This window comes from Bradyrhizobium iriomotense (genome assembly GCF_018130765.1).
Taxonomy (GTDB): domain Bacteria; phylum Pseudomonadota; class Alphaproteobacteria; order Rhizobiales; family Xanthobacteraceae; genus Bradyrhizobium; species Bradyrhizobium iriomotense_A.
On sequence record NZ_JAFCJZ010000033.1, the window covers coordinates 1 to 57671 of the forward strand.

Here is a 57671-nt window from a genome sequence, read left to right on the forward strand (position 1 = left end):
TCGTCCGTGAACGTCACGTTACCGTCGCTGTCGACCTGCAGCGTAAACACCAGCAGGTCGCTCGTCGCGGTGTGACCTTCCACCGTCGTGCCATTCATCACCAGCACGACATCTTCATTGGTCTGCGCATCCACCAGGCCCGTCGGCTTGGAGGTATCGATCGACAGCGCGTAGCTGATCGGATGCTGCGGATCCGGCACGCCGTCCGCACCGGAGGCCGCCGCGAACACGCTGCTGAACGAGGCGCTCGCGGTGTTGTTGCCATTGTGGATCGTGCCGTCGATACCGTTGGTCAGAGCCGTCAGGTTGCTCTCGTCGACGGACAGCGACGGCGTCTCGCCGCCCGCCGAGATGGTCGGGCCGTCGTCCAGGAACCTCACCTGCTTGCCGAGGTCGATGCTCGAATCCGCCGAGTCGCCGTCATTGTCGGTGATCGTCGCCGTCAGCGTGACCACGCCGTTGGCAAGGCTGATGCCTTCATTGGTGTCCGGATCGGTGCCGTCGGCTTCCTTCACCGCGCGATCGTCCGTGAACGTCACGTTACCGTCGCTGTCGACCTGCAGCGTAAACACCAGCAGGTCGCTCGTCGCGGTGTGACCTTCCACCATCGTGCCATTCATCACCAGCACGACATCTTCATTGGTCTGCGCGTCCACCAGGCCTGTCGGCTTGGAGGTATCGATCGACAGCGCATAGCTGACCGGATGCTCGGAATCGGGCACACCGTCCGCACCGGAAGCCGCCGCGAACACGCTGCTGAACGACGCGCTCGCGGTGTTGTTGCCATTGTGGATCGAGCCGTCGATGCCGTTGGTCAGAGCCGTCAGGTTGCTCTCGTCGACCGACAGCGACGGAGTCTCGCCGCTCGCCGAGATGGTCGGACCGTCATCCAGGAACCTCACCTGCTTGCCGAGGTCGATGCTCGTGGCCGCCGAGTCGCCGTCATTGTCGGTGATCGTTGCCGTCAGCGTGACCACGCCGCTGGCCAGGTTGACGCCTTCATTGGTGTCCGGATTGGTGCCGTCGGCTTCCTTCACCGCACGGTCGTCCGTGAACGTCACCACGCCATTGTTGTCAACCGACAGCGTGAACACCAGCAGGTCGCTCGACGCCGTGTGGCCTTCCACCGTCGTGCCGTTCATCACCAGCACGACATCTTCATTGGTCTGCGCGTCCACCAGACCCGTCGGTTTGGAGGTATCGATCGACAAAACGTAGCTGATCGGATGCTGCGGATCCGCCACACCGTCCGCGCCGGTCTCCGCCGCGAAAATGGCGCCGAACGACGCGCTTGCCGTGTTGTTGCCATTGTGGATCGAGCCGTCGATGCCGTTGGTCGCAGCCGTCAGGTTGCTCTCGTCGACGATCAAATTCGGAAGCGTTCGCTCCTCACCATCCACGACGACGTGAATCGACGGACCGTCGTCATAGAACGTCACTTGCGGGCCGAGATCGATGCCAGCGGTCGCCGTGTCACCGTCATTGTCGGTGATCGTCGCCGTCAGCGTCACCGCACCGCTGGCTATGCTAATGCCCTCGTTGAGATCCGGGCTGGTGCCGTCGGCCTCCTTCACCGCACGGTTATCCGTGAACGTCACCTCGCCATTGCTGTCGACCGACAGCGTGAACACCAGCAGGTCGCTTGCCGCGGTGTGGCCTTCCACCGTCGTGCCGTTCATCACCAGCACGACAGCTTCGCCGGTCTGCGCGTCCACCAGGCCCGTCGGCTTGGAGGCATCGATCGACAGTGCGTAGCTGATCGGATGCTCGGAATCGGGCACGCCGTCCGCACCCGAGATCGCCTGGAAAATACCGCCGAACCACGCGGTCATCACGTTGATACCATCGTGGATCGAACCGTCGATGCCGTTGGTCGCAGCCGTCAGGTTGCTCTCGTCGACGAACAGATTCGGAACCGATTGCTCCTCACCGTCCAGGACGACGTGAATCGACGGACCATCGTCCTGCAATGTCAGATGCGGGCCGACGTCAACGCTCGCGCTCGTGCTCTGGTTGCTGTTGTCGGTCACGGTGACCGTGAGCGAGACGAGACCGGTAGGCACATGCGTGCCCTCGCTGATGTCGCCATCCTCGCCCGTGCCTTCATGCACCGAGCGCAGATCCGTCAGCGTCACCTTGCCGCTGGCATCGACGGACAGCGTGAAATCCTGCGGGCCACTGGCCGCTGCAGCCGCATCCTTGCCCTCGCGGCCGACCACGACGCCGTTCTCCAGGAACAGGAACACGTGATTTCCGGTCTGCGAATCGATCAGTCCGGTGTCCACGCCCGGCGCACTGATCGACAGCGCAAAGGTCAGCGACTGCTGGCCGCCCGGCACATTGAGCGTGACGGGCAAAACGCCAAACGCGACCGTGCTCGCCTGAAAAGGCGTGGAGCCGTCGATACCGTTCGTCGCCGATGTCAGGAAGCTCTCGTCCACAACCAGCTCGGGCAACGTGCCCAGCGAAATCGTCGGAGCCGGCGGGATCGGCGTCTGCGGGATAAAACCGGTCGGGAAGTCGGGCTGAAACGGCCCAAGATCCTCGCCGCCAGGCAAAATATTGGTCGGCACCGGCGGCAGCGGATCGACAATGGGCGCGGTGAAGTTCGCGCCGCTCGCCTGCGCATTGTTCTGACCGAGCGAATCGCCGGCCGCGGGGAGAACGGCGGAAGCAGCGGAAGGATCATTGATGATCGGGAAGGCGCCGGCGAACTCCGCGACGGTCAGATCGCGACCCGGCGCAACCTGGATGGTGAGATTGCCGAGTTGATCGTGGCGGGAGTCGAAGAACGGCTCGACCGTCACCGTGGAGTGATTGTCGAAAAGAATGATCAGCTTTTCGCCGATATGAACGAGCGTAATCTTCTCGTTCGCAATAGCCGAAAAGTCGACTTGAACCTTCTGGTCATAACCGAGGTTCAAAACGACCGCCTGATCGGCGAATGGCTTGGTCAGCTTGAAGATGCGTGGCGGCGAGGCGTTGTTCGAATTTCCAGCAGTAGCCTGGGCAACCCGAAATTGCTCATTCATGAAATCTCTCCGCCAAAAGGACGTGAAGTGAAAAATTGCAGGCAAATTTACGTCGAAGTGTATCTTTAAGCTATTGTTAACCCCAGCGAGGGTCAAGAAAACTATTTGGTTAATCAATACTTTCGATCAGGATGTGGTAAAGGGGATTGCGCGGCCGCGATATGTCGCAAAACGGGCCGGATGCCCGCAATTTTACGCATGTCGCTCCAAGCCTGAGGGGCGGCAGCGGGAGCAAAGGATGAGTAAATTACTGGTAACGGCCGTGCTGGCCGGATCTTTCGGATTGCATGCCGCCGCCGCTCAAAACCAGCCGGCGCCTGAGGCCCAGATGGTCGAACGCACGGTCAAGGCCCAGCCGAACAAGGACACTCAAATCGGGCTTTACATTAACGTCAGGCCCGATTGCACCTCCGGCCCGCTGCCAACCATCCGATTGGCAACCTCCCCGACCTCGGGAAAAGTCGTCGTAAAGCCAGGCAAGGTGAAGGCGACCAACTACAAGGCCTGCCTGGCGCTGGAAGTGCCGGCTTACGTGGCCTTCTACAAATCGCCTCCAGATTTCGTCGGCGACGATACGCTGACCATCGAGGTCAAGTATCCCGGCGGACGCACCGAGATTCAAAAGATTACGGTCAACGTCGCCGGGCCCGGCGGCCAGAAGATCTAGGGCTGAATATCATTGCGGGCTCGGCGCCAACGTTGCGCAGCCATCGTCGACCGGGCTTGAATTCAGTCCACCCGCGTAACCTCACATTGGCTGCGTGAGTTCGGTCCGACCACGCCGATATTGACGTTCTTGAACTGGTAGCTCTCATGCGCGGGAACAGGCTGGTTGGCCCACACCAGAACTTTCGTGGCGCGCTCCCGATCGTCATCCACCCAGCAAGTCAGCTCGACGCTGTCGATCTTCTTGTCGGTGCCGTTGGAAAGCACAAAGTTGGCGATTGCGTAATTGTCGGCCCGCCGCGTCGTCTGGAATGAGTCGATCCTGATCAGCTCGCCCAGGCCGGAGGGTGCAGCGGGTGGTCGCGTGTCTTGCGCCGCCGCCGCGTCAATCAGGGCGCACAGCCCCACACAGCAGACGATCCCGGTCAACGTCCTCATTGCACGCCTCATCCCCGAACGCGGCGATATTTCCGCGTCTGCGGGGTTGGCGCAAGGGCCTGCCGCTATTGCGGCGCAGAAACCCCGGCGGCTGTCCTACGACGATGCAGCGTCAGTGAGACAGCGTCTTCGCGCCCGAATTCTGCTCCGGGCCGGCACTGCAATCGCCGATCCGATGTGCCACGACCAGCTCAACTCGCGGCATCTGTCCCTCACTCAGCTCGTTCTGCTCAGTGTAGGACTCCTCGCTATGAACCGTGATCACCGTGCTGACGGGGCCCATGAAATCGCAGCGGTTCGCGAAAGTGTATTGATTGTTCTTCTTTTCGGGTCTCGCCGAGACACAGCTGCCGACCGAGGGAGACGAGAACGTCGCCTTCATCGACACGGTCGGATCGACACAGGCCGTCAGCTCCCGCTCGAGCAAACGGTGCTTCGGCTTGCGATGAGCGACCATATCGAGCGTACGAACGAAGTGCCAAAGACCTTTGCGGAAGGTCGGCCCCTGGAATTCATCCGCCTTGGCTACAGTTGTGGTTGAGGCGATCAGAAGCGCCAGAGTGGCACAACGGACGAAAGAGGTCGCAAGGATTGAACGCCGGCCTGTGGTCATTGTCTCCATACCTGCTCGCTTGCGCCCCAAGGATTAGCCGCACGGTCGAAACACACTGCCTCAGGTTCGGGCACCGTCGTAAAGCAAACATTAACATTGCGAGAGACCCGTTAAATTACGGAAATCCCGCCTGCCCGACCTGCTGTTTCGAATCGCGCGTGACCACTCCTGCTTCCCACGCGACTTCTTGTCACGGCCTCGGACGGCCGGTCAACCACGCACCATTACGGAAGATCAATGGCGCGCCTTAAAGGGCAGCCGAGCGCCATTAATTCTGGCGACCGCGGCATTTCGGTAACAGTGGGCCGGCCGGATCAGGGGGAAGAACTTTAACCGCCAAACAGACCGCTCGCGAGTACAACGGTATTCTCAAGACGCAACTCGCGGGGCTAAATCGAATTTATCCTGGCGCTCACAAATCCGCCGCGCCAGAACACGTTCCGCGGGAACGGCAAAGGCTTTCTGAAAAGCTGAAAATGGCCCATCCTCAGCCCCCGCGCGAAGCGCCGGGATGACGCCCGGCGAAGGGTTCTCGCGCTTCAAAACAAGCCCGCGCTGATTGACCTTTGATGCCATTTTTGCTCTTTTAGTCGAATATTTCTCGCTTTTGGGGGCTGCGATGCAGAGCAGATTCAACGGATTTCTTTGGGGCGCGGCCTTTTTGAGTCTGGCCATCGGTGCGAGCCAAGCCAGCGCAGCCGATCTGGGCCTGATGGCCTCACCTGCAGCGGTCGGAAGCTGCAGCGAACTGGTATTCGTCTGCGAGAATGGCAAGCAATATCCGCTCTGCCCGATCGCGGTCTCGGTTGCCGGTGAGGTTGTGACAGCATCCCTGCACACCGGGCGAGGCGGTGCGCATGTCCGGCTGGTTCCAATGGGCGTCGGCTACCGCTACGCCGGACGGGGCATCTGGCTCGACGGCTTCCGCGAAAATGCCCTGCTAAACTTCGGCAAACACAGCCAAATCGCCTGCACCCTCGCCCACTAGGGCCTGATCCGGAAAAGCGCGAAGCGGTTTTCCGGAAAGATCATGCGTAAACAACAACCTGAAGCGCGATGACGATTCAAATCTCATCGCGCCTTGGGGCGAGGAGCGCCTGAGGCGAGTTGATTAGCCCTTGGTGCGCAGCACGGCGCCTTGCGGCCTCGGGTGCATATAGGCCTTGGGCTGAACATAGACCGGGCAGTAATTATTCCATTGATACTGCTGCCAGTTCCACTTCCAGCAGCCAGCGTCAATCTGCGGCGCGGGGCCGAAATCCAGACGATACGGCTCGTCGCCGAAGGGATAGGGACCGCTGTAAGCGGCGCTTGAGGCGAACATAACTGTCAGGGAAATGGCAGTCGCGACCAGCAATTTCGGCATGTTGCCCTCGATCTTCATGCGCTAATGCGCGACAGTGCCAAAGCAGGAGTTTCCAATCAAGGCCCTAGTAGGCGAATCGTCGAGCGCCGACCGATTGCTCGCTCGTTTCGCCCACCTTGGCGTCCTGCCTGATCATCGTGGTCGCCGTGCAAGCCAATCTCGCCATCCTTACTGCACTTGCGAGTCGTCCGAACGGACGGATTGCGTTTGCCGAGCTCGAACGGCAGTTGCAGGCGCATGACGAGAATGGTGAAATCGAAGACCGGATCGAGCAGCAGGTCTCCGCAGGAATCGAGCTGATTGAGGCCGGCCTTGCCGTCGTGAATGGCGACGGCCTGGAGATCACCGAGGCGGGCCGCTCGGTCATCGAGGCCCTCCCCGATCGCTCGTCGCCTCAGTCGAAGTCGCTTGGAAGCATTGATCATCTGATCGGCGCCGAAGTGCGCTCGAAGATGTTCAATCTTGATCTCCGCGGGAATACCGAGCCCCACTCCCCCCAAGGCTCGAACGCTCCCGGGACAGACGGTGCAACGAGACATGTGGCCAAGCCAGGCATCGCCGACCTGGATGTGAACGCTGCTGTTCCCGAGCCGGCAATCCCGCCAGCTGTAGCGGCTCCGCCACCGACGATGGCTCGCCGTCTCACGTCACGCGAACCAGATCCTGCGCCGGACAATGGCGACTGGCGAGCTCGCACGTTCCAGGCAATTGCCCGGCCGCTGCATCGCCTGGCTGCGCTGTGGCGTCGGCACCTCGAGGAGGATCTGCCGAAAGTGCGGACGGTCAACCGGGGAACCAGCGTCAATGGAATCGTTATCGCGCTCATCAGCCTGCTGGTCATCATCATCTGCGCCGGGGCCGTGATTGCCCTGCGACAGATCAGGTCGCTGCAGACGGAAATCTCCTCCCTGCAGCGAGAGCTGTCGCCGCTGAAGGAGCGGCTTTCGCGGTTTGACCAGGCAGAAAAAGCACGGCAGGCCGAGGAAAAGGCGCGCGAAGAACGCAGCAAACGGACGGCAGACAATCCGCCGCAGCAAGCGCCTCCTCTCGCACTGTCACGGGAGGAAATTCAACTCATTCGCGACTATATCAAACCCGCCCCGGCCGTCGGCTCCTCCACTGCGCCGGCGGTTGGCGATCCGATTGGCGGAGCGACGATCCCCTTCCCTTCGCCGGTCACGGAAAAGGTGCCCAAATTGCTCGGCGCGAGATTCGCCATCCGCAACGGGGCCATCATCATCGTCAGAAGGGACAGCCGTCAGATCGACGCTGTCCTTGGGCCGAACTGACCATCCGATCCATCAGAGCGCGAGCGAGTAAGGAAATTGTCTCGTCAAATCGAGATCGAGGTAACCGCTGCCGTCGATCCATTGATGTGGGCAATAAGCAAGCGTGGATAGATCGATACGCAGACCGTCTCGAAGAATTGCCTCGCGCGTACCTATTCTCCCGGTCGCTATCTCGCCTTCTTGTGGATCGAAGCGCAACGCATCAAACACAGCGGTATCGTTTGTCACCCGAAGCCCCTGCTGAAATGAACATCTCGAAAGCCACAAAGATTATCGATCCGATTAACCGAGGCAAGCCTTATCGTTTTTGCAGCCGCTAACTCGCCGCCAGGTGCGTCCCCTATTCGCTATCGCTGTCACTCGGGAGCAGATAGGCTCAGGTGCGTCTACTCCTGTTTCTGACACCCAATTTGAGAGGAGAAACACGATGCGAGGCACTTCATACATCCTGGCGGCCGCCGCGCTCCTTGGGATCGGCACCCTCGTGACATCAGGATCGGCCGTTGCTGGCGGAACGCGGATGGGAACGGGCGGCCTTCCCACCGTCGAAAATGCGTGGGGGTTTGGCTACGGTCAGGGCCCGTCCTTCTATGGACAATATGCGCCCCTTGCCGAAGACAGCTACGTCTTCAGTTACGAGTATCCTGTTTTTGCCGGCCGCGACGTGCGAGCGATTGCCGTCGACCTCACCAATTCGCGCTTTCGACACCGGCCGGTCGCCGGACCTGGAATTATCTACTACCGCGGCCAGTATCCCCGGCCGTATCGCATGAACCAATATTGGTGAGCTGATCGACCGAGCGGCCTGCGCGGTCGTAACGCCGCGCGGGCAGAGAAGGCATGTCACCCCTTGTCTGCTTGCGCGTCCCCGTCGGGAGCACCCGGGCTCTCTTTCGATCCAAGCAGGCGCTTGCTGACCAATCCCTTGATCGCATCGTAAGCTTCGAGCAGAGGCGGCGTTAGCGAGAAGAACACGCCAAGCGCAATCGCGATGACGACATGCCGCAGCGAAACGCTCTCGTCCTGAGTTTCGGTCGTGCCGGAATGCATCCCGGCCGCGACAGGCGTGGCGTCGCCCGACCTGCCGGCGACGTTCGCCCTCCGCGGCTTGCGCGGCGGGATCATCACGACAACGAAGAGAACGTTAATCAGCAACCAAATGCCGAGAATGATTAACAGCGTCCTCATTCGCAAAATCCAAAAAGCCGATACGACTAAATACTCTCGCTATCCGAAGGCTAAAATGTGCCCATGGCCTAGCCACAGTTGTCCAGGCCATTCACCGATGCAAGCCTAAATCTTGGTCGTTAAATATTAAATATCCCACCAAAACGTGATCGGTGCGCCCCGGGGCTTACCTGGCACCGGCATGGCTTGTGATTTCCGGCCCTGCGGCGGTCTTTCCGGAACGCCAGGCGACATGCCGCGCACCACTGGTATCGCGATCGCGCGACCTTCAATCCAGGAATTCAACACCGATACGATTTCCGCTGGACCAGACGACCCGGCAATCCCGGACAATGCGATCCTTCTCCAGCATCAGCTTGATGCGGGGCCTGACGTAGACCTTGTCCGCCATCTCGATGGCGGCGCCAAGATCGGAGAGACTGACGACACGGCATCGCATGCTGGATCCATCGCCGGCGATGTATGCGACCTCGTCGACTGTCGCGCGCTGCTGTCTGCGACGCTCCTCCACGACAACTCACCCCTTACCCGCGTTCTTGCCGCGCAGGAAGTGAACTCCAATGTTATCGCCGTTGATCCAGGCCAGCTCGCAGCGACGGAAGGCCGTTCCGGTCGTCGAAAGCAGCAGGAAAAACTCCTTCAGCGCAAGCCCCTCGATCGACCCTTCGATCTTGAGCTTCGCTCCGGCCTCGGCCACGTCGGTCATCTGACATTGGCGGCTCCACGTTCCGTCGATCGCCACCATGTGCACGTCGACGCCGCGCGAGAACTCGATACGTGCCGTTCCGCGTTTTTCGGGTGGTAGCGAATCAGACATATCAGCACGAAACCCGGATTTGAAAATTCAATCGAGTCGCAGCTCGCCGACTGCCAGACAAATCAAGTGCGCCGGCGCGCGACGCTCTTACGAAATTGCGCATCCCTCGGCCGCCGGCCGAAGCACGCGCCGTTGAAATTGCGCGTTGTCCCGATAGTGCGGGACAAAAATTCAAGAAATGCTAATGAGCCTGTCGGATTTCGGCAAATCGAAACCGGGTTCCCCGGCTTGCTCGCGGCTCCGGGCGCAAACGCAGATTGCCCCCTCGCGACGCCGAGCCTTCAGCCGAATTTAGGCTCGTAAATTCGGCATCAGCCAACGTAAAACAAGATTAACTCGATTTTATGTTCCGGTATTCCTGCGGATTTCGAGCTGGGTTCCGTGGTGCTACGGTTCCATCGCGAGCGACGGGACCCTGCCAGCCCCGGGTAGAACGGCGCCGCAAAACGACCTTGGCCCGCCTCCACCACCTTTTTTGCCGGAGGCGGGCTTCCTTTCCGTTGACCTGCCCAAACTGAAAGGGGCCGCTCCAGGAGCGGCCCCTTGCCGGTTGAAATGATTGTCCGTACTGAAATGCCAGCCCCGGCATCAACACCCTACCGGTACTGAAGTGCCATGTGGATTCCGTTCGACTACGGTGAACCATACTGCCGTAATTTCAGGTCGGTCGCGGGCGTCGGGGCGGCCCGGCTCGCCGGAGAAACCGGTGGTCAGCGCGCAGGCGCGGGCGTGGCCGCTGATCTGCTCCACCGCGTTCGCATCGTCGCGCGCCGCCAGCTCCCAGCCGGCCTTCACCTGATCTGAAAGCGCTTCGAAATCAATCGAGCTCGTGGACGATGCGGGAGCTTCCCCGCAACCGACGAACCAGAGCACCGATTTCCTGATGAACGGCGCGGAAATACAGCAGATGCGTGATTGCAAAGGACAGCATGCAAGTGCCGAGGATGGTCGCCATCACGAACAGCCCCCCCGATGGGACCGCAATGGTCTCGAGCGACGCCTGTCGGAGGGTCGGCATGCCAACCTGCCAGGATGCCACCAGAAACACGGCGTAGGCTGCGCTGAGATGCGTTGCGATCGTGAAGAGCAGCCGGGATTTGGCAGCGAGCCCCAAACAGGCAAGCACGAAGATCGGAAGCGCAAGTCCGAACAGTTGAAAACCATCGACGCCGACGAAATAGCTCAGATAGGCATCGCTTCGCTGGAAGATGCCGAACAGCTTGAGATTGATGAACCAGAGTATCTCGGAGCTCGGGGCGTATTCAAGCGCGCGGACGGCGAGTTCGGCGCTCAGCGTGGCGGCAAAAAGTGCCAACGGCCCGAGAAATTGCAATTTAAACAGCCGGTTCATCCGACAAGCCATACGTTAAAGACGTTGAGCTTGTCTTAAAGGGTCCCCTGGACCGCGCCGGCGGGCTTGATCAGCCCTAAGCAATCACAAAACGCGGTTTATGATTCACGGCTGATTGTTCGGCGGCCGTTCGATGAACCGGCGGCTGCCATTGAGAAGCTCGAGGTTATTTGCGATGACCGGATTGCCCGGATCCAGCGAGTATGCCTTCTCGAACTTCTTGCGCGCAGCGTTGAGATTGCCGCGCAGCATGTAGGAATAGCCCTGGTCATTCAAAACCTGCACGGTTTCGCCGCCGAGGCGGATCGCCTGCGCATAAGCCTGATCGGCCAGATCAAAGCGACGGATCCGATCATAGCTTGCAGCAAGCCCGATCCAGGCGGTCAGGTCCTTCGGGGACTTCTCGACGCCATCCCTGAAATAGCGGTTGGCAATGCCGTAATTGCCGCGGTTGAAGTGTTCGAGCCCCAGCCGCACCGGCTCGTCCGACGGATAATACTTCACGTCGGTCGGCTCCTGCACGGGGTCCGGGCCGCCGGCGTCGACGGGCGCGACGATCGCGGCCTGCCTCACCGTGTAGTCGCACGCGGCAAGGCCGGTCGCGAGCCAGCAACAGGTCAGCATCAGAAATAGACGCCGCATCAGTCCTTGTCCCCCGCCGGATCGCAGCGGCCTCCGCCAGCCCCCAGCAAAATGCTGCAAAACAACCCCATGCACAGTAGACCTGCCATTGAAATGATTTGAGTTTTTTTATCTTGCTGCAGGCCCACCCACCGGTATCGAGATACCGGAAGACGCACCAGCTCCCAAACCTTGCACGTCGATGCTCTGAGTCGGCGTGGGCCGTACCCCCATTTGCTTCGTCGCATCGCTGATGTCGGGAAGCTGGTCCACGGGCTGTTTCGTGTTGCCATATCGGGTGACGGCGGCGCCGGCGCGGCGCGCGTCGGTCGCGATTCTGGTGTCGCCGACATAGCGCGGCCATGGCGTGATGGTGTGGGTGACGGCGTTGACCTGCTTGGCGTCGCCGGCGCTCATGGTGATGGTGTCGGAGCGCTGGAAGTAGCGGTCAACCTCGTCATGCCCTGCGAGCCCGTAACATCCCCCGAGCAGGATGGGCGCGCACAGAGCCAGATACCTGATGGTCATCTCTCGCGTCCTTCAGTTGAGGGTTTTCACGACGGCCTGATCGGCCGCCGCGGGAGGCGGCGGAGGCGGCGTTCTGAGCTCGGGCGCGATGATGTGGCCGTACGGCCCCTTCACCTCGCCGCCGGAATTGACGTAGTCGTCGTAACGCTTGCGAACTTCCATCTGGCCGTTGAGGAAGAAATCGACGTCATTGGCCGGCAGGCGCGAATCGAGCGGCGAGGCCAGTTGCTGGCCGGGCGCAGCCGGCGCAACCAGGCGCGGCGTCACGATGATGACCAGATCGGTTTCCTGCTGCTGGTAGGACTTGCTGCTGAACAAGGTTCCGAGCACCGGCACCGAACCGATCCAGGGCAATTGCGAGACGTCCTGACGATTGCGGGTCTGGAGCAGGCCGGCGATGGCAAAGCTCTGGCCGTCGCGCAGCTCGACCGTGGTGCGCGCGTCGCGCCGTGACAATGCCGGAATGGTCGTCCCCGCGATCGTGACCGCGTTGGCGAAATCGAGTTCGCTGACGGATGGCTCGACGCGAAGATTGATCGTACCACGCGAGAGGACGGTAGGAACGAAGGCCAGCTCGACGCCGAACTTCTTGAACTCGATCGTCACAGTCGGCAGCAGGCCGGAAGTGCCCACGGTGGAGGCCACCGGAACCGGAAATTCACCGCCTGCAAGAAAGCGTGCAGCGTCGCCGGAAAGCGTGGTCAAGTTCGGCTCAGCCAGCCGACGTGCCAATCCCTTGGTTTCCAACGCAGAGATCAGCAGGTCCACCGAGCCGCCGCCGCTTGTCCTGACGATACTGGTCAGCAAGCTTCCGAACGGGATTGGAGCGATGCCGCCCGCGGTACCGGCGAGCGTCCCGACAGTTCCAAGGATCGGGAGACTTCCCGTCGGGGGAGAACCAACGGCGCCTCCGCCAGCGCCGAGGGCGCCATTGGCGGTATTGATACCGCCGATCGGTGTGCGGCCCACCGCCGTGGTCCCGCCAAGCCCTGTATTTCCAACATTGGTCCCATTGGCATTCGCCGCGTAAAGATTGACGCCGAGATTGCGGCCAGCGTCCCGATTGACCTCGAGAAAGCGCACTTCGAGCATCACCTGCTGCGGTGCCGCGACGCTCATGGCGTTGACCACGGTGCCGCCCTTGCCAACCGTGCCGGTCGCAATCGCCATCGCCCGCTCGGCGGCGACGGCATCGACGACCGTTCCGTTCAACACCACCTGTCCCTCGGACGAGGAGACGCGGATGCCGGGAGAGCCGGTGCTGGCGCGGATGTTCTGCTGCAGGCTGTTGGTGTCGATGGCGACCTCGACATCGAGGATGCCGATCTGCTTCATCGACGAGTCGAGCAGAATGACGTTGGTGGTGCCGGTCTGCTTGCCCTGGATGTAGATCAGGTGATCGCTCAGCGACTTCACATCGGCGATGTCGGACGAGCCGGCAACGATGGTCGCAAAGGCCTGGTCGACCCGGAAGGTCCTGGACTTGTTGACGATCACCTTGACGCGCTGGACGTCGTTCATCTCGCTGACGAAGACGCCACCAGGGGAGACGCGCCGGTCGGCGGCGCCCACGTGGTCCGCGGAACCGACCAAGGCGAGGCCGGCGCCCAGAGCCAACACGCTCAGCGCGCAACGCCTGTTTCGGGCCCCAATGAATACGCGACCGCCACCCATTTCCAAACCCCTTGCCGCCTTCTGCGGCTGTCCCCGACAATGCACTCCCGGGCGCTTCAGCAACTCTCCTTCGTACGCAACGCCACAGAGTTTACAATTCGTTCCACTACAAACCGTTACCGGGTTATTTCCGGCAGTTGCGTCGGGCCTAAATCATCCCTCCGCATCCGCCAGGAACCGAGGCCTGCGGCGTGCAAAGCAGCACCGGGATCATCATCAATCCCGCGCGCGCTTGGCAAGGCGAGACCCCTGCCGCAGTGCCGCAATGCCACAGAAAACTGATTAATGTTGCCCACGGGCACCACTTTTTGTTGCCGCTTCGATTCGGAACTGCCGTTGCGGGTTGCAATCCCGGCGGATGGCACCGCCAGGATGATGCCCGGTAAATTCGAATTTATGGCGTGAATGGAACCTGGGTAGAGGCGCTCGGCGCGTTCAGCGACGTGCCCCAGATCGGCATCACAGGGGTGAACCCTATAGACGCCGTGACGGTCAGCATCCCACCTCCCGACGTCGTGGCGAGTGTAGGGCTGGCACCGCCGGCATAGAGGAAGGGGGCTGCATTCTGCTTCTCCGTGCTGGAGAGATAGTCGCCCGTACAGCCGGAGGGTGAGTTGTTACTGGTGACGGCAGGCGTATAGCACTGGATCATCATGGCACGGGCGGCCGCCCCCGCGAGGTGCCGGAGCGATTGCATCGTGATCGCATAACATCCGAGATCGAAGATGGCGAACACCAGGGTGAAGAACGCCACCGCCACCAGGCAAAATTCGAAGGCCGCGACTCCGCGATTGTCGAGCTTTCTCATCACTTCACCAAAGCAACGACCTGGGTTTTGGCGATGGTGCCCGGCGCGCAGCCTGACGTGCTAAGGTAAGCACTACCGCTCATGGTGAGGGTGTTGGCGATAACTTCGGTACAGGTCGTATTTGTACTGGCCGCCGTTCCGTTCCAGGTAACATCGACATTAGGGAAATACAGCGCGCCGCCCAGAGCGACCGTGCCACTGCCGTTGATGGTGACATTGTTGTTGCTCTTGGTCGGCGCCTGATCGTCGATCAGAACGCCGTTCAGAAGAGAAGAGAAGGAGTTGGTTGCAGGGGCGGAGAGATTAACCGTAGCGCCGCTGATGGAAATGCTGGAGTCCCCGAGCAAAACGAGGGTTACGCCCGTTCCTGAACTCGTACACGTGCAGTTGACGTATCCGCCATTGATTTTAATCGCTGCCTTATAGAAGAAATACGTGCCGGACGTTGCGCCTTCGGTGTCAAAAGTCACGTAGTCCCCTGTCGTCACGGTCAGGTCCTTGTATGCCCCCGTGCCCGAACTGTTCGGAGTGATCTTATAACAATTCTTGACATCAGCAGGTAACCCAGCGGGGCACGGTGTTATTTTCTGTAGTGGCGCCGTATTGCCGGTTCTGCTGTTGAACGATGCACTATCCAATGCCGCAAGTGGATTCGTCGCGGGCAGCATATTGTAATTGTAGGGGACCCCGGGATCGCAATTGCCCGAATTGGTACAGCCATTGACGGCATTCACGGCCCAACCCGAACCGCTGAAAGTCGGGGTGCTCGCATATTTGACAGTGTTATCCGCCATCAATCCACACCCATTTCCGGTGATGTTGACGCTACCGCCGAGTGTCAGTCCGATACTGGTCTCAGACAGCCCCAACGCGCAAAGGTCCTTGGGGTTTTTGACTTCCACAATCGCTTGCGCGCCAATGTCGACAGTAGACAGACCGAGCACCGCGGCCAAAGCCGTCGGCTGTTGCTGGCTAACGACGGCACGAACGAAATTGCCACTCGCCGAACTGGCCCAGGCGCCGGCAGAATAGCTACCGCGATCGATCTGGACGGTCCGCGTCGTACCTGCCGGAAGCGATGAGCAGCCCGTATAGGACTCGCCGGAATTGCAGAACGCGTTCTGCGCGGCGAACTGCTTGCCGCGGTTAACGTAGTCCTGCCCCGCATCACAATTGGTGCTCCCGGAGATCGTGCAGGCGAGGGTCAAGCCGCCGGAATACGCTGCCGCATCAGCGGCATTCTGGGCGTGTTGCTTGGTAACGTACCACGATCCCGCCTCGGCCCCGAGGGCAACGACTCCGATCAGCGGGATCAGTGCGATGACGGTTGCGAAGGCTACGGAGCCACGACGACAGCGACGCAGGTTGCGCACGACGTCCTCCTACTGAAATCGTTCTGAATATTGGACTGTGCAGGTGCTGCACAGCAGCGATCCGAGCACCAGCGGAGACAAGGAAAAACTCGTCGTGAAGGTATAGTATTTCGGCAATGTTGTACCGGAAGCGCACGGCGCCGGCGTTCCGTCGCAGTACACCTGCGCAGTAATGGAATAGCCTCCGACGGTCGCAGGCAGCGAGCTTTTCCAAGCGCTGACGGCGGACGAACTGGTAACGTCGCTCGGCGGCGAATATTGCGTGCGCTGCCCCATATCACGCAGCGCCTGATAGGCAGAGAGATAGTTGAAGCCGGCCACGGCAACGTCGGCGAGCGGCAGAAGCAGGCTAAGAAACAGGAACCCGAAAACGAACGGCATCTCAAACGCGACCGCGCCGCGCTGGTCCCGGATAAAGGATCTTTTACGGCTTCTGGAACTGACCCGGCGAACACCGGCCGCGCTCATGGTTCTCATCCCTGACCGAATTTGCTGAAGGTTCGAATGAGGTGCAGAAAAGGACTTCCGCCCAAGACAATGAACATTGCCGGAAGCAGAAACAGCACCATTGGAATCGTCAGCTTGGCGCCCAGCTTGTGCGCCCTTTCTTCCAGTTTGGTCATACGATCGCGGCGCAGGTCGGCGGCAATCGTGCGCAGAGCCTGGCTCAACGGCGCTCCGTATTGCAGGCTTTGGCTGACCATAGTGCCGAAGCGGCGAAGCCCATCCGACATCGCCCCCAGCTTGTCGAATGCGTCGACGCGGTTCGGCAAAACCCTGAGATCGTCGAGAAGGCCGTACAGCACCCGCGCCATCATGGGATTGGTCTGGACCATCTCATTCGCGACGCGCTCCAGCGCGCTCTCAAGACCCATTCCTGCTTCGCTGCATACAACAAGCAAATCGATCGTATCCGGCGTACCGAGCCGAATAGCAGCATCGAAACGCCGCCTCATCATGAGCAGTGTAAGCCGCGGCCCCATGATTCCGACCACCACGCCGACAAGCGTATAGATCAGCACGTCGGCAGGCGGCCTTCCCGAAAGCTGCGCGAAAAGGAAGACAACGATCGGCAGCAGGAACATGCTGACGATCTTGACACCGATCCAGATCGGCAGTGTTCGATGGTAGTTAAAGCCTGCTGATTGCAGAATCGCCCTTAGCTGATCCAGCTCTTCCTCAGCATAGAAGCGTCGGTACCGCGTACCGATTGAAGAAAACCAACCGATCATACCTCGGGAGCGCGCTGGCCGCTCGGAGATTCCCAGCACGGCATTTGATACCCGCGCATTTAGCGTGCGGATATGCATTTCGCGGATCATCAACACGAATGTCGCGACCACTGCGACTATCGCCAATGCCACAAAACCGAGAGCGGCGTTCATAGTGCCGTCTCCTTGCTGATTATCCAGCGTATCACGAAGTGCCCGAGAAGCACCGAGCCGATTGCGTAGGCGAGCAGCTTGTTTCCGGTCGAATCATAGAACAGCAGGTCGACTGACTGCGGACTGATCAAGTACAGCAGCGCACCGACGATAAAGGGCGCGGCCGAGAGAGCGCGCGAGGAAAAAATCACCTCTCCAGCAAGAGCCTTCGCGCGCGCAGCCAGTGCAACGCGTTGCCTCACGGTCTCGCCGAGAGTCTGCAGCGTTTCAGCCAGACTACCGCCTGACTTCAATTGGACTGCAAGCGTCACCGCAAACATCGCGTACTCAGCCACTTGCGTTCGCAAGTAGACCGCTTCGATTGCCTCCTCTGGAGATCTTCCCAGACTCAGTTCGCTACAGACGACGGCAAACTGCCCCGCCGTCGGTTGCGGCATGTCGCGGGCGATGGTGCGAAATGCCTCGTTCACCGGCAGTCCGGCCCGAACCGTACTCGTCACCAGTTGGACCACGTCGGGCAGCTGTTGAAAGAGCTGATCGGCGAAGCGGCGCTGCTGCCATCCGAACAGGCCACGCACCACCAGAAGTGCGGCAATTGCGGCCGCGACCGACACGTAGAGAGTCGAATACATGAACAGGAGATTTGCATAAAAGATCGCTGAAGCTGCGACAGCGCCGGCGAGCAGCACATAGGCCGGGTGCCAGGCATATACGATGCCGACCCGATAGTTTGCCAAACGGTGCAAAAACCGTGAGCGGGTTCCGCTCTCCAAGCGACGGATCGAGGGCAGACTATGCGACTCGGGGGTCGGTAAAGCCGCCTCCATCTGACGATTCATGCGCCTTACGCGCGCGTCGAGCCACAGCGACACGGCGATAGCGCACAACAGGAGCGCCAGAACAGTCAGGATGACAGATTGCGGAATCATATCTGCCTCATGGCCTCGGCCCAGCCTCGATCGACTCCATAGTAGACGAGACGGCTCTTGAATTTCGGGACCGCGTGAGTGGATCTGTAGGCGCCCGAAATCCGCCCGTGAACGTCCTCGTCCTGGTACTCAAAGGCTGCGATGTCATTGGTGGTGATCACGTCGCCTTCCAGGCCGATCACCTCGCTGATTTGAACGATCCGGCGCTGCCCGTCGCGCATGCGTTCGACCTGCACGATGAGATCCAATGCCGCGACGATCTGGGACCGGATCGCCCGCGACGGCAGATTGACCTGCCCCATCTGCACCATGTTTTCGATGCGGGTCAGGGCGTCGCGGGTGCTGTTGGCGTGCACCGTGGAGATCGAGCCGTCATGGCCGGTGTTCATGGCCTGCAGCATGTCGAAGGCTTCGGCGCCGCGGACCTCGCCCACGATAATGCGGTCGGGACGCATGCGCAGGGCGTTCCACAGGAGATCGCGCTGGGTCACCTGCCCGGTGCCTTCGAGGCTCGGCGGCCGCGTCTCCAGGCTGATCACGTGCGGCTGCTGGAGCTGCAGCTCCGCCGCATCCTCGATGGTGACGATGCGCTCCCTGGGATCAATGAACTGGCTTAGGGCGTTCAGCAGTGTGGTCTTGCCGGAGCCGGTGCCGCCGGAGACCAGAATATTGAGCCGCGCCCGGCCGGCGATCTCGAGCAATTGCGCAATGGCCGGGGTCATAGAGCCGTTGTCGACCATGCCGGCCATGTCCAGACGGTGGCTCGGAAACTTCCGGATGGAAATGCAGGGGCTGTGGATCGCGAGCGGCGGCAGGATGATGTTGACCCGGCTGCCGTCCGGCAGGCGGCAATCCACCATCGGACTGGATTCGTCGACGCGCCGCCCGACCTGGGCTGCGATCTTCTGCGCGACCGATGCGATATGCTCGTTGTCGCGGAAGCGCACCGCGATCCGCTCCAGCTTGCCGTTTCGCTCGACATAGACGTTGCTGGGGCCGTTGATCATGATGTCATTGATCGATTGATCCAGCAGCAGCGGACGAAGCGGGCCGTAGCCCGTCATGTCGTCCGCGATCTCGTCCGCCAGCACGATTTGCTCGCGGCCCGACAGTTCGAGCCGGTCCTGGTTGGCGATACCGTGGATGATTTCCTCGATCTGCCGCCGCAGGATATCGCGAGAAACGGTCGCCGCGGCCGCCGGATCGATCTGCTCGATGACGCGTTCGCGCAGCGAAGCCGGCATCACGGGGTGATGAACCGGACGTTCCTCGCGCCTTGGCACGATTGCGGGCGTCGCGGCAGGCACGCCTGGGGGCGGCGACGGCAGACTTGTCGTCGCTGCAGACGCGCCAAGCATTGACGAGGGCAAGTCTGCCGCCAGTGCAGGCGAACGATCCGGCATATCATCCGGGCGCCGACCGAATTTCTTCATAGCCTGAGCAGCCTCCTCAGCCGACCCTTGTGCTCGGCGCCGATACCCGTGATCTCCCGAACGATCGGAGTGAGGTGGCGCCGCAACCTTCGGACGTGCTTCAACGCGGGGATTCCGAGATTGACCGCCTGGGTCATGCCCTTGCCAAGGTCCGGAATCACCATGTCCGGTTCGGCGCCCAGGGCCTTTACCATGGTGGCCATGGGAAGCCCGCCGGCGCGATTGGCACGATTCAGCAGCGTAAACACCCGGTCCTTTCCGGCGACGTTGGTGACAGCTGTGCGCAGCGCATGGGCGTTGCGCAGTCCGGTCACCTCGGCTTCGAGCAGCACCAGCACGTGACGCGACAGGCTGATCACCGAGTGCATCGAAGGCGGGAACGGCACGGGCACGTCGACGATGATGTAGTTGAAGCGCTGGCGAAGCAGGCCCAGCACGTGCCGCACCCCCGCCTCGGTGATGTCGAGCTGCGCATCCAGCTCCTCATCGGCGGAAATCAGGGACACCCGCTCATTGACCTCGATGGCCGCGCGCTCGATGAACAGCGTGTCGGCACGCATCGGGTTTTCCAGGGCGATCCGCAGCCCCTGCCCCGGCCGAACGCCCAGCATCACGGCAGTCTCGCCGCCCTGCAAATGCAGATCGAGCAGCGCGACCTTGGCCTTGGTGGTCTCGGCGATTTGCAGCGCGAGATTGATGGCGATGCTGGTCGCGCCGGCACCACCTTGCGCGCCGCAGATCGAGACCACATGCCCGCCGCGATCGGCCGCAACGTGCGACACGTCTCCCAGCAGCTTCGGGCGCAACTGGTCCAGCACGATATCCCGCGTCAGCGGCTTTGGAAGGTACTCGGTCAAGCCGAGCTCCATCAGCTCGCGGTAGAAGGTGATCTCCCTGTTGTCACCCACCAGAGCCACGTGGACGTCGGGCGGGCAGACGCCGGCCAGGCGTTCCAGCTCGGGAAAGGGATCATCGATGCCGCTGATGTCGGTCACCAGGGCGAACAGGTCGGTGTCCGTCTCCAGCATCCGGATGGCGTTGCGGATCGTGCCGTGCCTGACGGTGAGGTTGGTGCCTTCGAGACCCTTGCTCAGAGCGCCGGCGCTGATCTCGTCATTGACGAAACAGACGATCCGGTTGCGGGTGACGACGGATGTCGTTTCCTGGGGCGGAGTGATCACGGCCAAGTTCATCAGCGTTTCTCCGGCAGTCTGGAAGCGTAGCCGATTGCGCTGGCAGTCCGGCTGGCAGCTTCCGATCCATCGCAGCTCACGGCGGTGTCGCCCTCTTCGGCGTCCTGCTTCCTGACGGTGTATTGCTTCACCTCGCCGCCGGAATGAACCACCACCGCCGTCCGCTGTCCCGCGATCGCATTCTGGCGCGCAAGCTCGGGCGACACGTCGCAGCTTGAGATCGAACCTGTGTCTCCCTTGTCCCACTGGTCGATGGCGGCCCGCACCGCCAGAGAGAGCGTCCCGAGCTGCTTGGCGACCGTGACCTTCTTGACCTGCTCCTGCGTCAGCTCCAGCGACACTGTCTGCGGCAGTTTGCCGGTCATCGAGCCAATACCGCGCCCGCCCTGCACGATCTCCTGGTCGATCGCGATGACACGGACATTGCGCAGGACGGTCTCGCTCATCGCGCGACGTGCGGGATCCGCCTTCTCGAACACCTGGGTCAGCACGACGTCGACATGATCGCCCGGCCTGACCAGGCCGGAGACGCCGGATTCCTCGTCGACCTTGATGCTGATGGCCCGGCTGTCCGGCGCCAGCACGCTGGCGAGGAAACCGCGGTCGCGGGGGCGCAGGATATCCTGCAATGTGATGGGACTTCCGGCGTCGACGAACTTGCGCACCAGAGAGCCGGGGAGCCCGGCCGCGGAGTCGGGTGTCTCAAGGATCGCCCCCGTCGGAACACGATCCGGCGTCACCTGGCGGAGCGTAAAATCCTCCTGGCGGGCCAATGTGCCCTTTGGCAGCGGTCGCGCCGCGACGAAATATCCGACGGTGGCAGGCGCCACCGGCCCCTTTTCGGCGACCTGCACGGGGACCTGTCTCGGCAGGTTCATGTTGTAGGCAATGAGCCCGAACGCTGTTGCTGCGAGCAACAGGACCATAATGATCGAGATGCGCAAAGCGGATGACATGTCAAAATCCTCGACTGAAAATGGTCCAGATGCCGCCGCAAGCGATAGCAACTCCGTAAGGCAATGGTGCGTGGCGCAAATGGCGCCAACGCTCCACCGCGTAGACGCGACGCGCGAGCGATGATCCGACGGGCGCCAGTTTTGGATACGGCAAGTTGCGCATCACCAGATGCGCCATGGCAAGAACACCGCCGGCCAACGCCGTGATGGTCAACAGCTGGATCACCCCCGTCAGCGGAAAACCGATCGCCACGGCAGTGAGCAGCTTGACATCGCCGCCGCCCATCCATCCCCGCGTATAGATGGTCAGCAACAGCAGGAAGAGTATCGCAGCGGCGATGAGCGATTGAGCAAGTTGCACCGGACTGCCGATTTGACCGGCGATTCCAAGGAGCGCCAGCGCTAGGCAGACTTCATTTCTGATCAGTCGCGTCGCAACATCAAGCGTTGCGACATACAGCAACAACAGGATTTCAAGAATTGAGGCTATGTGAACAATCCAACTCATAGAAACGCGCCTCAGAAAAAAATTACCAGTCTAATATCCCCCTAGTCAGACGATCGTATAACCTCCCACCGCAGCGGTATGCTGATCGCTTCCACTCAGCGGTTGTCTAGGGCAACACACTTGCGCCGGCGGCGCCAACGCTGGGTGTGACAATTTGATAACGAAGTCTCAGGGGGGGCATACAGCCCAGTTGCCCCCCCGAATTAATTGCAGCGCGCGCTTAGGCGGGAAGCTTGGCGATGATCGCCGAGATCCCGGCAGTCAGCGCGTCCTTGATAGCGCCGCCGGTGCCCGTACCGAAAGCGAGAGCCACTGCTGAAACGACCGCAAACGCCACGATCACGTATTCGAACGACACGACACCGTCCTTGTCCGCGCGCAGCTGCTTCAGGGCCTCGGTGGTCTTGATGTAATATTTCAACATAGGAGAAAATCCCTCTTTACTAAGATTAACTGACCATTACCGTTGGCGGGCAAACTTTAGCCAACTGCATAAAATTCTAGTATTTCCCTTGAAAATTGTCACCTGCTAATCGTTTCTTAACCTTACTCAGGGCGTCCGGAAGATTACGGCTTGGAACTCGGCCACGCAGGCATTTAAGGCGGCGGAATCCCCGTTAAATTGCGGGTTAATTGCACCTGCCGCAGGCAACCAGCCGCGCATCTGGCCAAAATGAGTGGCAGACGCGGCTGGCGCGGGGACGCGGCCGGAAGTCGCATGGCCGGCTATGCTGATTTATCACCGCCTGGCGGCTTGCCAGTAAGCGCCAGCGCGAGTCCGAATTTCCGAAGGGTAGCAGGCCGCAGGCGCCAATGCCTATGCATCCAGCGCCGCTGCCCTACCGGTCTATCGCTCACCGAGACTCCCTTGGCGGCGCGGCGGTGCTGCCGTCGCTCCGCTGCTGGCTCTCCGGGGTCGCCCCGTAAGGCAGCGGCTTGGCGTCGGGATCGGCGCGACCACACGAGCGGCTGGTGCAGAAAAAGCCGACATAGTCCTTGACGTCCGCCCGATAGATTTTCACCAGCCCCTGGGTCTGGTCCACGACGATGTTGGAGCGGTGGACCACCTGACCATCCGCAGCATAGGCCGTCATCATCACGCGACCGGCTTTCAGGCCCCGGACCGTGAAGACGCGATCGGTTTCTGGAATGACCTGCGCGATGTCTTCGACGGAAAGAGAGAACCTGCTCACCGGCTGATCCAGCGTGAAGGTGCGGGCCTGCTCGGCCCGAAGTTCGATCGTCTCGGTAGCGACGATCTCCTGCATTCGCTGCGCGTTTGCGGTGCCACCGGTGCAGAGGGCAAGGAGTGACAGCAACGCCGCCGGTAAAATCATTTGTTTCATAAAAATCCCTCCCGAGAAACAGGAAGCTCATGACCGCAAATTACGCGGGCGGCGAAGACTAGCATAGGCCGCCGCGGCAGTCTCTTTGGTGTTAATCCCGAAAGCTGCGACCTTGCGTTTCCAACGAGCTTGGGAGAAGCTGAATCACTGGGCGGCTGGGGACAGGCATGCGCATTTATTTCGGTTTATCCGCTTTTATCGTTTGCTCTCTCGTTTACTTCTGGATTTCCGCCGGCGGCGCGCACGGACAGACCGCGTACATGGTCGACGAGAGACCCTGCCCGGACCTCGATCCCCGGCTGCGGCAGCCCCGAGACAATGAGTGGTGCGACTACGTTACCAAGATCAAGCGTTGCGACGGCGATCTGGCCGAGCGCCTGTTTCAGCAAAGCCGGGCTCCGGCCTATCTGATTTCCGAGCTCGGCACGGAGCATCCTCGCCGGCTGATCTGCCATCCGAACGAATGAGCGGCGCCGTCGGCAACCTGTTCGCGTCGCATTGCGATTAGGGCAGTGATACGTACGTAAATTTCCGAAAATCGGTTCGCTCTTGCATTTAAAACCCGCTAATTGGCAATTTATCGGCGCGGCTTGAAAGGTTTTCACCCTTAAAGGGTCATTTACCCCGGATCGGCCGCCTCCGTTGCGGCCCCGATCAAGAGGAAACGGAAGTTTGGCTTCGGCAACGTGCGGCCGTCTTGATCGGACAGGGCCCTGGCGTGCTCACGCGTCTGCTTGGCCTCGGCGATCAGAAGGCAGCGCCTCAGCTCCTCGCTGCAGCGCTTTGCCTGCGCGCGCATCTGGCACTTGTCATCAGCGGGGATGGAGGATTTGGCGAGACTGCTCCAGGTCGCTGCGAGCGACTTCTTGAGCAGCTCAATCCTGCGCTCCAGATCGTCCAAACGCTGCTCCGTCGATCATCTTACGGATACACGCCTCGAGCGGAGCTAAGCTGATTCTCCTGCGCCGTGGAACTCCGTAGGGGTACTGTCCCCTCGCGGTCCGCCTATGAAGCACCGAGCCTTGTCCAGACTGCATGGACAACGAGGAAAACGGACAGCGCCCCCAGAAGCCACCCCAATTCGGTGCCCATCTGGCGCTCATCAAATTCAAGGTTGGGGTCGTTCTCGCGGCCATAGGGGACCTCTGGTGCCGGCCGTTGCGAGCGACCGGCGCGTCCAGCCGCACGCTGCAGCAGGCGACGAACGATCGTCTCCTTCGCGGCAATGCCGCCTCTGTCGGAATCGGCCGGCATCGTCAGCCTTGCCCGGCCTTGCGAGAAGGTCGCCGTTGCATCATGGCCATAAGGCGCACCAGGCGGTTCACGCGACGAATGCTGTCGGAAAAGCGGGCTGCGGGCGTACGGTGTCGAATATGGAAAACGATCTTTCGAAGGCGACCGAGCATGATGTCCCTCGCAATGTGACAGAGCGCATGAGGATCCGGTGTCCTGACTGCTTGCAGCTGCGGCTAGCGCGGCAGACGTGGTGATCTGACATAGCGCGTCAGGACAGGCGCGCTATGGGCATTGGCGAGGACCCGGACGCTGACGGCCTGCCGCTTGCCGGACCGCTGATCGGGAGCGAGATTATAGCTCACCCGCGCACCGGCCTCGGGGGTGAGGCCGGGGGAGAATGATTTGAGGTGAAAGAAAATGTCCGTGCCGCCGGAATCCGGCCTGATGAAGCCGAATGCCCTGTCGCCGTGATATGTCTTGATCGTACCTTCCAGCATCTTGCAACCTTTTCAGTTCGATCGACGCATGGGCTCGCGAATTGCTAGGGAATGGACTGAGCAGATTTCCTGACCCTCTCGATATTCGTGTCAGCCAACGCCGGGAAAACGGACGCGGCATTTGAGCCCGGCGGGAAGCGCGTAGTTCGGATTTGGCAATTCGAGGCGAACACCGATCGTCCCGCTCGCCGCATCGAAAACCTGATCGACGACGGTCACGAGCGCGGGGTATCTGCCTCCGACCGGCTCTTCGGGATAGACCTCTGCCGACGCACCTACGCGGATCTTTCCGAACTGGCTGAGCGGAACGTAGACCTCAACCAGCAGCGGATCGATTTGCGAAACCGTCAGGAGATGGGCCTGGTCGAACGCATACTCGCCCGGGCCGAGTTTTCGCTCGACCACCACGCCGTCGATAGGACTCCGGATGGTGCGCAGCTTCAGCACTTCGTTGGCGCGCGCCACTTCCAGCGCCGCGATGGCGAGGTTGACCCTCGCTTCCTCGACATCCTGTTCAGCCACCCGCGCACTCGTCTCCGCCTCGTCGGCGACCGCTGCGGAAACCGAGTCATTCTTGCGCAATAGCTTGGACCGCTCGTCCTTTCGCCGCTGGAACTCGAGCTTGGCGATGCTCGAGCGAACCGTCGCCTCGTTCTCGGCGCGGGCTTTCGCCAGCGAAACCGCCGCCTGCTCGACGCCCGATTCGAGGCGAGCGACGACGTCTCCCTTCTTGATGATGTCGCCACGGTCGACCAGCATCTCGCTCAGGAGGCCCGGCACCGATGTCCCAAGCTTGAGCACCATCTTCGGCTGGATCAGGCAATCGAATTGCCCCTCCGGTCTTCGCTCCTGCGCGTTGGCGCATCCTGCGCCCGCGGCGATCGAGACGACCAGAATGGCGAGACATGCGCGAGTTCGTTTCATTCGCCCCTCCCCGAAAACGCAAGCACCCGGTCGAGCCGGCGATCCAGCTTCACATTCTGGACGCGCACATAGCCATGTCGCCGTTCCGCCTGGAATTGAGCCAGCCACCGCAACGACTGGTAAAGTCGCAATGGAACGGGAATCCGGCTGCCGACAAGCCGCGCAATCAAGCGCGTCATCGATCCCGCATGGATCATGAACACGTCGTCCTGAAGTGAAACGATGGCCTCGCAGCTACCGGGATCGCCCTGCCGCGCGCAGCGACCGAACAGCTGGCGATCGACCCGCCGCGAATCGTGGTACTCGGTCAGGATGACATGCAGGCCGCCCCGTGCGGCAACGCCCGGGTCGAGCCGGATGTCGGTGCCGCGGCCCGCCATGTTGGTGGCGACTGTCACGCGCGCGGGCTCGCCGGCCCTCGCGACCACCTCCGCCTCGTCCTGGTCCTGCTTCGCATTCAAGAGCGCGTGCGCAATGCCACGTGCATTCAAGGCGGCGCTGATCTCCTCGGACGCCCCCACCGAGCGCGTGCCGATCAGCACCGCCCTGCCCTCGGCCACAGCCAGCCGCTCCACCCTGTCGGCAATGATCTGCAGCTTTTCAGCAGGGGTTGTGCAGACCAGAGGAGGCGCCACGCGGCGCCGCGAGGGCCGGTTCAGCGGGATGCGAACGACATCGAGTCCGTACACGGACTTGATCTCCCGCGCGACCTCGCGGGCGGTCCCCGTCATTCCGGACAGGCGAATGTAGCGACGAAACAGGCGTTGATAGGTGATGCGGGCAAGCGTCTCACGCCGCTCTGTCAGTTGGCAATCTTCCTTGACCTCGATCAATTGATGCAGGCCGCGCTCCCAGGAGCGGTCAGGCATCACGCGTCCCGTCGACTCGTCCACGATTTGCACCTTGCCGTCGATGACGACATAGTGCTGATCGCGGTTGAACAGCATCATTGCGGAGAGGGCCTGGGTAAGAAGCTCCTCGCGAGCGCGAATCGAACTCCAGACGCCTTGCAGCCCTTCGGCCAGCCTGCCGATCTCCCGGCGACCTTCCTTGGTCAGCGCCAGGCTTCGCTCTGCAAGATCGATCTCGTAGTGCTCTCCCGGAGCAAGTCCGCTTGCGATCTCGAGCGCCTGCTCGCATTGCAGTCTTTCCTCGCCTGCCCCCGTCGACGATGACAGGATCAGGGGCGTGCGCGCTTCATCGATGAAAATGCTGTCGGCTTCGTCGACGATGCCGAAATAGAGCCCGCGCAGCACGAGATCCTCGTCACGCTGCAGGCTGCCGCGCAGCCGCTCGAGCGAGAGGTGTAAACTACTGCTACGGTGCGCCAGCGCGACACGGTCGCGAAGATAGTCGAATGCAAGCTCCTTGTTGGTGCAATAGGTCACCGCGCTCGCATAGGCGCGGCGCCGCTCGGCTTTCGGCATGCCCTGCACCACGGTCCCCACACTCAGGCCCAGGAACTCATAGAGCTCCCTCATCTCGCCCGCGTCACGTTGGGCAAGATAATCGTTGACGGTGATGAGATGCACGGGATATCCGGCGAGCGCCACGGTGGCCGCAGGCAGCGTCGCAGCGATGGTCTTGCCTTCGCCGGTCGCCATCTCCACCAGCCTGCCCTTCAGCAGCCCGAACCCCGCGATCAGCTGGACGTCATAGTGCCGCTGACCGATGGTCCGCGACGCCGCCTCCCGCACCAGCGCAAAGCATCGGCCGACGAGAGGCGGCGTAAAGCCCGAATTCCGCAGTCTCGCACGGACACCGGACACCTGCAGACGCAGCTCTTCGTCGCTCATGATCCGCAGGGCGTTCTCATGTGCGGCGGTGTACTCGACGATCGGCATCAAGGCGCGAACGGGATCCCGTAGCCCCTCGAACGCGCGTTGAAACAGGCCCTTCGCCAGATATTCGGCCACTCGATCGTGTACCGCCGGCTCGCGGTCCGCGCGCTCCGGATAGGGACGGCCGACCGCCAGTTCGCGGTGATCGAGTTCCATAACGCTCTTAGACATGGAAGTTCGTCAACAAAAGCAGTCTGACGCTGCGATACCATTGCATCGCCAGTGGCTCCATCCGATGTTCAAACCGGACGAAGACGTGCTGGCCAAAGTGATCCACCGCCTCCAGACCTTGAAGCTCGATGTCGAATTGAAAGGTCCGCTGCAGCGTCTTCGGCCCCTTCGCATCGCGCGGATCAATCGCGAAATCCCCACCACCCTCCACGCCCAATGCTGCGCTGGGCAGGTATTCGCCGCCGGCGGGCACCGCCCGCAGCACATGCCCCTCCAAGATCAGGCGCGGCTGGTCCACCGGACGGACCTGGATGCGATCGGTGGTAATGCGTACCCTGTCGACCGCCTCCTGCGGCACGACGACACGCGCCAGCGGCGTCGTGTTTCCGACCACGTAGCCGAGGAGTTCGCCCCGACGGTAATAGCGCCCGGGCATATCGACCATTTGCGGCACGACGAACACGCCATCGCTGCGCGCACGGGCCACGAGGTCGGACGCGCGTTCGCGGGCGAGGCCCAGATTTGCTCGCTCGAGGTCAAGTTTGTCGCGCACAATCTGCGCTTTCGCGCGATCCGACACGAATTGCGCTGCATACTCGGCCTGCAGCTCCGCCACTTTGGCCTCATTCCTGCGCAATTGCGCAAGAAGCGTCGGCTCGCGACTCTGAATCAGCGGATCGCCCTGCGCGACCTGCGTTCCCGGCGTGACCAGAAGCTCATGGACGAAGCCATTCGAAGCGGCGCGTACCATTGCTTCCTCAGGCAGCCACAGCACTCCCTCCACGTTGGAATGGTAGGGCATCGGGACGGCGAGCAGAAAGGCAGCAAGGCCAAGCACGAGACCGGCCGCGATCGTGACAGATCGGGCACGATGCTTGCGCAAGCGGGGGTTTTCAACGAGATGCCGCACCGCCTTTACAACGGGCAGGATCGCCATCGCTCCCACCGCCCAGATCGCAAGAATGACGCCAATGAAGAAGAATTGCCCCGCGATGAACAGCGCGATCAGGATCGTCACCATGATCCGGTAGACGGTCGAAGCCAAGCCGTAGAAGAAGAACCACGCCCGCTCCACGCCAGTCGCATCGGGACGCTCCAGATCGGAGACGCCGAGCAGGTATCGCTCGAACAAATAGCCCCAGTAGCGCGACGAGCGCGCCGCCAGATTTGGAATTTCGATGAGATCCACCAGGATATAATAGGCATCGTAACGCAGCAGCGGGTTGCCGTTGAACAGGAGCGTCGACACGCTCGCGATCAGCATGACATTGAACAGGATCGCCCGCACCAGGCCCGGCTCGACCAGGAGCCATAGATAGAACGCGATCGCCGCGACAAAGAGCTCGACACCCATGCCGGCGGCACCGACAAGCGCGCGCCGATACTTCGACCTGAACACCGTGGCGGCCGACGCATCGACATAGGGGACCGGCAGCAAGACCAGCAGGATGATGCCGAGATCGTGGACCTCCCCGCCTCCGGCCTTGGTGGCGGAGGCATGCCCCAGTTCGTGCAACGCCTTGATCGCCGGGAAGACCAGGTAGATGATGAACAGATTGTCGATCGCCAGGACGCGGTCGCTGAAATTGTGGCTGAGCTCCGGCCAATGCGGCCAGACCAGAATGAAGGCCGGAAGCACGACTGCCAGCCACGCGATGGCGCCCCAGCCGCTCCAAACGAACCGTACAAGCCCCGCCCAGCGATTGAGCAGCCGATCCGGATCGAACAGCGGGATACGGATCGCCATGGGATTGCCATAGGACCGCAAGTGACGCGCCCTTTGCTCGCGCTCGCTGCGCGCAAAAAGCTCGGCGACGTCAGGCGTTACATCGCTTTCCAGCAGGTCGGCGGCATGCAGCTGGCCCAGCAGCTGGATGAGCTCGTCCTGGCTCGGTGCGTCCTCCCCCAGATGCCTGTTCGCGAGCTCCCACAACTGTTCGACCGAATGCGTTCCGTCCATGAGCGAGACGATCAGCCGGGCCGACGGGCTGAAGCGATGCACCCGCGACGAGGCGGGGTCCTGCAACAGGTACCAGACCTCGCCTCGATAGATGTGCCGATGCAATCGCGCATGCGAGCGCAACTTTGGCTTTCGCGCTGCGACACGATACCACCAATTGCTGAGCAACGGCGCGTTCACCATGACCTCGCAATCAGAACAGCCATTTCCAAATCGACAGCCGGACCCAGTCCGCGAAATTGTGCGTCCAGATCCAGATCAGCTTGCGCTCGCCGACATCGACCTTTCCAACGCCCTCCATGCCGGGTCGCACGCGTTCGGATGCATTGTGGAGCCGCGCCTCGACCCGGAAATAGTTGCGGCCCTCCTGGGCAGTCGAGACCGGCGTCATCTGCTCGACCGAGAAGTCCATCCGCCGATGCGGGATACCCGAGAGGGTGAGTTCGCCCTGTTGACCGAGCTTCACGAAGGAAATGTCCCGCTCCTCGACCTGCAGGATGACGCGATAGCTGTCCAACGGCGCGACCGTGAACAGCATCTTGCCCAATTCGACCGGTGTCCCGAGCAGCTGCTGCAGGTCACCCGCGACGACGACGCCATCGAAGGGAGCCAGCAGCGTGGCGCGAGCGAGCTTATCGGTGACCAGCGACAGCATGGCATCGACCTGCTCGATCTGAGCTTGGAGGATCGTCATGGTCGCGCGCTCTTGGGCTGCCAGCGCCTGCCGATATTTGCGGTCGAGCTGCTCGCGCTCGGACGACAAGCGTGTCTGTTCGAGCTTGAGCTCCCGATCGTCGAGCTTGCACAACACTTGCCCGGCATGCACCGTGTCGCCTGCGCGGACAAAGCTTTGTGCGATATACCCGTCGAACGGTGCCGCGGCGATCCGTTGTACCGCTCCCTCGATCACCGTCTTTGCCGCGACACGATACGTGCCCGTCGCGACACTGAAGAAAAGGATGACGCCGACCAGCAAAAGCGCGATGAGCTTCGCGCCGGGATGGCGCGGGCCGAACAAGAGCTCCAGGCCATGGTGCAACGAGGTCGCGGCATGTCGCAGAACGCCGCGCTCGCTTTCACGCTTGAGCTTCAGGATCGGCCCCAGCAGCGCGCCAACCGTCTTGCACAGCTCGATGGTTTCGAGGTCGAACGGCTCGCCAGCGGCCCGTTCCAGGGTCAGCACGCCGGTTGCATGTCCGCCGTCCGTGAGCGGCACCGAGCAGACCGCAATGTCCCTGTACTCGCGCGCGAGATCGGCATGCGCGAGTGCCGCGCGCTCCACGTCGTCGCGGGGGGGGAACACCAGCGCGACGTCGAGGTCAAGCACCTCGTCCATCGCGTTGCCGATGCGCCGGCCAAGATCCATCTTGGGGTCGAAGGTCGCGGTATGCGAGATCGCCTTGACTTCAACGCTGCCTGAACGCTCGAGCCCGACGCTCACCCGATCGCACGCCAGGCGTCCCGCGAGTTCGTTGACGACGGCCAGCGTCGCCGCCGAGAAATGGCGCTCCTGCATGGCCGTCGCCACGATGTCCATGGCGAGCCCCATTCGCCCGAGCCGCGCGTCGCGCTCCTCCAGCGCGCCCTTGCGGAACTGGTCAATCAGCCAGGCGCTCGCCCAATGCAACAGCCGCAAAGCGCGCTGCAGCGCAGCTTCCGGGCCGGGCCCGATATCGAGCACGACGACGCCGTGCAGGGTGCCGGAAACTTCAATCGGATAGCCGATAAAGGCGTGGTGCTCGCGCAAAGCGCCATGCCCCTCCGAGGGCAGCACGACTCCGCGGCGCTCGGTCAGAGCCCGCTCGGCCGCCGGGCTGAGATATTGCATGTCCAGACCGGGGTGCGGCCACACTGCCGCCGGCACGTAGCTGCCATCCTTGTCGGGCCCCAGCAACAGCAGCCCACCGCCGACCCGCTCGACCTGCATGCAAAGGATTGCGAGCCAGCTCGCGCAAAACTCGGAACTGTCCTTGGCTGCCGAGAATTTCGCCCAGGCTATCGATTCGGCGCGCGCTGCGTCCTCGGTGAAGGAATAGATCGGGGACGCAGGGGTCATGGCTACTCATCGCTCTCGGAGCTATGCCCGCGATGCTGCAATAACGAGCAGCATCGCGGCGCGCGCGACGGAGGCGGCGCTGAGGCGTCGCATTCACACGAGGACACGGTGTGATCCGTTCTCTAGGCCGATGCTCTCGCCCCATTCAGGTGATCGCCCGCTTCCGCGGCATCGTCAGGTCCGCTCGCCGGCGGAGCCGCCCCCTTCACGACCGCGAGGCGCGACGGAAGGGCCTGGAAGTTGCGCATCGACTGAAGGTGAAGGTAGAGCAGCTCAAGCTCATCCGTCTTGGCAAGCTCGGCAAGCTTTTCACCGGGCAGAGCCTTCAATTTCTCCCGGTTCACAGCCATGAATCCCGCAAGCGACAGCTTTTCACCCGAGGCGAGCTCGACCTGTGCCTGCATCGGCTCGAGCAGATCAAGCTCGCGCACCTTGCGGCAGAACGCCTGGGTGCGGTTGAACTGGGTCTGATATTCCTGCAGGAAGGTCAGGATGTTCTGGACATACTGGGTGGGCTTGCTGTCGTCATCGAACAGCTTTTGTCCGCGACCGTCACGGTTAAATCCCGAATAGGCCTCGTCGATGCAGAGGACGAACCTCTCGCCGTCGGAGCTGGTCGAGAACACGAACGGATAGCGACGCAGGAAAGCCGGGACATACTTGGCGTCCCATTTTGAATCCTGCGACAGGAAGAGGTTCTCGCTGTCTCGTACGCCGAGAATGACGGCCGGCATGACGTTGTCCTTGGTGCCGGCAAACACGATCGCGTATTCCGATGCGGCAGCAGGAAACTCAACGGCCATCAAAGGCACAGAATTGGTCTTGCTGCTGAAGCCATAATTCCTGGCCATCTCGACTGCGCAGCCCCGATGCCGCGCGGCGGACAACGGAATAACGGTTTCGTAAATCAACAATTGGGCAGTCATTACTATGCTCCTTCCCTTGCAATTCCGGGCTCAGGCATGGCCCTGAAGATTGATCGACAATGGACGTACGCGGAGACCAGCGTTCGGATTCCACTGGGTCTTGTTCTGGCCCACGTGGTTCAGGAAATCGTCGAGCCACTCCTGCGAACCATTCGAAGGTCCTGAAGCGAGATGCTCAACTGCATCGAGACTATTGTGCCAGTTTATGCTCGTTGTTTCCTTCGCGCTATTGATAATCCGCGAGGAGTGATGCTCCGGCGTAGAGACATCGTCTTGCGAGACTGTCGAACTCTTCGGGACGCCGCCCGTCAGGCTTGCCGACAGCGAGACAAAGGACTGACCGAGATCCTCGGTTGTGCCGGCGGACTTCCGGATCTCGGCGTTCTGCGACGCGCCTGCGATCGGGCTTAGGAGGATATTCGAGATCAGCGTAATGCCGCTGGGCTCGTCCGCCCTGGCGACCACTGTTAGCGGCGGCGCGATCGTGGTCGTTGCCGGTGCAAGCGGGATCAGCGTGATCTGCGGCGCGGCCTGAGCGGCAGCCGCACTCTGTAGCACCGCCGCGGAAGCCGGCGCCGTATGCCCGGCAGGCTCCGGCAGACGCCTTTCGCCTGAGCGCAAGGTCATGCCGGCCACGTCGTCGCCGAGGTCTTCCGGCATTCCCATCGCATTGCCCATCTCATGGACGAGCGTCGTGAGGAGGTCCATGTGTCCGGCGGCCGGGCTCGACGATGCAGCTTCGGATACCTCGCCGGACAGCCGGATCGCGAACTCCCGGTTGTCGCCGGGCGTCGGGTCGACGAACCATCCCCAACCAGCAGCCTCGGCATCAAGAACGATGGTGGATCCCGTCGTCGCGCCCAGCATCTGATCCGGCAGGTCGGCGATCAGGACCGTGACTTGATCGAGGATCGACAGACGCGGATCGGTCGGCCCAAGCGCGGCGGTCCATGCCTGTTTCGCGGCCGCAACAATGGCCGTCAACTGGTCGGCCGTCACAACGGCGACGTCCGTTGCCGGAGGCGCCGCCAGCGCCGCCACCTGCGGCGTACCGCCACCGGCATAGGCGATATCGTCGCCGCGGATCAGCACGTTGTCGAAGGACGCATTGCCGTTGCGGGCGTAGAGCCCGAGGCTGCCGTCGTGCACGAGGACGTTGTAGTTGAAGCTCAGGACGCTCTTGCCGTTGAGCACGACGTTGACGTTATTCGTCACGCCCTCGGACAGGGCTACGAGCAGACTGTAGTCGGTCCCGGCCGCGATGGTCGTGCTTGCGACGGCATCGACGTACCAGGTGCCGTTGCTGCGGTGTCCGAGCACGACCTGGTTGGTCCCGGCGACGATGCCGGCATAGAGGAAGTCGTTGGTCGATGTGTACGCAAAGGTGAGCCCCGCCGATGTGCCGGCCTTGGCCGCATTCACCGTCGCCGAGTATTCGACATAGGACAGTGGCGCAACCGCGAACGCACGTGTGGAGAAGGCGGCATCGTTCGCCGGCGGAACCGCAGAGTAACGACCGCTCGTCCCGCTGGTGGTGGTCCATGTGCCGGTCTGGGCCGCAAAGTTATTTGCGACGCCGTCCGAGAAATCTTCCAGCACATTGTAGGTGAAGCTTATCGGCAATCTCTGCACCGTGTACGAGGTATACGCGGCGATGGAGTTGTTGGTGCCGACGCCGACCATTCCCGTGTTCAGCGGCGCATTGAACGCATAGGACAGCTTCAGCGTGCTCGCGGCCTTGCCGCCGTTCGCACTGGTCACCGTCAAGGTTGCCGCCGTTCCGTTGACCGAGAGCAGCAGAGTGTTCTGCGAGTTCAAACCCAATCCGGGCTTGCCAGCGGAAAGTGTCGCAAGATCAGTCCAGCCTGCGTCCGAACGCTGACCGATCTTGATCAGGTTGTTGGTGACGTCGATACCCGCGTACTTGAAGTTGTTCGCTCCCTGATAGTCGAAGATGATGAAGCCGTTCTGCAGGGTGCCGCCACTGGACACCTTCATGGTGGACTGGATTTCGAAGAAATTGCCCGGCAGCCACATGTCGAGATCGAACAGGCTGACGTTGTCACCGCTCACCTTCAACGTGCTGTTCTGGTAGGTGCTGTTGGTCACGGTCCAGCTGCCGCTGTCGGCGAACATGCCGGTTATGGTGTTCGGTGCGTAGCTCGCGCTACGCAGCACGTCGCGCTGCGTGCCCGGGGTGTTACCCGCCTGCGGATCGGTCGGTGCACCGGTCTGGGCGTGCCAGGCGGCATCCTGTTGCAGGACCAGACCAAGCTCGCCGGCCGGCTCGCCATTTCGACTCGGGATGGGGTCGTTGGCCTTGGTCGGGGCCGGCGGAAGCGCGCCATTGTTCAGGTCGGAGTACCGCGTCGCATCGACGCCGTCGCTCAGGGACTCCGCATACAGGAAGTGGTGCAGGAACGGCTGCATCGTGCGGCTGACCGTGGCCATGCCGAACTCGGAGAACGGCACGAGATAGCTGTTGTACTCGCCGACCCAGTCGATGAGCCGGTCACCGCCGGTGTTGGCGATCAGAACGTCCTTGCCCGCTCCGCCATAAGCCCGATCTTCATAGGTCGGTGCGGTCTCCGGAACGTTGTTCAGCCCGCCCGCTGTCGTCAGGTCATCGTCGGCATTGAGGAGATCGTTGCCCCAGCCGCCATAGGTGTGGTCGCGGCCGGTGCCACCGACGATCCAGTCGTTGCCGTTGTCGCCAAAGATATCGTCGTTGCCGTCGTCGCGGACCGGTCCATACGTCACGGACTGGTTCTGGTTGCCTGGCGTCGTGCCGCCCGGCCTCAGGACGCCCTCGGTCTGGTCGAAGTTCAGGAACCACTCGAGGCCGGTACCCGTGCTGCTGGCAGTCCCATCCCCATTGAGGAGAATCTTCCGCATCGGGTTGTTCTCGTCGTACAGCGCGAACTCGCCCGTACGGTTTGCGATGTGCGGATGGGTGAACTTGCCGTCCGGATCCGTCGGATTGAAGCGAAGCGCGTCGCCGGGATTGAACGGATGATAGTAGTCGGTCTCGGCGGTGCCCGTGAGCTCGAGCGTCGTCGGGTTCTGCATCTGCGTGAAGGACAGCTTCAACGCCTCGGCGCCCGACACTGCATCGTCGCCGGAACCGCCATGGATCCAGTCGCTGCCCAGGCCGCCGAAGATGATGTCGTCGTTGTGCCGTCGCGTCTTGCCATCGCTTGCGGCGCCGTTGTTCTTCGTGCTGACGACCGAGAAATCGTCGCGGGTTCCGTCGAAGCTCGGGTCCGAGCTGAACGGCGTCAGGTCGACGGTCTTCTTCAGGGCACCGCTCACATTGATCGTGTCGATCTGCATGTTTCCGGGCGTGAAGATAAACTCGTTGAGCGCGTTGCCATTGCTGTATTTCGGATCGGCATCGCTGGAGAGCAACGGGGCGATGCCGAATAGCGGCTCACCCACGCTGACCAGATAGTTCGCATTGGCCGCGTCGGCGCTCAGGCTGTTGCGGCTGGTGAAGATGCGGCCGTCGTCACCGATGATGCCGTCCGAGCCGGTGCCGCCGGAGATCCAGTCGTTACCGTAGCCACCGATCAAGTCGTCGTCCTGGCCCTCGCCGTACAGCCAGTCCTCGCCCTTGCCGGCGTAGATGAAGTCGTCACCGGACTCGCCATGCAACTCGTCGGAAGCGCCGATGTCGGATGGCTGGTGCACCGGATCGAAATCAACACCGCCCGGCGTATAGTCGAGCAGCCGGTCGACGCGCGGGATGATGCGAACGAAGCCCACCGCGCTGTTGTAGTTATCGTAGTTGAATGACAGGAAGCCATTGAGCGTCTGCACCGGGTTGCCAGCCTGCGTCATCGTGCCGGTGATGACGAGTGCGCCGACCGGTGGCGCAACCTGGCCCTTGATGCCAACCAGGCGGATGACGTCGCCATTGTCGCCGATGATCGAGTCGGAGTCGTTGGCATGGCCATTCGGCGTGGTTGCAATCAACGCGTTGCCGTCGATCGCCGCATCGCCGATAGCATTGCGGGCGATACCGCGGCCCGAACCACCGAAGATCAGGTCGGAGCCGTCGGGCCGCTTGGCCGGCGTGTTGAGGCTGAACAGATCGGAGCTGCCGCCGATCAGGTCGTCCTGGTTCTGGTTGCCGAACAGGATATCGTTGTCGCCGCCGCCCTCGATGTAATCCTGCCCGTCGGATGCTCCATCGAATGACGGGCGCAGGAACAGGGCGTTGTTGGCATCGCGGAACGGGTTGCCGGCGATGTTGGCGGCAACGTTGAGAACGCCTACCCGCCCACCGATCGCGGTGGAGTAGCCGGCGGTGCCGTCACCATTGTCGATCAGCGTGTGAGAGACGTACTCGATCGAGCCGTCGCCCTGCGCGACGTCGTTGCCCATCTCGCCGAAGATCATGTCGTCGGCAGCGCCGCCGGCGATGTAGTCATTGCCGTACGAGCCGACGGGCGCCAGAACCGTGCTGTTGCCGTGGTCGAACAGGGTGATCAGGTAGTCGCCCCAGCTGCCATGGCCGCGCGGATCGGCCTGCGGCAGGCCGTTGGCGTAATCCAGGCCGGCGGCCAGGGTGTCGGTGCTCAAACCGGTGCTGTAGATCTGCGTACCGGAAAGCGTCTCGAAGCGCCCGTTGCGGAAGTCGCCGAGATGTGTCGTCCGGCTGAGCGCGACATTGTCGCCGAACAGCAGGTCGCGGCCGTTTTCGCCGTCGAGCGAGTCGTTACCCATCCCGCCGATCAGGATGTCTTCGCCGCCGTTACCGAAGATCGTGTCGTTACCGCCGTACTGCCGGGACTGGCTGACGATGGTCCGGGCCAATAGCGTGGTCTCGATGCGTTGCGGGGTCAGCGAAACCGGCTTTGTCGTATCGCGCCAGCCGGAGGTGGCCTGGTCGATGTCGCCGAGGTCGCCGAAGATCACGTCGTCGTAGTCGCCGAACGCATCGGTTGCGGTCGAACCCGGCGCGTCGCCGTAGATCAGGTCGTTGCCGCCGTCGGTGACGTTGTCGAGCACCGTGGTCCCGGTGTTGCCGGCCGTCTGTGCGACGTTGAGGACGCGCGTGATGACGTCGACGTTGAAGCCGGAATCGCCGTAGATATGGTCAACACCGCGCTGGCCGATGATCGTGTCGTTGCCCGACCCGCCGGCGAGATGATCGCCGGCCTGGCTGCCGATGATCGTATCGTCGCCCTTGCCGCCGTAGGCCGTGATACCGACCGTCGGCAATTGCCCGGCCGGAACGTCGCCGAACAGGTTGTGCGCGTCGATGACGTCGTTGCCCGCATACCTGTACTCGTTGGCCAGCGGGAACACGTAGAAATCGGCATTCTGGCCGAGCCGGTTGCGCTCGACGATCGTGCGCGTGAGCGGCGGCGTCGAATTGCCGTTGTTGGTCAGCGTCAGGAAGGCGGGCTTCAGGTCGAACATGAACAGCGTATCGACCTTCGTCCCCTGCCCGGAGATGATCGCCTGCTCCGGACCTTCCTCGATGACGCTGTTGGACACCTTCAGCGTCAGCTCAGTGGCCGTCAGATGATCGATCTGGAAGACGCGCTTGTTCCCGGGATCTCCGGGCGAGCCTGGTTTGTCCGGCGTGCCGTAGACAGCGATGTTCATGCCGGCCTTGAACCCGTCGGTGATCCAGCTGCCGCCATCGGACCTCGTGATGGTGTCGCCGGACGCGTGCTGAGCAAACGTCACGAGATACTGCGAGCCCGCGATTGCGACAGCGCCGACGTCGGCTGCGATCCGTGCGCTTTCCGTGATCGTTGGTGCTCCCGGATCCGCCAGCGTCGTCGGAATGACGCTGTTCTTGACCTCGAGGGTCAAGGTGTTCGCAGTGACGTCCACGAGTGTGAAGTTGACGTTGTTGTAGGTGGTGAGCGAGACCGAGATGGTCTGGCCCTTTGCAAAGCCTTCGGTCAGCCAGTTGCCGCCGTCGAACCGTGTGATGGTATCGCCGGTATTGGAACGGGCAAACGCGACCTGGTAGGAGCCGCCGATGGCGATCAGGCCCTCCGGCACGAAACCCGGATCGAACAGGCCCTGCCCCGGCTGCAGCTTGATCGTGCCGCTGTTCCACTCCTTGATCGTGTGGTTGCCATTCGCGAAGGTCGTGAAGGCGGGCGTCAGATCGCTCAGGATCAGGGTGTTGTAGACCAGCGGATGAGCCGGATCGGTTCTGGTGAGTGTCTTCACGTTGCCGACCGGCGTGCCGTCGATCGTAATGAGGCCGTCGACCAGGAAGCGGGTCAGATCGGTGCTGCCGTTCCAGTCGCCGGTCGTGCGCTTGATGACGCCGAACGTGCCTTCCAGCGTCGTAAACGTCGAGAATTCGAGGCCCAGGCCGGCGAACTCGGGATTGGCCTGGCCGAGGGACGGCGTCGCCATGGTGAACGACACGTTGTCCATGTGCGGCTGCGGCTTGTTGCTGAACTTGCCAAGGGAGGAGGATTTGTCCGCCTTGCCGTTGTACCAGATGCCGTCCTGCGTGGTGTCGCCGTAGACGACCAGGGGCGCATCGACATTGACCGTCATCGGGGCCGCGAAGGTGGGGAGCCCGACCGCGCCCTTGACCAGCAGCGTATCGCCGGCAACGGCGCTGGTGGCAAAACCCGTCACCAGGAAATTGCCGCTGATCCCGATCGTCACCGGCTCGGTTCCGACCGTCGGCACCACCGTGTTGACCGCCGTCAGCGTCAACGTTTTCCCATCACTACTCACGCTCTTGATCGTGAAGTTGCCGTTGTTGGTGAGATTGCCATTGGTGCTGGTCGTGCCCGAAAGCACGATCGTCTCGCCGGCCATGAAGCCGTCGGATGTCCAGTTGCCGGTGCTGCGTGTGATCGTGTCACCGCCCGCATTGCGCGCGAATGTGACGCCGGCGTACGACCACTCACCGGTAATGGTGATCTGTTGGCCGACCGCGAACGCGCTGTCGCCCAGATGGTCCGATGCCCAACCATGACCATCCGACCGCGTGATGCGGTTGGTCGTTCCTTGCGGATCGCCAGGCAGCGCCGCCGCGACCGTGTTGGTGCCGTTGATGTATTCCGTCGTGCCGTTGACGTTGATTGTATCGCCGCCGATGCGGACGATCGCAACCGTCTGAATCGCCTGGACTGCCGACAGCGCCGTCAGATCACCGCCCGTGAGCCTCAGCTTCGTGCTGGTGGGATCGTCGGTCACGAACCACACGCCCGGCTGTCCGTTGATGGCGACCGCCTGGCCCTTGGCGAAGCCGTCGGCAATCCAGCTGCCGCTACTGCGCGTCAGCGCCTTCGCCGCGACGGTAAACGGTCCGGACACCACGTTCCGGCTGGTCACGGCCACGGTGCCGAGAAGACCGGTCGCGGGAGTCAGCGTGGTGTTGCCGAGAAGCAAGGCACTGCCGAAGCCGGTGCCGGACGGCGTGCTGGCGTTGTCGAAGCCAAGGACCGTGGCGTTCCCGACATTGCCGTTGGACAGCGAGAACGACACCTGCTGGCCGGCTGCGAAGCCGAGATTGTCCCAGGACAGGCCGTCGCGACGGATGATGCGGTCCGCCTGAACGTCAAAGTTGCTGGTCACCTGCAGCCAGTCGGTCACCGAGATCGTCCCGGTGGCGTTGGCCAGAAGCGTCAGCGCGGGCGCCCCGTTGGCGCCGAGCAGAACCAGGATGCTGCCGGGCTTGAGATCCTGATCGAGGATCGCGGTGATCGTGTAGGAACCGGTGACGGAGCCGCCGACCGTGTCGATGCTCAGCATGACTTGCTGGCCCACGGCGAAGCCGGCGTCCACCCACGAGCGGCCGTCCGTGCGTTCGAGCGTGCCGGTCTTGCCGCCGAGGCTCGGCGTGATGTTGAAGGCGTTGCTGGGGGCAATGCCGGCCGTCATCTGGATCGGCGCATTGCCGCCACCGTGCACGGTGGTGAGGCCGCCGTGCTCGGAGACGAGGCCGATCGTGCCGTCGGCATTGTGATCCGGGCCCGGGATCAGCGTGCTGTTGATGTCCAGCCGGTCGTTGCCGGCGCCGAGGAAGATGTTCACCGACTCGATCGTCGAGTGGCTTGCGTCGGTGCTGAACTCATGGGTGTCCGGATCGACGACGATCGATCCGTAGCTGATGCCGCCCGGATACTTGACAGACTCGCCGAACGGCGCCGGCGCACCCGCCAGCAACTTGCTGAAATCGAGGGTGCCGCCCATCTCGAAGCCCGTCAGGGCCGTCGAGGTCAGCGTGCCCGTATCGTTGGCGACCGTGCCGTCGTTGTAGATGTTGAGCACGTCGATCGACTGGGTCTCCGGCGGCTGCGGCGGGATGTTGAAGAGCGGGCCATTGGCCTCGCCCGGCAGCAGCACGGCCTGCACCAGCGAGCGGTCGGCCGCGGTGGTGCCACCTTCAACCGCCAGCGGGCCACGGATGCCGTCGAGCCGGTGCGCGACCTTCGGGAACGCGCGGAAATTCTCGTGGCCCGGCTGGATGTCGAACCATGGGTCGGCGATCAGCTGAACCGTAACCTGCTGATACCAGTTACCGGTATCCGGATAGTTGATGTCGGGTTTGGGCGTGGGCGGCGTATAGGTCACGCGCGCGGCCATCTGGATGACCGTCACCGTAACGTTATTGCCGTTGCCACCGAGCGACCCGCTGTAGAGGCCCGACGCGGGGTGGTCGGTCAGCACCAGCATATCGAGCTTGTCCGGCGTCGTGCCGGTGATGAGATCGATCTTCTCGATCTTGTCGCCGCCGATGCCCTTGATCTTGATCAGCTGGCCCTCGAAGAAACCGCTGTCGAGCCAGCTCGTGCCGTCCCTGCGGACCAGCACGTCCAGCATCTTCCTGATGCTGACGTTCTGGTACGACGCGTCCGCGGCCGGGCTTCCACTCAGCGTCAGCTGCGTGTCGCTCACCCCGGTCACTGTGAGCGCCGTTCCCAGGGCACTCTGGTCCGCCTGGAGGATGGTGATCACCTGCCCGATGGCAAAATTGTCGTTCTTGAAGCTGCCGACATCGTTCCTCGTGATCACGTTGCCGGACACGCTGATGTTGCCGGTGAAGAGCTGGAACGGCACGTTCGTGATGCTGTAGTCGACGTTTCCGGTGTACCGGCCGCGTTCGACGACCATGTCGATCGCCACGGTCTTGTTGTCGTCGGTATCGAACGTACCAAACGCCGTCGGCAGGGCCGAGCCACCGGCATCCGTGAGGCGGATGGTGCTCGCTGTGACGCCGTCGTTCGCGGAGTCGATCGTGTAGAAACCGCCGGGCAGATTGATGTCGCCGTTGTCGACACCGGCCACGCCGGTTCCCTCGATGCGGATGCGCTGGCCCGGCAGGAATCCGTCGCCGATGAAGCTGCCGGTCTCCGAACCGCTGGCGCGCGTGATGATGACCGTGTGCGCATCGACAAAGGTCACGGTGATGTGGCCGGTGAAGAGCTGCACGGGCTGGAGCCCGCCCGTTTCCTGCAGACTGACCCGCCCGCCGGTCACGAGGTCGGTCTGTCCATCCGTCACCACGTCGACGTTGACGTCGGACTTCGGCGGACTCTGCAGGCGCATCGTGTAGCTATCGCCCGGCCCCGGCCCATCCGAGGTCGTACCGGCCGTGACCAGCGTCCGACCGCCGCTCTCGAGCAGGAACACGCCCGCCGTCTCGTCGTCCAGCACCTTGGCATAGATCGGCGTATCGCTGCTGAACGCGGCGTTCTTGTATGCCGTGTTCGTCGTCGATACGAGGCCATCCAGGTTAACGGTGCTCAGGAAGACACCGCCGGTGAAGGTCGGCACCACGTTGGCCAGAGTCTTCAACGTCAGCGTCGTCTCGGTCGCAGCCGTAATGAGATAGACGCCAGCGTTCGGACCACCCGTAATGGTGATCTTGTGACCGACCGAGTAGCCGTCGGTCAGCCAGTTGGCGCCGAGGTCCGCGGGATCCTGGCGGCTCACCGTTGCGCCGGCGAAGGTGAGATTCAACGACTGATCAACGTAGATCGAGTGAACGATCGTCGTATTGTGCGGGTCCTGGACCTCGCCGTCGTTCACGGCTGAGGCGACAATGATGACCGGGCTGTTCCAATTGCTCGAATCGAATGTGAGGTAATAGACACCCGAACGAATCCCGGACTGGTCCAGTCCGACGCCGAACCGCGAGTCGGATGAGCTCAGCGTCATCCGGCTGTCCTGCGGCTTCAGCGCAATGGTGACCGAGTCACCGACGGGCTGGTTCTCGAGCTCGACGGCATAGAGGTCGGTCACCTTGGTCGTGTCGTCACCTTCTAGGACGATCGTGTTGTTGTCGCTCGGATGGTTGAGATACTTCGCCGGATAATTCGCCGGGTCCGTCGTCGTCGGATCCAGTTGCGTGATCAGGATTCCCGGCTGGTCGTTGTCGTGAATCGTCACTTCGACGTTGCGCACGATGGCATGGTTGAAGGAGGCATCGTCGCTCAGGACGCTGTGGCTGGTCACCACCGTCCGCACGCCCTCCGGCCGGTGGTCGTCGACCGCCATCAGGTGGACCAGATGCTCGTGCGCCTTGTCCCAATTGGTGTCGTCGAACACCAGCACGATGGACCGCGCCGGGACGTGGATGAGGGTTCCGTTGAGGTAGATGTCGCGGTCGTAGTTCGCCGCCGCAATCGCTCCGACCTTCGAATCGTCCTCCGCCAGAAGCATGCTGTCGCCCGGCGGCAGGCCGTTCGCGTCGAGAGGAACCAGGCCATTGCCGAGCTCGTCCAGGATGTCGCCCGAATGCAGCAGCCCGTCCTTCACATGCTCTTCCTCCGGCGGCATCGCCGCCGAGATGGTGACGTAGACGTGGGTGCCGTGGACCGGGGCGTGCTGCAGATAGACGCCATAGACGTCCTGCGTGCCGCTCTCGCTGATATCGGTGAAACCGCGGCTCGCATCGCCAGCCACTTCCTCGTCGATGATCACCTGCCCCTGGTTGGGCCGTGCGACGCTGAGATCGATGCCGTCGGCAACGATACCGTCATAGGCCGAGTCATCCGAGGTGACCCGGTTGTTCACCATTCCGCTGGTGCCTTCGATATCGCGTGACACCACCGGGCCGGTGACGTCACCCGCAACGTTCAGCGTGTCGTTGCCGAGGCCGCCGATGACCCGCGTCGCCACGCCCGGCTGCGTGCTCAGCACGTCGATAATATCGTCTCCCTCCAACGCATCGACCTCGAGAACCTCGATGTTCTGGTAGGTCACCGTCAGGCCGGCTCCGAAGATGCCCTTTTCAGTGACGACGATGTGGTCGGCAAACTCGGTGCCGAGGATCACCAGCTTGTCGAAGCCGTTGCCGCCATCGACCGACACCGGCGCATTGATGTTGTATTCGACCTGATTGGCACCGGCGCCCGTCCGAATGGCGGTTTCGGCCGCCGTCGAGAAGCCCCTGGTGAGCTTCGGCTTCGCGATCTCCTGGACCGGATCGACCCAAACGATGTCGCCCGTGACCGGATTGGTCTCGGCCAACGCGAAGGCCCGGACCGTGAAGAGGTCGTTGCCATCGTCGCCTTCGAGCCGCAACGGCGATTGGTTGCTGTAGACGGTGAACGTGTCGTCGCCCGTGCCGCCCTCGGCCACCAGCGGCGAGGTCGCTCCTGCAGAGAGCCAGCCGCGCGTCGTGGCGACGGTCCCATAGATGCTCTGGGGTGTCAGCGAATTGACCAGCTGCGGGAACTGATCGTAAGGCGTCACGACCGAGCCGCCGAAGGTGTTGCCTAGCGGCGCCGGCGAATGGGTGCTGCCGTCACGCTGATAGCCGTAGATCTGGCCGATCTGGAACGAGTCGTTGTCGGCCCCGCCGTCGAGCGTCGTGATCGCGGCGTTGTCGTCCACGGCAAAGTAGTCATTGCCCCCCTGACCGAACACCATCAGGTTGCCGTTGATCGAGCTGTCGTAATTGATGCGCTGGACGCTTTGCAGCCGGACGTTCGGATCGTTGTTGGGATCCGAAACCTGTGCCTGCGCGAGGTTGTTCACATGCAACAGCGCCACGAATGCCGAATCGTCGGCATAGAGCACCGGCCGGTTCGCCGTCTCCTGGGCGATGCCGGTGGTCCGGCGCAGCAGGAACACGTCGTCGAAGCCCTTGTCGGCTCCGCGATAGGTCGCGTTCGGATCATTGGCCGCGTTGTCGTCGCGGCCATACACGGTCAGGCTGTCAACACCGTCGGCGGCCGCACCGGTATCGAGCACGTTGACCACATAATTCCGGACGTCGCCGTGCGTACCGGTGGTGTTGATGACGTAGGTATCGGACGCCGACTGGCCGTCCAGCGTCAGCGTGTCGCCCGTTTCGACGCCGGTCTGCGTCTCCTGGGTGATGACCATCGACTGCAGCTGGTTGACGATGAAGAAGTCCTCGCTGTCGCCTGCCGGGGCCACCTTGTTGTTCTTGACCTTTGCGGAGACGGATTCGGCCCTGACAAAGTTCACGGCCGAGAGCGTCAGAACGGTCGCCGTCACGTTCAGAACCGTGAAGCTGCGGTTGTTGGGATCGTCCGCCAGCCCGGTATCAACCGTGACGATGTCGCCGATCGCGAAGCCGTTCCACGTCCCCGCCGCTGCCGTGATCGTGTCACCGCCCGCATTGCGCGCAAAAGCCATGGTGGCGGTGACATTGATCACCTGCGTCGGCGTGTTGCTGCCGAACGCGCGGGTCTTGCCGCCCGAGTAGCTCGACATCGAGCCGGCATTGCCGATACCGAGGCCCGTCGTGAACCCGCCATCGGGGATGACCTGGGCGGTGCCGCCCGGAATCGTCGATGTGCCCGTTCCGCTGAGCCCGCCGAGGAACGTCTCGTCGAAGAATATCTGATCCGTATCGGCGTTGCCGAAGATGCGGGTCAGATAGCCGCTGGCAGTCGCGCCATGCGCGATCACGCCCTGCAGGTGCATCACCGTACCGAATTTCGGCGTGTCGTCCGGCGAGACGGTGTCGGTCCGGGCGATATTGCTCGAGAGCTCGTTCACGCGACGGAAGTCGCCGTAGATATCGATATTCTGGCTGGCCAGGATCTGGGAGTTCACCTCCGTGGTCACATTGTCGGCGACGCGCAGCAAGATCGAACCGTTAGGGGTGTTGATCAGGCCGTGGACCAACGTCTCGGGCGCGTTCTCGAGGAACAGGACCGCCCCCGTATTCAGCAGATGCAGATCCTCGCCTTGCGCGGCACTCTCGCGCACGGTGAAGCGAATATTGCCGCCGACCGCATCGCCGCCGGCAATGCCGAGCGCCTGCAACAGCACCACTTCGGCATTGTTGTCGTAGGGCGATGCCGTCGTGGGCAGCGCTTCGCTCAAATAGATGCTGCCGGTCGCGCGGGCGCCGATCGTGCCATAGGCGTAGGCCTGGGAATCGATCTCCAGGTCGTTGCCGCCGCTGGTATTGCCGATATTTCCACCCCTGGCGAACAGATCAATCGTGTTGCCGATGACGGAGGCCGTGTCGTCACCGACGCCGTCAGCGCGCGCATCGACGATGGAGCCCCTGGTTGTCGCCAGCGAGACGTCGCCCTGGGTGTTGACGAGGTCGACTTCAAGATCATCCACCTCGTTCGCGATGGTACCGATCCAGTGCTGCGACTCGGCCCCACGCTGCACCTCCGTGATGAAGATGCCGCTCGTGCTGCCGACCGAAGCCGCCGTATCGATCGCGTCGAGGACGCCGAGGGCGGAGCCGACGCCATAGAGCGCATCGACATTGATCTCGATGAAGTTGTCCGGTGTGCCGATGCCGCCGAAGCCCGACTTGTCGGCACTGGTCGAGGTGATGCCGTTGTCGCCCGCGATCAACGTGATGTTGACGCCGGTCACGTCGGCTTCGCCCGCGGTTCCGTCGTTCAGCGCATCGATGATCCGGGCCGGTGAATGCAGGGTCACGTCGTTTGCGGTCGACATGATGCGGCCAACGCGCAGGTCGCCGGTCTTCTCGGCCAAATCGATCCAGCCATTCGTCAGGACGTCGACGTGGTAGCTGTCGCTCGGACCAGGCGTCGCGGACCCCGTGATGTCGGTGATCGCCTTGACGTTGATGATCTTGGGGCTCGTCGCAGTCGGCTCGGCATGGGCGATGATGATGTTGTGAGCCGAGATGATGCCGGGACGATAGAGGTGGCCGGTCGAATCCAGCGCCCGGATGTCGTACGTGCTGTCGATATGCACGCCACCGGTTCCGAATGCGCCCACATCCTGCTGCAGCGCACCACCCTGGTCGGGCGTGAACTTGTTGAAATAATCCTTGGTGTTCGCCGGCTCGCGGTCGATCACGTGCACTCCGCCGACCGTGCCGACGGTCGTATCCTGGACGCTTCCCCAAATCCGCAGATTGGCGTCGCCCGCGGTATTCACCGCATCGATGACGACCGAGTACGGGGTATTTCCGTCGCGCAGCCGGCCCTTAACGTCGAGCCAGGCGAAGCCTTCGGTCGTGCCGTTGCCCTTGGCCACGGCCGTGAAGCGCTGCGCCGGTGTGAGAGAATGGAGGTCGGTCGCCGTTGCAGTCGGGGTGATCTCGATCGCGGTCGTCGGGCTCGATACCTCGGCCAGCTGGACCCGCAGGGAATCAACCGCGATGATGTAGTAATAGTTGCCCGATGTCAGACCGCCGAGCGCTGTGCCGGAGGCGACATATTTCACGAGCTCGCCATCGAAGAACTGGTTGAGCCCCAGCACGATCGAGTGATCGCCGCCACTGACGTTTCCGCTCACGAAGTCGGTCGCAGCCGGAACATTCGCGCTGTCGACCACATCGATGTTGACCCGATGCTGCGACGGGGAGACAGGATCAGCGAAGTTCACAATGCCGGGGTTCTGGCCAATGTTCCCCTGCCGCGCCTCGATGTCGAGAATATTGGTCCGGATCAGCGAAGCTGGATCCGCGTCACCGTCTGCCCGGCTCGCGCTGGACAGGATGTCTCCATGGACGTTGATGACGCGCGTGGTACCGATCGGATTGTCGATGACGCCGCTGAGCGTAATGTTCGGCGGGTCCGTGTTGGTATTCTCGATGTCGATCAGCGTGGGGCTGACGTCGCGCTTGAGCTTGAAGGTCAGGCCGCGCGAACCCGTGTTGGAGATGTCGACCAGCGGCTTGTCGGCCGGGTCGACATCCAGGACCTTGATGTCCTGCACATTCATGTCCAGCTTGGACTTGTTGATCAGCAGAACGTGGTGATAGTTGTCGCGGAATTCCCAGGTGCCGCCCGAGCCGTTGATGTGCTCTGCCGCCGCGAAGTAGACGTCGCCTGGATCGTTGTTGATGATGTTGTGAACGTTGATGAAGCTGCCGATGTCGACGTCGACGTTGACCTGGCGCTCGATCGCTCCGTTCTCTCCGACGATCAGGACGGGGGACTGCCCCGAGTAGATCACGACATTGGAATCGAACTCGATCGTCGGCTTCACCTCGAACGACGTATGAGGACTGCCGGACAGGCTGAAGCCGAGTGCACGGACGTGATCCGGGTTCTCGCTGATGATGGCCATGGCGCCCGGACCGCTCTGCGGCTGGTTCGTCATGTCGATGTCGAATGCGAGCCGCGGCGTGGACGGGTGCACGGACGGCAGCAGCACCGGATCGCCGTCGACGCGCGGAGTCGCGGTGATGAGCGCGTTCGATGCGCTGTTGACGTCCGAATAGAGATGGGTCGTGTTGCTGGAGCTCGAATCGACGCCACCGAAGAGCCCTGTCGCGCTCGAGTTGGCGCGCGCCTTGGTAAAGATGGCATTGTAGGATGTCCGGAAATCGACGCCCTCCCATCCCGTGATGGTCGCAAATCCGTTCACCTTGATGTTGAGCGGAATCTGGACGTCGACCGTGGACGACGCGGTTCCGACCGCAACCAGGCCGCCGCCATCGCCTTCGCTGACCGCAACAACTGACATCAAAGGCTGGTTCCCGGTCGCTCTCGCATCGCCATCGCTGGCGGACAGCACCACGATCCTGCCTTCGAGCTTGGCGGCGGTGCCGACCTCCACGTTGGTATTGCCGCTCAGCGTGGCTTCGGCACTTGCATTGGCGTCGCCGCCGAGTCCAACGCCGGTCGCATCCGTATTGGCGCTCTGATCGTTCCGCAACTCAGCCGCAACGATCAGATTGCCGCCGGCGAGAATCGCCGCGTTGTTGTTGATGGTTGCGAGCGTATCGACCGCAATCTTGGAGTGAGTATGACCAATGGCGACGCCGACGAATCCCCCAGTGATCACGTGAGCGGCCGCCTGGGCCTTATTCTGCGTCAGCGCGAGCACTGACACGCCGCCGGTCGCCTCGATGCGCGTACCATCGCTCACATAGGCAAGGGTCTTGTGGTTCGGACCGTTCTGGTTGGCATCCGCGGTCGGAATGCCGAGGCCGACGAAGCCGCCGCCCTCGTCTTCTGCGTTCGACGTCGCATTTGTGGTCGACTGGGCCTTGATGACCACATCACCGCCCGCCGAGACGAGATCAGCTGTGATGTATGCCTCGACGTCAGGATTGTCGTTGACGACTGCGTGGGTGATGTTCGCACCGAGCAGGACGCCACCTCCCGAGCCCGTTGCTACCGCAGAGGAGACGCCGTCTCCGGTCGGCGGGGAAATGACATTGAGCGGCGTACCCCCCGGTCCGGTCAGCGTGACCGTCACCGCAGGGCCACTCTTGAGATTGACGCGCAGCTGTTGCAGACCGGAGCCGGCCGCCTTGATGTCAACGGCTTCCGCTCCGATCGTGTGATTTCCGGTCGCTCCGGGAGCCGACAGGGTCAGCGCCGCATCGCTCAGATCGGCCTTGAGATGCAGCCTGAACTGGTTGTCGTTCAGCTTCTCGACATAGAACTGCTTGCCGTCTGCGTTGTTTCCGTCCGCCGTCATCGGCAGATCCGACTTCTTCACCAAGCTGTGCGTGACCGCTTTGAGACCAGCAAAATCGGTGTTGGTCTGATCTTTTGTTCCGGGATTTAGCCCGATCACGACCTTCGCCGCGGTCGTGTCGTTGCTAACCGTGTTTGATTCCGTGAGAGTGAGCGTCGAGCCGCCAGAGCCGCTGCTGATGTGGACGGTGCGGTTGTTGCTGCCAAGGTTGGTACCGCTGATGACCAACGTCTGGCCATCCTTGAAGCCGAAGTCCGACCAGTTATGGCCATCGGTCCGCGTGATCGTGTCGCCGGTGCCGTGCTTCGTGAAGGTGATATTTCCCATTCCGAGCGAGGAATCGTCGCCGAGCTGGATCGAGCTGCTGTTCGGTCCGCTGACGGTCACAACCTTGTAGTCGGCACCGTCGGTCAAACCGTCGATCACCTTCGTGGGCGGTGAACCGCCGGTCGCGCTGTAACGGACGGTGTCACCCGACACGAAGCCCCAGCTGGCGGCATTGCCGTTGGCGTCGACGTACTGGATGTTGTTGTTGTCGACGTTGTTGTACGTCTTGCTGCCGCTGTTGAAGATCGCGGAATTGGGATCCACGTCCACCTGCACGCTGACGAAGGTATGCGCCGCCGGCGCATGATACGTGACGGCTTCGCCGTTGAAGAACTGGTGGTTTGTCAGGTCGATCGTCTGACTGGACGCAGGCGGCGTGAAGTTCTCCTGGACATAGCTTCCACCCGGCTCCCGCAGCTTGATGTGGACCTGGTCCAGCGGATTGGGAATGTAGACGCTGTAGATGTGGCCCGGCGTCAAGCCGTCTATCACCACGCCTCCGGCGGGTTCGTATTCGATCAGGTCGCCGTTGTTCAAATTCACTGCCGACGGCAGCGTGATGATGTCCGTCGTCGGATCGACCTTTGCGCCATCGAAGACATCGCCAAACGCAAGGTGATTATCGTCGATCCTGATCACGGTCTTGATGATGATGTCGTTGTTGTTGTTGTCCTTGCCGTTGACGGTGAGACCGTCGATCCCGGCGTTGCTCGGCAGCACGACCGTCGATCCGGTCTGCAGTCCGTGATTGGTCACCTCGACCGAATTATTGAGCGGATTGGCGAGGTCGTCCGATGTCTCCGTATTGATGATCTGGTAGTTCGGTGGAGTCTTGGTCTGCTGCGGCTCGGCCTTCGCCACGACGGTGATGCTGCCGCCGGCGGTCACCGTCGGCGGGTCGATATAGGCCTTTACCGTCGGTGTGATATTGGTCGTCGAGTCGGCCTCGCCGATCTGCGCACCACCCGACAGGCCGAACCCCGTGGTCAGAGCGTCGCCTTCGGGATGGTCGGTCGCCAGCACTTCGATCTTTCCGGTGGTGTTGATGCTGCCGCCGGACTGGACATAGGCCTCTACGTCCGGCGTGACCGTCGCCGTCGAGCTGTTGATGTCCAACGCGAACAGGATTCCGCCAACCACTGCGGTCTCGGTCGCTTTCGCCTCTTCGGTCCCCGTGGCGGAAATGGTCAGATCTGTCGCCGTGACGACCGAGCCATCGAGGTGGGCCTTGACCGAGCTCTTCGTTTCGGCCGTCGCGACCGTCACGCCGATGCCAAGGCCGCCCAGGCCGATGCCATGCGCGGAACCGACAGCGTTGCTGTTGTCGGTCGCGCTGATCGTCACGGCATCGGTTGCGGTCACCGTACCGGTGATCTTGCTTTCCATCGTCGGCGACATGATCGCGGTGGCGACACCGCCTTCCGCACCCAGGAGGGCTCCGCCCGCCGAGGTCTGCGCCTCGGCGCTTGACCCATAGCTGGTGTCCTTGCCGAGATTTTCCGAGGTCGTGACGGACACCTTCTTGGCGGTGACCGATCCATTGCCGATGCTCGCGGTGATCGTGGTCTCGACGTCCGCGTTCACGAAGGACAGGCCGACTCCCGCGCCGGCGCTGACTTCCACGCCCTCGACACGCGGATTGACCCGGTCGACCGATTCGGCGCTGACCATGACGTCTCCGGTGACGATGACCGTGGCGCCGTCGCCGATGGCCGCACTCGCCTCGGCCTGGTCGGAGACCCGCGCAAAATTGACGCCTACCGCAACGATACCGGCCGATACCGCAACGGTGTGCACATCGGTGGTCGTGGTATCGCTCGCATCGACCGTCAAAGACTTGACGACTCCGGCCTTGCCGATCTCCGCGCTTCCATCGACCGTCGCGCTGGCGCCGCCCGTCACGTCGAGGCTGGTATAGGACACGCCGGCGGCCACGGCACCCACGGACACCTGAGCGGTGAGCTCGGTCAAATCGCGGGTATTGATCGCACCGACCTTGACGTTGCCTGCCTGCGTGACGTTGCCGAGGCTGGCCTGCACCAGGCTCGTGTCGCTGATCACCACGACAGCCGCGCCGACGCCGACAAAACCGCCTGCCGCGTCCAGCGCGAGCAGGTTCACGCTCTCGTTGAGGCTCGCATTCACATTGATGTCGCTGGCAAGGCCGGCGCTCAGCGTCCCGTCCGCGAAAGCCGTCACGTTGTTGCCGAGCGACAGCACGGCAACGGCGGCGCCCGCCCCCACGAAACCAACCGCGGCCTGGCCGGTCGTGACCTTGATGATATCGGACTCGTGCGCGCCGACATTGATGGCCAACCCGGCATTGAGATGAGCGCCGCCCTTCACGATCGCCGACGTGCCGTTCGGAATCAGCGGATCGGCCGCCGGTGGCGGCGCGTTGTTTTCGGTGTTGGTGATACCGGTCTTGGTTGGAGCCTTGGCATTGATGCCGGCGGTGGCCCCGCCGGGCCCGGAGATCGCCTGGCTGATCCGGTCGCGATTGCTGTTCGCCTTGCCGTCGGACGTGAAATTATTGATGCCGCCTGCGTTGCTGTTGGTGACCTGGTTCTTGCCGGCCTCCGCCTCGGCAGCCGCATCACTGTCCGCCGACCCGTTCACGTTGCTGAAGGATTGATTGTTGTTGCCTTGCTGCGACAGGCCGATGAGGCCCGTGCCGTTGTGGTTCTGCGCATTCAAGGCCGAATTGTAGAGCTCGACCTTGCCGGTGGCATGACCGCTGCCATCGAGGAGCTGGTGCAGGAAGACGTGATCCCCGTCATGCACGGAGCCGAGATCGCTGCCGCCACCGCTATTGTAGATCACCTCGGCGCCGTCGCCGAAGGTCGGCTTGCCGAAGTCGATCGTGCCGTCGCCGGTATCGACGGCACTCGTGCCGAATGAAACCGGCTTCGCATCCAGCGCGCTGTCGCTGGTCGCATTGCCGTCCTTGTCTTTTCCGGTCTTCTCGATCTGCTTGCCGATGGACCAGACGCTGACCGCACCGCCGACGCCGACAAAGCCGCCCGCGCCGCTGGCATCGAATCCTTCGATATCCTTGAGAGACAGTGCATATACATCGACGTCGGCCGCCGCGTTCACGGTCGCATTTGCACCGACCACGGCCTTTACATTGTTGTTGACCGTGCCGACGTCAACTGCGCCGGAAACACCGACGAACCCTGCGCCGATGCCGATGACGAATGTCTTCACGCTGACATCGTCCGCGGCACCGACATGGACGCTCTGCGAGGGCCCGGCACTCCCCTGATGTGCCGTGTTGATCAGTGCTCCGTCCAGGATCGCGGCATCGGTTTCGCCGCTGATCAGCGTCACGCCGACGGCGCCCGAAACGCCGACGAAGCCGCCTGCGCCGGCGGCTACGATATGGAGCAGATCCTCGCTCGAATCCGCCTGCACCAGCACGCCATGTGCCGTGGTCCTGCCGAACCCGGAACCGATCGTACCATCCAGGATGTTGCCCTGGCCGGCCGATTTTCCGAGCGCATCAACCTGGGCATTTACCGCGATGAACGCCTCGGTATCCTTGTGGATCAGCATCACGCCGACCGAACCACCAACGCCGACGGCACCGCCGGCCAGAGCGCCGGACAGCTCAAGCACATGAGTGTCGTCGGCGGCAGAGACCAGGACGTCGCCGTGCGCGAACACGACGGCGTGGTCGTCGATATGCGCCTTGGTGGTGTTGCTGACGCTCAGGACATCCACCGCACCGCCGACGCCAACGAAGCCTCCGGCAATGCCGAAGCCGATCATCACGACGTTCTCTTTGGCGTTTGCCGCGACGCCGATGTCGCCGAGCGCATTCACGGTCGCGTGGTCGCCGATATAGGCTTCGGTGGTGTTCCCGATCACATTGACGCCGACCGCCGGCGCCACGCCGACCAGACCGCCGGCTGCCGAGCCCGCAATTGCCAGGTGATAGAAGTCGTCGGCGGCGCCGACCAGCACCGTCTGTTCGCCGGCTGCGGTGGCTGTGCTGCCGTTCACCGTGGCATGGTCGCCGATATAGGCCTTGGTCGTCGCATTGACGACGTCGACGCCTGCCGTCACCGCCACGCCGACCTCGCCCGCACCGACGCTGAACGTGAAGGTCCTGATCTCGTCCTGATTGGTGGCCGCCACCGCGACGCCGTGGAATCCGGGTTGGACCGTCGGACCTGCCGAGCGGATGTTGCCCAGCGAGTCGTCCGACACGTCCTGGTCGCCGCTGCCGCTCGAACTCGTCTTCATCGGGTCGACCGTAGGCGTGCCGACATGGCCACCCGAGCGCAGGTTGCTGCGCGCCACGGGATCGTCGGACTCGGCGTTCGAGCTGGTGCTGCTGTTGCTGGTCTCGATCCCCTGCCCATTTGGACTATTCGGCGAGAACTTGTCGCCGGCATTGACCGGCGTCAGCGTGATCCCGATCGCGCCGGTATTGACGTCAGCGCCCAGGCCCTGTCCATCGCCCGTCACGACGGCCCCGGAGCCGATGAACGCTTCGGTGTCCTTGGTCATGACGTTCACGCCGGCGGCTGCCCCGATGCCGACGGTTCCGGCCGCAACAACGGCAGTTATCTCGTTGATGTCGGTCTGGTCGTCCGCCGAAACGGCGACCGTGCCGGTGGCATGCACATTGCCCGGACCGAAGCTCAGCGTGCCGTCGGTGGGATCGTCGCCAATGAACGCCCTCGTATGCAATTCGAACACATTCACGTCGGCATTCGCACCCACACCGACCGTACCGCCGACGGCGATACCTGCAGACACCGAAATCAGCGTCTCGGTCGACGCGGCGGTAACCAGAATGTTGCCGCCGACGGTCGCCGTCACGTTCGAGTCGATGAAGGCAGTCGTGAATTTCTTAAACACGCCGACACCGACGCCGACGCCCACGCCCGCCGTGCCGCTCGCCGCGATCGAGCCTGCCACCGTGGTAACGCCCGTGTCGTCGGTCGCCTTCACGGTGAGGTCGTGCACACCCACGATCGTGACGGAGGTGCCGTGCCCGATCGATGCCGTGGTGTGTTCCGTCAGGACGTTGATCGCCGCCGAGCCGGCGACCCCGACATCCCCGCCGCCGCCAAAGCCGGCCGCGATCGAGATGATGTCTTCGCTTTCCTTGGCGATGACTTCGATATTGCCGCCGGCGCGCAGCGTGGCGTTGGCGCCGACATAGGCCTGCACGGTTGCATTGTGAACCAGCGTGGTATTCGCCAGACCGATTCCCGCGGTATCTCCGACTCCAATCGCGCCCGCGACCATCGTCGTGATGAAGGTGTCGGTCGCAGTCACCGAGATGGCGCCCCCCGAACGCACCTGCGCAGAATCGTCGATATAGGCGTCTGTCTCTGGGTGAATGTCGGCGATGCCAACCGATGCCGCCGCTCCAGTTCCTCCAAACCCGCCGCCGATCGTGCCGGCAACCGACAGCATCGTCTCGGGCGATGTCGCCGTGACAGTGACCGCTCCGCCGCCATTGTTGCCGACATGCGCCGACGAGCCGATATAGGCCTTCGTCGTCTTGTGCAATATCTCGACATCCAGTCCTACGCCGAACCCGCTCGAGTCGAGCGATAGCCCAAGTGCACCCGCGACGCTGACGACCTTTGTCTCGTTGGTGGCTTCCACACTCACGGTCTGGCCGCTACCGACCGTGTAGAGGCCGCCCTGATTGATCTGGCTGGAGGCGCCGATATGCGCGTCCACGTCGACGTGCAGATCGTTGATGATGAATGAGCCGGCAATGGCCAAATCAGATTGGCTGGCAGAACCCGCGACCGCCACCGAAGTCAGCTTCGGCTTGAGCAATGGCAGGTCGATTTCGGTCGGCACCATGTGACTCTCGGCCTTCACCGAAATGGCGCCGGCGGCGTCGGCGTCGCCACCGATTGCTGCCGTCACCGTGGCATGCAGCAGCGTCACATTGATCGCGGCACCGAACGCACCTTTATCCTTGGAGAACGCGCCCGCAGCCGCGAGCGTTTGTGGCCCGAGCACGGCAGTTCCATTGACCGCGATACCGCCGTCGGACTCGAGGTGCGAGGTGCTCGCCGTCGACGCTTCGGTGTCGAAATGATCGACGATGTTGATTGCCACCGAGCCGGCAATGCTCATGCCGCCCTTGCCGCCCGCGGCCGCCGCACCCCACGCGACAAAGTCGTTGGTCTCGCCGCTCGGCGTGATCGCTTCGAGCGTGATGCCTGCGACCGCATCATGACTAATGATGACGGAGCCTCCGCCGACGAGCGCCTTGTTGGTCGCTCCGAGCCAGTTGACGCTGACACCGGCCGCAATGTGATCGTCGCCGTCCAACTTGACACCGGTGCCGATCGCCTTGGCGCTGCCGTCATATTGGGCCACGGCGGAAACCTTCACAGCGCCTTGCGCCGTGATGTCCGCGCCGTTTGTCACCTTGGCGGTGTTATCCGCCAGCATGCGGTTCACCGCAATCGATGCCGCAACCGACACGCCGCTGTCGTTCTGACCGCCCTGCGATGAGGCCGAGCTGTTGCCGCTCGAGGCGTTGCCACCCGCCGACGGCAACGACACGCCCTTGCTGTTGGTGCTGGCGTTGCCGCCATTGACCTGGCCGTCAGCCTGCTTGTCGGCATTGTTGCCCGATCCGGAATCGTCATCTTTGCCCTTGGCCGACGCGAGGGCCTTCGTTTCGCTGACGACCGTGGAGGTCGAGGCGACCGTCGCGGCGCCGCCGGTGGTGGTGACGCTTCTTGCAAGTTCGGCGCTGACGTTCTCGGTCAGCCAGGCAATCGCGATCGACGCACCGACACCGACACTCTTGCCGGCCGCCTCGGCATCCGTCTCGGTGCTGTCATCCACCTCGTTCGATGCGGTGATCGACGCATCACCCGTGGCCGAAACGGTGCCGCCCGTGCCGACATAGGCCGACACCGTGTCGGAGGCGACCAGGATGCCGGCGCCCACGGCGACGCCCACGCCACCCGCAGCGCCGTTCTCGCCGTGCGTGAACGTCGACACGACGTTTTCGGCCGAGACCGTGAATTTCCCGGCGGCGCCGGACCATGTCGTGCCGTTGATGATCGCCGCATTGACCGTGTTGGTGGGGACGTCGACCGCGACCGAGGCGCCAACGCCGACATTCTCTCCATCGGTATCGCCGTGCGGAAGGGCTCGTGACAGATTGTCCTCGCTGCTTCCGGCTCTTACAGCAACATCGAGACCGCCGGTGATCGCGACCTTCGCCGTGCTCGTCCCAGAATGATCCCCGGCCGGCGTCTTGCCGATGACCGCTTCGGTCTCATTGTTCACGACATTGACCGCGACCGATACCGAGATCCCGATATCGCCGGACCCGGCCGCCGACAATGCCTCGGCGCGCGACGAATGGCT

At 62.5% G+C, this 57671-nt stretch carries 38 protein-coding genes (1 of these 38 running past the window's edge); 5 read left to right on the forward strand and 33 right to left on the reverse strand.

Translation table 11 applies throughout. The features are described 5' to 3' along the window. Nucleotides 1–3032, reverse strand: a 3032-nt coding sequence (locus tag JQ635_RS36055) for a DUF5801 repeats-in-toxin domain-containing protein (protein ID WP_246583992.1), incomplete at its 3' end; no start/stop codon positions are given. 238 nt (nt 3033–3270) lie between these two features. On the opposite strand from JQ635_RS36055, the gene JQ635_RS36060 reads away from it, so the two are divergent. Beyond that, on the forward strand, nt 3271–3699 hold the full coding sequence (locus JQ635_RS36060; protein ID WP_211414522.1) for a hypothetical protein: 429 nt from the start codon (nt 3271–3273) through the stop codon (nt 3697–3699). A 62-nt stretch (nt 3700–3761) separates the two neighbouring features. On the opposite strand, the gene JQ635_RS36065 is transcribed toward JQ635_RS36060, so the two are convergent. Further along, on the reverse strand, nt 3762–4136 hold the full coding sequence (locus JQ635_RS36065; protein ID WP_211414523.1) for a hypothetical protein: 375 nt from the start codon (nt 4134–4136) through the stop codon (nt 3762–3764). A 112-nt stretch (nt 4137–4248) separates the two neighbouring features. After that, complete coding sequence (locus tag JQ635_RS36070; RefSeq protein WP_246583993.1) at nt 4249–4749, reverse strand: hypothetical protein; 501 nt, start codon at nt 4747–4749, stop codon at nt 4249–4251. A 559-nt stretch (nt 4750–5308) separates the two neighbouring features. Here JQ635_RS36070 and JQ635_RS36075 point away from each other — a divergent pair. After that, nucleotides 5309–5737 (forward strand): hypothetical protein, encoded by a 429-nt coding sequence (locus JQ635_RS36075; protein WP_246583994.1) that lies wholly within the window; start codon nt 5309–5311, stop codon nt 5735–5737. A gap of 123 nt (nt 5738–5860) precedes the next feature. Here the strand turns inward: JQ635_RS36075 and JQ635_RS36080 are convergent, their stop codons facing one another. Beyond that, nucleotides 5861–6133 carry a hypothetical protein gene (locus JQ635_RS36080; protein ID WP_211414525.1) on the reverse strand — a complete coding sequence of 91 codons (273 nt, stop codon included), beginning with the start codon at nt 6131–6133 and terminating at the stop codon, nt 5861–5863. A gap of 98 nt (nt 6134–6231) precedes the next feature. Between JQ635_RS36080 and JQ635_RS39130 the strand changes: the two genes are divergently transcribed. Further along, entirely contained in the window at nt 6232–7404 is a 1173-nt protein-coding gene (locus JQ635_RS39130) for a hypothetical protein (protein ID WP_246583995.1), read from the forward strand. 12 nt (nt 7405–7416) lie between these two features. Here JQ635_RS39130 and JQ635_RS36090 read toward each other — a convergent pair whose 3' ends face one another. Further along, the gene (locus tag JQ635_RS36090) at nt 7417–7632 is read right to left on the reverse strand and encodes a hypothetical protein (protein WP_211414526.1); all 216 of its coding nucleotides are present in this window, start codon (nt 7630–7632) and stop codon (nt 7417–7419) included. A 199-nt stretch (nt 7633–7831) separates the two neighbouring features. On the opposite strand from JQ635_RS36090, the gene JQ635_RS36095 reads away from it, so the two are divergent. After that, nucleotides 7832–8191 carry a hypothetical protein gene (locus JQ635_RS36095; protein WP_211414527.1) on the forward strand — a complete coding sequence of 120 codons (360 nt, stop codon included), beginning with the start codon at nt 7832–7834 and terminating at the stop codon, nt 8189–8191. Nucleotides 8192–8247: 56 nt separating this feature from the next. On the opposite strand, the gene JQ635_RS36100 is transcribed toward JQ635_RS36095, so the two are convergent. The 19 genes from JQ635_RS36100 to JQ635_RS36190 form a co-directional block, all read right to left on the reverse strand. Next, the gene (locus JQ635_RS36100) at nt 8248–8592 is read right to left on the reverse strand and encodes a hypothetical protein (protein WP_211414528.1); all 345 of its coding nucleotides are present in this window, start codon (nt 8590–8592) and stop codon (nt 8248–8250) included. Nucleotides 8593–8860: 268 nt separating this feature from the next. Beyond that, nucleotides 8861–9103: a PilZ domain-containing protein gene (locus JQ635_RS36105; RefSeq protein WP_211414529.1), complete on the reverse strand. Its 243-nt coding sequence runs from the start codon at nt 9101–9103 to the stop codon at nt 8861–8863. A gap of 6 nt (nt 9104–9109) precedes the next feature. Beyond that, nucleotides 9110–9409 (reverse strand): PilZ domain-containing protein, encoded by a 300-nt coding sequence (locus JQ635_RS36110; RefSeq protein ID WP_211414530.1) that lies wholly within the window; start codon nt 9407–9409, stop codon nt 9110–9112. 588 nt (nt 9410–9997) lie between these two features. Further along, a complete protein-coding gene (locus JQ635_RS36115; RefSeq protein WP_211414564.1) occupies nt 9998–10282 on the reverse strand; it encodes a hypothetical protein in 285 nt (94 codons plus the stop codon). Further along, complete coding sequence (locus JQ635_RS36120) at nt 10227–10760, reverse strand: hypothetical protein (RefSeq protein WP_246583996.1); 534 nt, start codon at nt 10758–10760, stop codon at nt 10227–10229. Before JQ635_RS36120 ends, JQ635_RS36115 begins: the two co-directional genes overlap by 56 nt. Before the next feature lie 105 nt (nt 10761–10865). Then, nucleotides 10866–11402 (reverse strand): tetratricopeptide repeat protein, encoded by a 537-nt coding sequence (locus JQ635_RS36125; RefSeq protein WP_211414532.1) that lies wholly within the window; start codon nt 11400–11402, stop codon nt 10866–10868. A 108-nt stretch (nt 11403–11510) separates the two neighbouring features. Next, nucleotides 11511–11909: a hypothetical protein gene (locus JQ635_RS36130; protein WP_211414533.1), complete on the reverse strand. Its 399-nt coding sequence runs from the start codon at nt 11907–11909 to the stop codon at nt 11511–11513. Nucleotides 11910–11921: 12 nt separating this feature from the next. Next, nucleotides 11922–13583, reverse strand: a complete 1662-nt coding sequence (locus tag JQ635_RS36135; protein ID WP_211414534.1) for a type II and III secretion system protein family protein — start codon at nt 13581–13583, stop codon at nt 11922–11924. A gap of 394 nt (nt 13584–13977) precedes the next feature. Then, nucleotides 13978–14391, reverse strand: a complete 414-nt coding sequence (locus JQ635_RS36140) for a TadE family protein (protein WP_246583997.1) — start codon at nt 14389–14391, stop codon at nt 13978–13980. Continuing rightward, complete coding sequence (locus JQ635_RS36145) at nt 14391–15764, reverse strand: pilus assembly protein TadG-related protein (protein WP_211414536.1); 1374 nt, start codon at nt 15762–15764, stop codon at nt 14391–14393. The genes JQ635_RS36140 and JQ635_RS36145 overlap by 1 nt, the downstream gene beginning before the upstream one ends. Nucleotides 15765–15773: 9 nt before the next feature. Beyond that, a complete protein-coding gene (locus tag JQ635_RS36150) occupies nt 15774–16232 on the reverse strand; it encodes a hypothetical protein (RefSeq protein WP_211414537.1) in 459 nt (152 codons plus the stop codon). Between the two features lie 5 nt (nt 16233–16237). Beyond that, the gene (locus tag JQ635_RS36155; RefSeq protein ID WP_211414538.1) at nt 16238–17149 is read right to left on the reverse strand and encodes a type II secretion system F family protein; all 912 of its coding nucleotides are present in this window, start codon (nt 17147–17149) and stop codon (nt 16238–16240) included. Continuing rightward, the gene (locus JQ635_RS36160) at nt 17146–18078 is read right to left on the reverse strand and encodes a type II secretion system F family protein (RefSeq protein ID WP_211414539.1); all 933 of its coding nucleotides are present in this window, start codon (nt 18076–18078) and stop codon (nt 17146–17148) included. The genes JQ635_RS36155 and JQ635_RS36160 overlap by 4 nt, the downstream gene beginning before the upstream one ends. After that, entirely contained in the window at nt 18075–19511 is a 1437-nt protein-coding gene (locus JQ635_RS36165; RefSeq protein WP_211414540.1) for a CpaF family protein, read from the reverse strand. The genes JQ635_RS36160 and JQ635_RS36165 overlap by 4 nt, the downstream gene beginning before the upstream one ends. Then, nucleotides 19508–20704, reverse strand: coding sequence for an AAA family ATPase (locus tag JQ635_RS36170; RefSeq protein ID WP_211414541.1), 1197 nt, complete (start codon nt 20702–20704; stop codon nt 19508–19510). Before JQ635_RS36170 ends, JQ635_RS36165 begins: the two co-directional genes overlap by 4 nt. Next, entirely contained in the window at nt 20704–21660 is a 957-nt protein-coding gene (cpaB, locus tag JQ635_RS36175) for a Flp pilus assembly protein CpaB (RefSeq protein WP_211414542.1), read from the reverse strand. The genes JQ635_RS36170 and cpaB overlap by 1 nt, the downstream gene beginning before the upstream one ends. Nucleotide 21661: 1 nt before the next feature. Beyond that, nucleotides 21662–22168, reverse strand: a complete 507-nt coding sequence (locus tag JQ635_RS36180) for an A24 family peptidase (protein WP_211414543.1) — start codon at nt 22166–22168, stop codon at nt 21662–21664. A gap of 220 nt (nt 22169–22388) precedes the next feature. Next, the gene (locus tag JQ635_RS36185; protein WP_211414544.1) at nt 22389–22592 is read right to left on the reverse strand and encodes a hypothetical protein; all 204 of its coding nucleotides are present in this window, start codon (nt 22590–22592) and stop codon (nt 22389–22391) included. A 430-nt stretch (nt 22593–23022) separates the two neighbouring features. After that, nucleotides 23023–23514: a pilus assembly protein N-terminal domain-containing protein gene (locus JQ635_RS36190; protein WP_211414545.1), complete on the reverse strand. Its 492-nt coding sequence runs from the start codon at nt 23512–23514 to the stop codon at nt 23023–23025. A gap of 167 nt (nt 23515–23681) precedes the next feature. Here JQ635_RS36190 and JQ635_RS36195 point away from each other — a divergent pair, with 167 nt between their 5' ends. Continuing rightward, a complete protein-coding gene (locus JQ635_RS36195; RefSeq protein WP_211414546.1) occupies nt 23682–23981 on the forward strand; it encodes a hypothetical protein in 300 nt (99 codons plus the stop codon). A gap of 152 nt (nt 23982–24133) precedes the next feature. On the opposite strand, the gene JQ635_RS36200 is transcribed toward JQ635_RS36195, so the two are convergent. The 9 genes from JQ635_RS36200 to JQ635_RS36240 all read right to left on the reverse strand — a co-directional run. Then, nucleotides 24134–24415 (reverse strand): hypothetical protein, encoded by a 282-nt coding sequence (locus JQ635_RS36200; RefSeq protein ID WP_211414547.1) that lies wholly within the window; start codon nt 24413–24415, stop codon nt 24134–24136. Nucleotides 24416–24519: 104 nt separating this feature from the next. Then, entirely contained in the window at nt 24520–24768 is a 249-nt protein-coding gene (locus tag JQ635_RS36205; protein ID WP_211414548.1) for a hypothetical protein, read from the reverse strand. A gap of 215 nt (nt 24769–24983) precedes the next feature. Then, nucleotides 24984–25247: a cold shock domain-containing protein gene (locus tag JQ635_RS36210; RefSeq protein ID WP_183241550.1), complete on the reverse strand. Its 264-nt coding sequence runs from the start codon at nt 25245–25247 to the stop codon at nt 24984–24986. A gap of 90 nt (nt 25248–25337) precedes the next feature. Then, nucleotides 25338–26171 carry an efflux RND transporter periplasmic adaptor subunit gene (locus JQ635_RS36215; protein WP_211414549.1) on the reverse strand — a complete coding sequence of 278 codons (834 nt, stop codon included), beginning with the start codon at nt 26169–26171 and terminating at the stop codon, nt 25338–25340. After that, nucleotides 26168–28168 carry a preprotein translocase subunit SecA gene (locus JQ635_RS36220; RefSeq protein WP_211414550.1) on the reverse strand — a complete coding sequence of 667 codons (2001 nt, stop codon included), beginning with the start codon at nt 28166–28168 and terminating at the stop codon, nt 26168–26170. Before JQ635_RS36220 ends, JQ635_RS36215 begins: the two co-directional genes overlap by 4 nt. 7 nt (nt 28169–28175) lie before the next feature. Beyond that, complete coding sequence (locus JQ635_RS36225) at nt 28176–30326, reverse strand: peptidase M50 (protein ID WP_211414551.1); 2151 nt, start codon at nt 30324–30326, stop codon at nt 28176–28178. A 10-nt stretch (nt 30327–30336) separates the two neighbouring features. Beyond that, nucleotides 30337–32070, reverse strand: a complete 1734-nt coding sequence (locus tag JQ635_RS36230) for an efflux RND transporter periplasmic adaptor subunit (protein WP_211414552.1) — start codon at nt 32068–32070, stop codon at nt 30337–30339. Nucleotides 32071–32321: 251 nt separating this feature from the next. Beyond that, nucleotides 32322–33125, reverse strand: a complete 804-nt coding sequence (locus tag JQ635_RS36235) for a SapC family protein (protein ID WP_283826929.1) — start codon at nt 33123–33125, stop codon at nt 32322–32324. A gap of 30 nt (nt 33126–33155) precedes the next feature. Next, nucleotides 33156–57671, reverse strand: partial view of an LEPR-XLL domain-containing protein gene (locus tag JQ635_RS36240; protein WP_211414554.1) — the 3' portion only. Its footprint extends 3567 nt past the window's final position; 24516 of the gene's 28083 nt are visible here — the last part of the coding sequence; its start codon lies beyond the right edge, outside the window — the gene reads right to left on this strand; it ends in the stop codon at nt 33156–33158.

What these genes read in the sequence shown, in the direction of transcription:
- JQ635_RS36060 (WP_211414522.1), top strand. Translation starts at nt 3,271, where the DNA reads ATGAGTAAATTACTGGTAACGGCCGTGCTGGCCGGATCTTTCGGATTG.
- JQ635_RS36065 (WP_211414523.1), bottom strand. Translation starts at nt 4,136, where the DNA reads ATGAGGACGTTGACCGGGATCGTCTGCTGTGTGGGGCTGTGCGCCCTG.
- JQ635_RS36070 (WP_246583993.1), bottom strand. Translation starts at nt 4,749, where the DNA reads ATGACCACAGGCCGGCGTTCAATCCTTGCGACCTCTTTCGTCCGTTGT.
- JQ635_RS36080 (WP_211414525.1), bottom strand. Translation starts at nt 6,133, where the DNA reads ATGAAGATCGAGGGCAACATGCCGAAATTGCTGGTCGCGACTGCCATT.
- JQ635_RS36095 (WP_211414527.1), top strand. Translation starts at nt 7,832, where the DNA reads ATGCGAGGCACTTCATACATCCTGGCGGCCGCCGCGCTCCTTGGGATC.
- JQ635_RS36100 (WP_211414528.1), bottom strand. Translation starts at nt 8,592, where the DNA reads ATGAGGACGCTGTTAATCATTCTCGGCATTTGGTTGCTGATTAACGTT.
- JQ635_RS36110 (WP_211414530.1), bottom strand. Translation starts at nt 9,409, where the DNA reads ATGTCTGATTCGCTACCACCCGAAAAACGCGGAACGGCACGTATCGAG.
- JQ635_RS36120 (WP_246583996.1), bottom strand. Translation starts at nt 10,760, where the DNA reads ATGAACCGGCTGTTTAAATTGCAATTTCTCGGGCCGTTGGCACTTTTT.
- JQ635_RS36125 (WP_211414532.1), bottom strand. Translation starts at nt 11,402, where the DNA reads ATGCGGCGTCTATTTCTGATGCTGACCTGTTGCTGGCTCGCGACCGGC.
- JQ635_RS36130 (WP_211414533.1), bottom strand. Translation starts at nt 11,909, where the DNA reads ATGACCATCAGGTATCTGGCTCTGTGCGCGCCCATCCTGCTCGGGGGA.
- JQ635_RS36135 (WP_211414534.1), bottom strand. Translation starts at nt 13,583, where the DNA reads ATGGGTGGCGGTCGCGTATTCATTGGGGCCCGAAACAGGCGTTGCGCG.
- JQ635_RS36140 (WP_246583997.1), bottom strand. Translation starts at nt 14,391, where the DNA reads ATGAGAAAGCTCGACAATCGCGGAGTCGCGGCCTTCGAATTTTGCCTG.
- JQ635_RS36150 (WP_211414537.1), bottom strand. Translation starts at nt 16,232, where the DNA reads ATGAGCGCGGCCGGTGTTCGCCGGGTCAGTTCCAGAAGCCGTAAAAGA.
- JQ635_RS36155 (WP_211414538.1), bottom strand. Translation starts at nt 17,149, where the DNA reads ATGAACGCCGCTCTCGGTTTTGTGGCATTGGCGATAGTCGCAGTGGTC.
- JQ635_RS36160 (WP_211414539.1), bottom strand. Translation starts at nt 18,078, where the DNA reads ATGATTCCGCAATCTGTCATCCTGACTGTTCTGGCGCTCCTGTTGTGC.
- JQ635_RS36165 (WP_211414540.1), bottom strand. Translation starts at nt 19,511, where the DNA reads ATGAAGAAATTCGGTCGGCGCCCGGATGATATGCCGGATCGTTCGCCT.
- JQ635_RS36170 (WP_211414541.1), bottom strand. Translation starts at nt 20,704, where the DNA reads ATGAACTTGGCCGTGATCACTCCGCCCCAGGAAACGACATCCGTCGTC.
- cpaB (WP_211414542.1), bottom strand. Translation starts at nt 21,660, where the DNA reads ATGTCATCCGCTTTGCGCATCTCGATCATTATGGTCCTGTTGCTCGCA.
- JQ635_RS36180 (WP_211414543.1), bottom strand. Translation starts at nt 22,168, where the DNA reads ATGAGTTGGATTGTTCACATAGCCTCAATTCTTGAAATCCTGTTGTTG.
- JQ635_RS36185 (WP_211414544.1), bottom strand. Translation starts at nt 22,592, where the DNA reads ATGTTGAAATATTACATCAAGACCACCGAGGCCCTGAAGCAGCTGCGC.
- JQ635_RS36190 (WP_211414545.1), bottom strand. Translation starts at nt 23,514, where the DNA reads ATGAAACAAATGATTTTACCGGCGGCGTTGCTGTCACTCCTTGCCCTC.
- JQ635_RS36195 (WP_211414546.1), top strand. Translation starts at nt 23,682, where the DNA reads ATGCGCATTTATTTCGGTTTATCCGCTTTTATCGTTTGCTCTCTCGTT.
- JQ635_RS36205 (WP_211414548.1), bottom strand. Translation starts at nt 24,768, where the DNA reads ATGCCGGCCGATTCCGACAGAGGCGGCATTGCCGCGAAGGAGACGATC.
- JQ635_RS36210 (WP_183241550.1), bottom strand. Translation starts at nt 25,247, where the DNA reads ATGCTGGAAGGTACGATCAAGACATATCACGGCGACAGGGCATTCGGC.
- JQ635_RS36215 (WP_211414549.1), bottom strand. Translation starts at nt 26,171, where the DNA reads ATGAAACGAACTCGCGCATGTCTCGCCATTCTGGTCGTCTCGATCGCC.
- JQ635_RS36220 (WP_211414550.1), bottom strand. Translation starts at nt 28,168, where the DNA reads ATGGAACTCGATCACCGCGAACTGGCGGTCGGCCGTCCCTATCCGGAG.
- JQ635_RS36225 (WP_211414551.1), bottom strand. Translation starts at nt 30,326, where the DNA reads ATGGTGAACGCGCCGTTGCTCAGCAATTGGTGGTATCGTGTCGCAGCG.
- JQ635_RS36230 (WP_211414552.1), bottom strand. Translation starts at nt 32,070, where the DNA reads ATGCAGGTCGAGCGGGTCGGCGGTGGGCTGCTGTTGCTGGGGCCCGAC.
- JQ635_RS36235 (WP_283826929.1), bottom strand. Translation starts at nt 33,125, where the DNA reads ATGACTGCCCAATTGTTGATTTACGAAACCGTTATTCCGTTGTCCGCC.